The following is a 57671-nucleotide window of genomic DNA, read 5'->3' as shown; positions in this document are numbered from 1 at the left end:
ACGGCTCACCACCTTACATTTATCTATTTCTGATAAAACAGGTGATAGCGCAATTATCGAATATATTGGTGGAAAACAAGTGATTCACCATAGCCGAAGCTATCAAGTCATGACCAATTCACCTACTTTCGACAAACAACTTGCACTTGTTGAATATTGGAAGCAAATTGGCGGAACAATTATGCTTCCCGGTACTAACAGAGCATCTGATCGCTTTGCACGTGCATCATTTTACATTAACGCTATTCCTAAAAATGATAATACAAAACAAGCACAAGCCTCTGTATTTAGTGTGATTCGCAATGCATCTGTTCCCTATGGGCTAAATACTCAAGAAGAACCTAATATCTCTTCGACTCGCTGGCGAACTGTTGCCGACCACAAACAGATGCTCTACTTTTTTGAATCCGCTCTCTCACCAAATGTATTTTGGGTTGACTTGAAAAAGATTAACTTTAAAGATGGTCAAACACGTAGACTTGATTTAGGACCTGATCAAAGCCATATCTATGCAGGTGATGCCACCTCTTCCTTTAAAATTGCAAAACCATTTGTATTTTTAGGTCCAACTACGCGTTAATTTATGTCAAAATTTATTACTCTTAACATAAATAATATTAAACATACGATCTTGGAATTTATATGATGAAAAAATCTCTACTCTTATTGGGTTCATGTCTACTTACTGCGGCTTGTAGCACCACACAGGTTAGTACACCAGCTCCTAAAGAGGTAAAAACAGCTGGTCAACTAAACTGCTCACCAACTGAACTATGCCCAAGCTTATTGGTTAAATGGAATGAAAATCAAAAAAATCAGCTTCGAGTAGATGTTCATTTAAGTAGTAGTTATAACTTTTATGATATTAACGCTTTGACTTTTGATATTGATGGCAAACGATTCAATTACGAACCAGCTCAAGCCACTGAAAAGACAAATGTGAGCCGATTAGTACCTAAACATTCAACCACTTACTTTGTTATTCCAAGTCAATTCTTGCAAGAATTTAAAAATGCTCAAAATGTGAATGTTTTAATCAAAACAGATAAAGGAACAATCGAGCGCAATATGTATAGTCCACAAAAGCAGTCTTCGGTTTATAAAAACTTTATGCAGCTTTATCAAAATTCAAAATAAACTACAAAGATTAAATAATGCATCTATCTAGAATTTTGGATAGATGCATGACTTTTCTAATAATAAAAATGTTTTGGCTTTGCATGTAAAAATGCCGGAATCAAACCCGTTAAAGCCGCACGTATATCTGCACGTTCATTAATTAATTGATGAGAGCCTTCTTCAAGCATTAACAACGTCTGGAGTCTAAATTTACGACGAATAAATTCAATGTTGTAACGCCAATCAACCGTCTGATCGAGAGCACCTTGTGCAAGCCAGACTGGGATACGGCAAGCAGGTCGCTCTTCCATTTCCTGCATCCATTTTGACATTGCCAAAATCCAGTCCATGCCCATCATTCGGGGTTGCAAAGGATCCTTTAAACGAATAAAACGCAAAAATTCGGGATTATGATTATTACGTCTAAAATGCCTTGGTACCTGACGCTTAATACGGCGAATAATGCCTAATCCAACGGGGTTATGCCACCATGCGGTTTTTGCGGGGCGAATTAGCGGAGAAAGTAAAAGTACTCGATCTACAATCGGATCTTGGCGTTTTTCAGCATATTCTAATAAGTGATGCATCCAAATTGCTCCACCCGTACTTTGACCAATACCGACCCATGGTTTAGGTAACTGATCTGCATGTTTCACATATTGATAAACAGCCATCAAAACTTGCTGGTAATGATCAAAGTTTTTAATGCTGGCTGGTGAACCATCACTTAATCCATGCCCCGGCAAATCATAAGTAATAATACTAAAGCCCTGCTCAAGAATTTCACGAATAATTGGCTGGTAAATACCGCTATGCTCAAGATAGCCATGTAATAAGCAAACAGTACCTTGTATTTTTTCTACTTTGGGTTTGAAAACTTGCACATGCAAACGGAATAAAGGCATTTGGACATAGCCTTGCCAATGGTCACATTCAAGTAAATGTAAACCATACAATTTGCGATAGGCCAGCAAATCACGAGAAGGTTCTTCTAATGTGTTTAAATTAAGTGGACTCAAAACTTGCGGCGTAAGATCACGGTTAGGAACCGGTAAATCTAATTGTTTTAATACGGCAGGATTGAGAAATGGAATATCTGACATTAAGGAACCTCTCGACAATCACTTGAGCCAAACAACATGTCACGAATTGTCGCAAGTAATTCATAATTTGCACGGCGGCTATGATCGTAATTTTGCACACTTGGTTGCCAACGTGTCAGTGGAGTTGGCATTGGAGCTACAACAGGAATAGTTTCTATACCATTTAAAGCAAACAGTCGGCGTGTACGTGGCATATGGTATTCATCTGTAACCAACATGACTGTTGGTGCCCCGCCTTTTTTCTGAAGCAATAAAGAGCTAAAACGGGTATTTTCACATGTATTCATACTCCGCTTTTCTAATAGCTTTGCATCAACACCGCGCTCTTTTAACCAAGCTTGCATATAAGGTGCTTCTACACCGCTAAGTACAATAGGCAGATGATTTTGTTTTTCAACTTCTAAAGTTTTTTCTAATCGCAAACGCGTATAGCCATTAACAACAATATCCTTACCATTTTTATCTAAGGTTAATCCGCCCCCCAATACAACAATTGCATAAGGTTCTGATAACTTTTTAGGTTGTACTGGTAATGGATTTTTACGCACATACTCGACTTTTTGTTCAGGTTCACTGACAGCTTTTTGATGCTCTGGCACCACAGGTTTTCTTGCTAAAAACTCTGTATATTGCTCAGTAAGCGCTTTATTTTCAGAACTATTAATAAAGAGTGCTTCGTCAACAGGACTACTCGCCTCATCTGCGGCGTCAATTTCTGAGTTTTTAGCGACTAAAGGAACCGTTACAGATGCTGCTTGTTCTTCTGAATCCTGTTCCTTTTCTTCCAAAAGAATAATTTGCTGCAAGGCTTTATAATTCTCTTGAATATAGGTCAGATCAGATGTTCTTTTTTCACGTAACGCTTGCTCTGTCAGTTTTAAATAGGCCTGACGAGCGATCCATAAATTTGAACCCGGCTCTAAATTATCATGCTCACTTAATGCAGCCTGTCTTTGGCTCTCAGCAGCGACTTGATTAACATCAACAGGTACAAAATAGTTAAGCCCAGCTACAATAAGTTTTGAATAAAATGGCGAATATAAAAAAACCACGAAACAGCCTAATAGTACAAATAGCACGGTGACTACTTGTACTAAACGTACCATTAAGTGTACTTTTGGCATAAAACTATTCCGTATGATTTTCAATTAAACCTAAACTGTTATAAAGCACAGGTTCTGGTTCTAACATAATATGGAAAAGCTGATCAACATCATGTTGTACAGCCTGATAAGTTTTCCTTACATCAGCAAGAGATGCATTGGCATAATTCACCAGAACTAATGCCTGTTTATGGAACATCCCTACCATATCGAGTTGCTTCCCTTTCCAACCCGCCTGATCAATCAACCATCCTGCTGCAATTTTAACGTTTCCATTAGCTTGAGGATAATGTGGAATTGTTGAGAATTGTGTGACTAAGCGTTCAAACTCTTGAGGTTTAACAATCGGATTTTTAAAGAAACTCCCGACATTAGGATACTCTTTTGGATCAGGAAGTTTACTTTGACGAATATGGATGACCTGATTTTGTAAATTTTCGGCAGTCTGATTGTCTCCAACTGCTTGTTTCAAGTCGCCGTAGTTAAGTTTCAAATGCGGCTGTTTAAGCAATTTAAAAGTGACATGCGTGATAATGTAACGGTTTGGATCATCTTTAAAAATACTATGGCGGTAGGCGAAATTGCAGTCGGCCGCTAAAATTGTCTGAGTTTGCTTCAATTTACGGTCATACACTTGTACTGACTCAATAAACTCACCTACCTCTACCCCATACGCACCAATGTTTTGTACGGGTGAAGCACCGACTAAGCCCGGAATAAGGGCTAAATTTTGCAAACCAAACCAGTTCTGTTCAGTGCTGTATAAAACAAAATCATGCCAGACTTGGCCTGCGCCTACTTTAACCCGCACAAAATCATCATCGTTTGATAAAACTTCAATTCCCTGAATATCAAGATGAATCACTAAAGCATTGATCTGCTGCGGCAATAACATATTACTACCGCCCGATAATACAAGTACATTTAACTGATGCTGCTCAGCAAACTCTAAAGCTGATTCAATATCTTGAATACTGCCAACTTTAGTATAGTGAGAAACAGTTGCATCTAAACTTAGAGTATTGAATGGCTTAAGCTGTACTTGATTCTGAATTTGCATTGTGTTGAAAAACCTATTCTTAAACATTCAATTGTTTTTTTAAAATATTAACCCATGCCAAACTACTGGACTCACATTGATTGAGTACACGTTCAAAACCATCAGCACCGCCATAATAAGGATCAGGCAACGCTTGTTGTGGGTATTCAGGATCATGCTCACTCATTAAAGCTACTTTTGCACGAATTTGATGTGCGCCAAATTGGGAAACGGCTCTTTGCAACACGTCATGAATATCTTCAAAATTTTGATGATCCATTGCCAAAATCAAATCAAACTCTAAAAAGTCTTGAGTTGAAAGTTGTCTTGCACGTAAAGATGATAAGTCATAGCCCCTTTTCTTGGCATGCAACTGACTACGCTGATCAGGCGATTTATTGGGATGATAATTACTCGTTCCAGCTGAATCGACAACCACATTGAGTTGATGCGCGTCACAATAATGTCTGAAAACCACCTCAGCCGTGGGAGAACGGCAAATATTTCCTAAACAGACACATAACACCTTATATTGTGTTTCCATTAGAAATTACTTCCAAACATTTGAATTACATAAAAATAAACGGGATCATGCACAATCTTAACAGACTATAAGTTTATAAGAACCAAATTGACCAGCGTGACTTGTTGCATTTTGTCAAAACTCACTTGGGTTGAAAAGGAAAATAATGTTTATCAATAGATTAAAAGTTGATAAATCAGACGATAAATTAGCTAATCTTGTATTTTTGTAGTAATTAAATAAAAATAAAGCCCTAATTTATAGGGCATTACAAACATCACTTTGATGCAGTGATTAATTCAATCATTTCCTTTGTTGGTCTTAAGCTGCCTAACTGCCAATGTTCAGGAGGATGCTCATCAATTCTTATCCAGACATGTTCTCGAAAAGCAGGATTTCCCTTTCCTTCTATTTCTACAAATAAGTCCGTTATTCGCTTGAAAAGCTCAGCCTTACTATCTTTATCTAGTAAACCTTCTATAGTTTGTATATTTATAAATGGCATAATGCTACCTGAATCAAAGCTAGGTCTAAATTATAGACTCATACTAATTGGAGCTTCCACTGATGTCAAATCAAATTATTCCAGATCATAAATTTCCAGTAGATGTATGTGGGATCTTCAAAATTACAGAAATATTAAATGACAGATGGACGATTCTATTGTTAAGAGAAGCCTTCTATGGGGTAACAAAATTTAATGATTTTTTAGGAAATACAGGCATATCAAAGCAAATTTTATCTAATCGTCTAAAGCATCTCATCCAATTAGAAATATTTGAACTGTCAATTTATAAAGAAGTTGGTGAGCGAGAACGTAAAGAATACTTACTTACTAAAAAAGGCAAAAGTCTAAATATTGTCTTACTCGCCCTGCTTGAATCTGGCGGTAATTTTATTGAAGCTGGTAAAGATGTGGTGAAAGTTTTTAATAAGAGTACTGATGATGAACTTAAATTAAAACTTGTTGATTCTTCTAATCAAGTTATAGATTTTAAGAATTTAGAACTTAAGCTCATTCATTGCAAAAAATAAATTTTTATAACTTAGCTACACAGATCATAAATTCCTCAGCATGCTTTTATAGATAAATAAAAAAAGCCTACTCTTTCAAGTAGGCTTTCCCCTTATGACTTTTGCGCTGATCATTAAGGTTTATTGTTGTTTAAAGCAACGGAAGGATCTTACAGAAATACTTAAGAATAAAAAAGCCCTTCCAATAACAGTATTTAACAAAGCTTCCTGTACCGCGCCCTTCTAAGGCTACACAGCCTCTCCAAAACAAGCACTTGGCTTTACTGTTTTGTTTCTAAATTAAAACTCATCTATAAACTCTTCTGTAGTTATTACCTTAGCAAAAGCATTGTTAAAAATTTGGTTGTGGTGATCAATTATACGCTGAGCACTTAAATGCATAGAATCAAATGTAGTATGTGCATCTGAGATTAAAGTTACTTTATATCCCACTTCTGAAGCGGCTCTAATAGTAGAGTCAATACAATATTCAGTTTTCATGCCAGTAACTATGATTTGATCAACATCAAGTTTTTCTAACCAATCTTTTAGAACAGTACCCTTGAAACTACTAGGGTATATTTTCTCAATGACAGTATCTATATCTGGATTAAAAGATAATTCTGCTATCAATTGCGTATTAGCACCGTCTGGATCTAATGGAGTACCCTTTGCTCCAACGTGACGGATAAAAATAACTGGTCTCTTATTTAAGCGCTGATACTCAATAAGCTCACGAATATTTGAAAGTACACTTTGATGGTTATACGGCTTTAGCTCTCCTTTGAATAGGCCATTTTGCATATCAATAACGAGTAAAGCTGATTTTGATTGTTGACTTTTATCCATAATCTTTCTCTGTAAAAAACCAATAATGTGCAGAGAAAAATAAACCCAGCCATTATTGGCTGGGTTTGGTTATCTTATTAAGTCGCTCTAATAAAAAATCACACGCAGCCTTTTCTGTAGGTCGTGGTGGTTGTATTGATTTTCTTTAGTAAACAGTTCATGAATTAAACTTGCTCATCATTAAAGCGCAAATAAACATACCATAGTTTTTTCTCAAAAAACAAAGCTTATTTACTTAACTGAATGTAAGTACTCATAAGCTCCTTTTTCGTTACTCTCAAGTTTAATGACTGCATCCGTTTCATCATTTAGTGTCAGATTAAATACTTTTTCACCATCATATGAAATTTGGTGGCCCATACGAAACTCTGAATCAAGTGACTCAAGAATAATAAAATTTCCTTCGTTGTTCGAAGCGATATAGTAAGTGTTGTTCCGATGAACATATCTAATTGTATACATCACTATTTAAATTCCACCTAAAAATTATGTTTTTTCTTAATAATAAAAAGATCTTTGTTCCCTTCCCAATCAGAAAAGATCCTACCGAAAACTAAACCCTCCCTTATTAATTATTAACCCTGAGCATTTAGTATTTTTTCACCCTATACTATTAAATTGATATTACAGAAATACTTAATAATAAAAAACCCCGCCATTAGTCGATAGTTAGCGGGGTCTTTTGCGATTTAATTTTACTTTGATAGACTCATCTATCAGAGATATTTACCTCATTTCTGCAATAGAAAAATCATTTATTTTTAAAAAGCTTATCTGTCATAGTTCTATCAATTTTACTGCGATGCCCATTCTCAAAGTATCGATCGACATGGCATAGTTTTGTTTTAGTATCACAGAACACACCGTTTGAGAGCGTAAACGCTGAAGTATCAAAATCACCTTGAGAGAAGGCTTTATTCGCTTTATAAGTGCCTAAATATTTAGCTGTAAGCTTTTTAGAAACACCTTTTTTGTCAGCACAAATATATTTGTCACAAATTACACCTTTTGTAGGCGAATATACACTAGAGCTGGTTTTCGCGATTACTGCCGAGCTAAGCATCAAACACGTACATCCCATAATACTAAGAAAAGTTTTAGAAATTTTCACTTTTTAGAACCGATAAAATTATAAATTGTTAAGGTATTATATAAATTAGAAGCTTGCCAGAAAATCTACAGAACCCTATAAATAACAAAAAGCCCACTTTTCGACGAGGGTTTAAATATTTTGGTAATCCTCACTTACATGTCGGACCCAACATTGCAAAAAAGTATTTATCTATGGGTGGCACAAGGCTTAAGAAAAGCATAGTCACTTCAGAACTACTTTATTTTAAAGTTTCTTATGCTAACTTATTCGGAGATAGAATCTTATAGAACCATTCAACAATAATGTTCAAAAATAAGGAAATAATGTATATGAGCCATTTTCAATTTCAAACCGTTCCAAATATCATCTCTGGCTTAGGCTCTATACAAGAATTACAGAATGTTTTGTCGTCAAAAACTTACCGTAAGTTATTGCTAGTCACCGATGCAGGCATGGTTAAAAATCATTTACACCGTCCCATCCTGCAAATTTTAGATAACCTCAACATTGAACATGTCATCTATGCCGATGTACAAGCTGATCCACCTGAACAAGTAGTACTACATGCAGCCAATTACGCTAAACAGCAAAATGTTGATGCCATTATTGGTTTTGGTGGTGGTAGTTCTCTAGATGTTGCAAAAGTTATTGCTTTACTCGCCCACCCTAATCAGACCCAAAGTTTGCAAGAGATGTATGGCGTGAATCAGGTCACTACAGCTCGTCTTCCGCTTATTTTGATTCCTACTACAGCCGGTACAGGTTCAGAAGTAACGCCAATCTCAATTGTGACCACAGGTGAGACGACAAAAATGGGGATTGTCTCTCCAGTACTCTACGCCGACACTGCAATTCTTGATGCTACTTTCACTCAAAATCTTCCAGCACATATTACCGCTGCAACAGGTATTGATGCGATGGTACATGCTATTGAAGCATATACCTCTAAACATAAAAAAAATATTTATACGGATATTTTAGCCAAGCATGCTTTGAAATTGTTAAACCATAACTTACCGAAAGTTCTTAAAGATGGTAATGATTTAGAAGCACGTCAAAACATGCTGTTCGGTTCAATGCTCGCGGGTCAAGCCTTTGCAAACTCGCCCGTTGCTGCGGTACATGCTTTAGCTTATCCACTGGGTGGACATTTTCATTTGTCGCATGGTCATACCAACGCCTTAGTGTTGGTCGAAGTATTAAAGTTTAATGCACAAAATGCAAAAAAATACTATGCAGAACTTATGCAATGGCTTGATCCATATAGTAATGGCAGCACTGATGGCTTGTGTGATCTGTTTATTGACCACATGCAGAACCACTTAGACCGTAGTGGCTTGACTTTAAGACTTAGTGATTTGGGTATTGACGAGTCCAGCTTACCTCGACTTGCTCAAGATGCCATGTTGCAAACCCGTTTACTACAAAATAACCCACGAGACATGACAGAAGCCGCTGCTTTGGCAATTTATCAGGCGATTCATTAATGACTAAACCAGTTTTAAAAACCCGTGATCAATTTAAGTTCTTTTTAGACATTCAAACTCGCTGGGCAGATAACGATATTTATGGTCATGTGAATAATGTGACCTACTATAGCTATTTTGATACAGCAGCCAATGCTTTGCTCATCCAAAAAACAGGTTTTGATATTCATGAAGCAAAAGCAATTGGGTTAGTGGTCGATTCAGCTTGTAGTTTTCTTCAGGAATTGTCATTTCCAGAAATTATTCAAGTAGGTGTTGCGATTGGTAAAATCGGCACGACATCTTTACGCTATGAATTGGCGATCTTTAAACAAGGTCAAGATCAAGCTTCAGCTCAAGGACATTTTGTGCATGTGTTTGTAGATCGTGAAACGCGTAAGACTGTACCCATTTCTGAGTCAGTTCGTGAAGCTTTAAAAACTTATTTATTATAAAAAAATGAGGCAAAAAGAAAATAAGCAGCTCTTTTTGCCTCGTCTTGACTTACATCATTGCAGGATCACTAAAAGAATCTTCACCCGTTTCGACTCGGCCAGCAAAACGTCGGTAATAATATGGATCACTCTGACTGGTGATTTCAAAATCATACCAATGCCCAACATCGGCCAAAGCCCAATGTTGCTTAATAACCTGTCCCGCTTTTACGGTAAGTTGTAAAGGCGCATCTTGTCGATATGCACAAGGTTTTACTGTCAATATTGTATCCTTGGTACCTTCATTCATGAGTTCTACGTATACATCACCATTCGCAATGTCATAGCACACTCGAATTTCAGGTTTAACGCCACTACCAACAATACGTTGAGTATCGCCTTTGAAGTGACGATGGTAACCATTTGGACCAAGTACCCATAGGTCATAACGACCTAAATTATCTTTTAAAGCGTCCCATACATCATCTAGAGTCTTATTCGGCTCGACAATATAACGCTTTGGAATACGGTCTAAATTGAGCTTGTCATAAACATGGAAAACCGCTGCTTGCGTACCCGTATTAGAGAAAATCAATTGCACTTTGCCATCAGTATTACAGCGTGCGCTGGTGTGTAGCTCGTAAGGTAACGCACGTGAAAGACGTATACCACTTTGCTGAATCGGTAACTTTGTATCCGTGGGTACAGGAACAGCAGGCAAAGCTTCTTGATTTTCTCTTAATGCATCTGCCTGCACACGTGTTTGTTTACCATCCAGCTGTGGTAAAGCATCTGCATTTGGTGTTTTAAAGTTAAATGCACTAGTTAAATCGCCACATACTGCGCGGCGGTATGGACTGATATTCGGCTCTTTCACACCGAAACGTTTTTCTAAGAACATGAGCACTGATGTATGGTCAAAAACTTGCGAATTCACCCAGCCACCACGGCTCCATGGGGAAATCACATATAACGGAACACGAGGGCCTGGTCCATAAACTCGTCCATCAGGCGTAGGCTGAGAATGGCTTCCTTCAGGCGCAGCGTGGTCAAAATATTCATCCTGCATATCGGCACTACTTAATGTCGATTTGCCAGCATACTGACCATTTTTAAGTCGAGATGGCGCTGATGGCGATGGCATATGGTCAAAGTAACCATCATTTTCATCAAAGTTAATAAGTAGTGCGGTTTTACTCCAAACCTCTGGTACAGCAGTTAATGCATCAATAATTTCTTGAATAAACCATGCCCCTTGAACTGGGCTTGAAGGGTCTGGATGTTCGCAATAAATCGATGGCGCGTTAATCCAAGAGACTTGAGGTAATTTACCTTCCCGAATGTCGCGTTTAAAAGCGTCAAGATATTCTTCTGGTTTATTGCCCGGTAGCGTATTTGCAATGCCCTTATAAAGTGGATTTTTGGCATTATCTGTTGCAGCATCATAGGCTTTATAAGGTAGTTTTTGACCCGTATCCGCATACGGTTTATTCGGTTCGCCGCCACTTGCAACCGGATAACCAGAAGCAATGTTCGCCTTTCTAAATGAACGAAATGCCCCAAGCATGTTATCGCCCCATTCATCCGGCATATTTTGATAACAAATCCAACTTACCCCTGCTTCTTCTAAGCGTTCGGCATAAGTTTTCCATGTATAACCACGGTCTGCCGTCGCTGGGTTACCATCAATCCAGTCCCACTCATTGTTTACAAATGAACGCTTGGTCGGTGTTGCACCATTTGTACCTGTTAAATGATAAGACCGGTTTGCATCTGTTCCAGTGTGCATAGAGCAATGGTAGGCATCACAAATCGTAAAAGCATTTGCAAGCGCAAACTGATATGGAATTTCTTTTTCTTTAAAATAACCCATGGATATATCAGTTTTATGGGCTGGCCAGTTCGCCATGCGCCCATTGTCCCAAGCCAGCTGACTGTCGTTCCAAGTATGGGGCGTACCATCTGCACGCTGTGCATTATTGGCTGTACCATCTAAGTGAAAAGGCGTTAAAACTTGCCCATTACTTCTAAGCTGCTCCCAAACACGGCGGCCACTTGGCAAAGGAATCGTAAAACGATCGGCAAACCCTCGGACGCCTTTTAATGTTCCGAAGTAATGGTCAAAAGATCGGTTTTCCTGCATTAAAATAATAACGTGTTCGACATCCTGAATGGTGCCAGTTTTATTGTTTGCAGGAATTGCTAAAGCTTTTTGAATACTAGATGGGAAAGTTGCCAATGCCGCAGCACCAAAACCCATATTTAAAGAGTAATTTAAAAATTTACGACGTGTAATCATGATCAGGTTCTTTTTATTATTTAAGTTTATGGAGCACAGCGCATTACAGGCTTTTTACCTGTATCTGGTGTATTTGAATTATCATTTGCCGAGTCGTTACAACCACTCAGCAGAATCGCGCCGATTAATAAAAAATATGAATATTTAAAACTATTTATTCCAGTGCATTGCCTTTTCATGACGATATATAGTCCATTTAAAATCTAAAATGGCTAACATAGAAAAGTACAATGACAGTGACATGACCCAAATATTTCAATCCAGTGAAAAATATGAAAAGTCTATTATTTTCATATTCTGCACCAGATCAAAAATCAGATGAATTTAAGGCTTTAATTGAATATTTTGTAGTTCGCCATCAAAAGTTTCTATGAGACTCTTAATAACTGGCTGTTGCTGTAATAGCTCAGCTGCTCGGTGAAAGGCTTTTTCTTTACGTGCACTTTGAATGGTATAAGGGGTAGATGTATTCAAAGCACCATATTCAACTGTAAATTGAGTATTCGGCCATTGCTCATTTAATGCATCAATAAGGCCTTGTTGTAATTGGGTCAGCATATTTTCATATTCTTGAGGAATATGGAAAATAGTATTGCCGCCAATTTCACCAGTCATCACACCATGTTGAGCAAGTTCTTGAACAGCTGGAGAAAGCTGACTATTTCTAAACCAATATTCCCACTTTTCAAGTGTCCACTCACCTTCCAAAACTTGAGGAGAAAGCTTCAAAATATCTTGAGGCATCAACTGACCGTTATCAGTTGCACTAGGCTCTTTTACAACCGCAACTGTTTCAACAACTTCAGCCTGCACCAATGATTGCTGCTCAATAACAGGTTCAGAAGCAAGATCAGGCGTATCTTGGGCCAGCGAAAATTCAGCGCTAGGCGTTTCAAATAAACCCATAGGTTCAGCAGTGAAAGCTGGTTCAGGTTCAATATTTTTAGTTTGTGTTTCTGCCTGCACTTGTACTAACTTTTGTTCTGGTACAGGAATGAAATCTTCCTCTAGAACACTAACAGTCTCTTGAACAACTGCTGAATCAAGCCCAATCAACTCATGATGATTTGGGTCAAATACCATTAAATCCTGATTAGACTGAGGTTCAGGTTCAGGTTCAGGTTCAGGTTCAGGTTCAGGTTCAGGTTCAGGTTCAGGTTCAGGTTCAGGTTCAGGTTCAACCATAGCGGGCTGCTTAATAACTTCAACAGGTTGAACCGTATTTACTGGAGTAATCTCTTGGACTGTTGGCTGAGCTTGTTGACTCAAACCCACTAGTGCTTGTCCATTTTGTTGAACAGGCTCTGACACCACAATTTCATTTGGTGCTAAAGGACGGAATGCCAACAAGCGTAAAACACACATTTCAAAACCTTGCTCTTGCGTCACGGCAAGTTGCAAGTCTGAACGTCCTTTACATGCGATTTGGTAATAAAGCTGTAAATCTTGAGCAGAAATCAACTTAGACAGTTGCATGATTTTGCGATTGATTTCATCGCTATATTTCAAACTCAAATCAGGTAGATATTGTAAAATTGCCAATTCATGCAATGTCGAAATCAACTGATCAAGCACAAGTGAAACATCTAGCGCTTGATGTCTAAATTGCAATAAAAGCTGACTAACTTTCTCACGTTGATTTTGATGAATCGCCAATATCAAATCATAAATGATCGTACGGTCAATTAGACCAAGCATTTCTTTAACATCTTGATGATGTACAGAACCTTGACCATAAGCAATGGCTTGGTCAGTTAAAGATAATGCATCACGTAATGAACCTTGAGCAGATTCAGCAATTTGCCAAATTGCATCTTGATCAGCAGTAATCTGTTCTTTTTCAAGAATAGCACCAAGGTGCTTGGTAATTTCATCGACGGCCAAAGGTCGTAGAGTAAATTGCAAACAACGTGAAATGACCGTAATCGGTAGCTTTTGTGGGTCAGTCGTAGCAAACAGAAACTTAACGTGTTCTGGTGGTTCTTCTAGTGTTTTTAATAACGCATTAAAAGAATGCGTCGATAACATATGTACTTCGTCAATCAGGTAAACTTTAAAACGACCTTGCGTTGGTGCATAAGGAACGTTGTCTAAAAGTTCACGCGTATCTTCTACTTTTGTTCTTGAAGCAGCATCGATTTCAATTAGGTCAATAAAACGGCCTTCATTTACCGCTTTACACGTTGCACAAACTTCACATGGTGTAGAAGTCACACCCGTTTCGCAGTTCAAACACTTGGCTAAAATACGCGCAATTGTAGTTTTACCTACACCACGCGTTCCTGTAAATAAATAAGCATGGTGAAGACGACCGCGTTCCAATGCACTACTTAATGCACGAGAAACATGGTTTTGCCCCACTAACTCATTGAAATTACGTGGACGGTATTTTCTAGCAAGTACTTGATACATGTATGCTCCTTGTTACAGGCATAAGCATACTTTGTTTTTAAAAGAGTGTGAACGCATAAAGCTCATATCCGTACAGATAAACTGCGAACTGACTTCTTTTCTCTACCAGAACCGTTTATTTGTCTAAGGATGATCATGGTGTAACTCCTGATCAGTAACACCCTCATCCATCCTTTGCACGAGTCCCACACCATCCTTAATTTCAGCCGAATAATTTCCCTTCTCGGTAAAAATTTGCATGATCGTATAGTGGTCTTTTTGACTTTGAGTAATGGTAAAGAAATTTTGATTCGGATCGCCCTGATCAAATTTACCAGTCCACCGAACAATATCTTGGTCAACAGGTTCGATCTCTACAATTTTGCCAGTGCGATTAATGCCATATTCCAACATTTGAAACTTAACAGTGTCACCCACTTTTTTAAGCTCAATCACATTTGGATCATATTTAATGACCATACCTTTTGCATTTTTAATTAGTGGAAAATTAACATTAGAAGGCAGTTGATCCTTTTCTATTTCATTAAAAACAATCTGTTGCTGAGACAATCTTTCTTTTTCGGACGGACTCAAATTCAGTATATTTTGACGAGCCAATTCATTCTGATTATCTGCCAGTTTTTGCCCAGTCCCTTGCCCATTTTCTGAAGACGACGTTAAAGCAGAAGAGCTTTGCTGTGAAAAGGCAAACCAGAGTAAAACTGCTAACGCCACGCAAGCGATAGCAGTTCCTATTAACAATTTATTTTTCTTCATTATTTACAGCTAAAAATAGAGATTAGTTATATAGAGAAATTTTTTGTGCGTTCAGGTTAATGACACTAACCGCATCAATTTTTCCTTCTACACCTAAACGTACACCATATTTAGGGTTATATAGATAGGGACTCGAATAAAAATTAATGTTATTACCACCCATTGCTGTACTTCCTAAAGGATGAGCAAAGCCTGAACCAATATTGGTTGAACCATTATGGTAAAGACCAAGATTATGCCCAACTTCATGACGCATAGCAGCGAAAGAACAACCTGCAATATCATTTGCGCCAATCATGTTATATGCAGAAGCATTAATCCAAGCCCAACCACAACCACCGTCACCAGGTTCATTACCTTGATAATAAACTCCGTCTGCCAATACACGTTTACGCTCATTTTGTACCGTGGTGTCATCTCGTCCAGTCGAGATTGCTTCTTTTAAAGTGGTAGCAGGGATTTTATAAGTTAGATAACCTACATCTCTTAAATAAAAACGTGCATTCGAATTTTCAGCAGTTAAATTCGTTAAATTTACGCCTTCAATCATTCTAAGTTTTGCAGCGCTTTCTCCTAAAATTGAGTTTACCTCCGGGCTAGAAACCAACAACATATCAATTGTATAACTATCTACTGTCCAGCCTTGAGCGGTATAAATAAAACGGCGATTTTCACCATTTTTAATTGCGGTAGACAAGCCATTAGCAGCATTAATATAAGTGTCTGCCGATGCATTTGACACAATAACAACTTTATCCCCGATTTGAGCTTTAACTGGTAGTTGCAAGGTTGGCTGCCAATTTGAGGTAGACAGTTTCACTTTTAAAGTAGGCTGAGTCATATTCGGTAGAGTTGCAGGGATTATTGCCGTTGAATCAATAACCTTTGTAGGTGAAGAGATCAACTGCCAATATCCTTTGTCGCTTACATACATAAACTCATATTGATCGCCTGTTTTAAGCGTTAAAGTCGCTTGGCTATTAATATTAGTATTATTAATTTTTGCAGACCAAGTCGCTGTAGACTTGATAATAATTCTATCCCGATCACTTGCAGTGGTAGGCAAAGTGAAATTGGAAACCCAGTTTCCATCTCCAAATGAAATTTCTGTAAGTGGACTATTAACTGTCGCTAATGACGTTCCAATTTGCTGAACATTTAGCTTTTGAGGCTTTACATATTCAGGAACCCATTTTCCTAAAGCAGAATAATATTTAAACCAATATTCAGAGCCATTTTTTAATGTAAAACTGCTCGGGAATAGTAAATTTGTTTTATCAATGTCCGAACTTGCACTTGCTGTAGAAACAACTTGTACGGTTGTTCCATCACGTACATCACTCGGTAATGCAATGGTTTGTGCCCATTTGTCATTTTGAATAAGTACTTTTTGCATAGATGCAGTTATTAATGGAACAACTTCATAGGTCGCACCATTAGTAGGACTCACTGTCGCTAACTGAGCGATCCATTTATTTTGACTACTATTAAAAATGAATTGGTAAACATCACCACTATTTATCTTTAAAACTTCTAAGGGAATATTGGTATTAGAAGTATCTAAATAACTACTATAGGCAGCACTAGAACGAATTGTAATTTTGTCCAAATTATTAGCGCTTGTGGGTAAAGTAAGGTTTTTGACCCAATTCCCATTTGCTAGATTAAATTCTAAATCTGAATAACCGGATGGAATTGATCCACTATTATTATTCTGATTTGGTGAAAGTACAGTTGCGGCATATACAAGTGAAGACGCAACAATTGCTCCAATAATGAGTGATGTTTTTAATTTAAAATTCACAGCAGCCTCTTTTATTTGTTTTTAGATTTTTCGAATAGCAGGTTAGCAAACCATTTTTACGCAGTCAATTTCACAACAATTAATTTTTCATTAAATTTCAATTACATGACCACTGAATCATTTTGAAATAAAAATATGAACCCTTTTAAAGAATAGTTTATTTATGAGAATTAAATAACCAATTTTTAATATGTAGAAAATATTAAAAAGAAATTTAAGGATAAAAAGAAAGGTAGTCTCTCTTTTTATCCTTTAGTTTTAATTTACTTTCTTTGGAAAGCTCAGCCAGACAAATGCAGTTAAAAGGAAGAAGCAAATAGCTGAGATGGTAAGCACCCAACTATGGGCATAGCTAAAAGCTTGTTGCGCAACTGCAATTAATTGTCCTCCCAAAGGATTTTCAAGATTAGACGCTAATTGCATGGTTTCTCCAATCGAGATACTCGCTTTTTCAATTAAGTCCGTTGGGAGCTGTTCTGGCAAAATAATTGAACGACTATAAAACCAAGATAACATTAACCCAAATATAGCAACGCCCAAACCAGCCCCAAGCTCGTAAGCCATCCCTTCAATGGCACCTGCTGCACTCGCCTTTTGCGGAGGTACAGATGACATAATCGCAGCAGTTGAAGCAAGTAAGGCAATCTCAATGCTAAAGCCTAAAAAGACCATACACGTCCATGCTAAAAAGTGGTCGGTTGAAAAGTTAAGCTGGGCAAGTCCCCATAGACTAAATCCACTTATTAAAATACCAACAGTAGATACAAGTCTAAGTCCCCACTTATTCAAGCAAATTCCAGCTAATGGACCACCTAAACTAATCGCAATCATGAATGGAATAATAAACATGGCTGCCTGTAATGGAGAAAAACCATGTACAAACTGCAACTCTTGAGACAAGAGTAATTCAAAACCAACCAAAGCAATCATGGAAACAACAGCCATGACAATGCTGGTAGAAATCACTGGATGTTTAAACAATTCCAGATCAATCATTGGCGTCGTAGCTCTTTTTTGGCTTCGAATGAAGTGGATTAAAGTACTTATACCAATTACAAACATCACGACTGTAAGTACCGAAAAGCTGTACATAGCCGATTTGATTGAATAGATCAGGCTTAAAATGGCTACAACCAAAATTAAAGCTTGCCCTAAATTAATTGGCTGATCAGTCTTCTCTTGTTGTTTAGGGATAATCATCACAATCATGACCAGAACCACTAAAATAATCGGGATATTGATAAGAAATACAGCACCCCAATGGAAGTGTTCTAGTACAAAACCACCGACTAATGGACCAAAAGCTGCTCCACCACCACCCACTGTAGACCAAAGACCAAGTGCAAAATTTCTCTGCTTTTCTTCGGTAAAAGCATTACGGATGCCGGATAAAGTGGCAGGAATAAGCATAGCTGCCCCTAGCCCTAAGACAGCACGAGAAGCAATTAAGGCATAGGCAGTTGGAGAAAAAGCCGCAGCTAACGAACCCACACCAAAAACTGCAGTTCCAATAAATAATAATTTTTTAAAGCCAATACGATCGCCAAGTGCACCCATCGGCAAAATCAAACCCGCCATAATCAGTGAATAAACATCAATGACCCATAAAAGCTGATTGGCAGTTAAATTCAATGCTGCACTTAAAGATGGTGTTGCAACATGCATCACCGTTGCATCAATCGTAACTGGTAAATATATAAGGACGATAATTGTCAGGATTAACCATTTTTTTTGCATAACGCTCTTCAATATCCAAAACTTGGACATGTGTTCAAATCATGGTTATTATATACACAATTGGACACTTGTCCAACTTTTAGTTTTAATGTAATTTGTGTCGAATTCAGTCAGGTGAAAAAACATGGCCTATCTTAATCGCGATCAACGCAGAGAAATGATTCTGCAAGCTGCCATGCAAGTTGCTTTGGCTGAAGGTTTTACTGCCATGACGGTACGTAGAATCGCAACAGAAGCACAAACCTCTACCGGACAAGTTCACCACCACTTTTCTTCGGCATCTCACTTAAAAGCTGAAGCTTTTTTAAAGCTGATGGAACAGCTCGATGAAATTGAACAAACTCTCCAAACAACCAGCCAATTTCAAAGACTTTTCATCTTATTAGGTGCAGAAAATATCGACAAACTTCAGCCCTACTTACGTTTATGGAATGAAGCTGAACTCTTGATTGAGCAAGATATTGAAATACAAAAGGCTTATAACCTTGCCATGCAAAGTTGGCATGAAACAATTGTGCAAGCGATTGAGTGTGGCCAAAAAGAAGGTGAATTTAAAAACAGATCAAATTCCACAGACATTGCATGGCGACTCATTGCCTTTGTTTGCGGCTTAGAAGGTATTTATAAACTTGGTTTACAAGGTTTAGCTGAGGAAGATTTCAAGCGCCATACCGAAGCGATTATTCGCCTAGAATTATTATAGGTATTGAGCTGGCATTGATTAGAATGCCAGCTTTAAAATACTAAAATTAGAACCAGCCTTTACGGCCTTTTAAAATTTGGTCGGTGCAACGTAAAGCTTCTTGGGTCAGTCCCCACAAACGATAATCACCTGTGATTGAACCAATCTGGAAGTTATGGGTATAAGCAAAGCTGAGGTCACGCTCAGGATCGCACCATGCACCTGAACCATTGTAGCCAATATGCCCAAATCCATTTTTAGCTCGTTTACCCATGGTAATAATACGGTGATAGCCTAAACGCCAATTCATCGGAATTGGCATAACACGATCACGTGCATAACTTTGGATGGTGCTGAGCTCTTTAAATACTTCTGGGCAAATAATTTGATGTCCATCCCATTCACCTTGATTTGCCAGCATCGCATAAATTTTAGCAAGACTATTTGCAGTAAACGTACCGTTTGCCGCTGGAATAACTGCTTGCAATCCCTCGTCACTAAAGAAACTAAGATGTTTCATTCCTTTTGGAATCATGGCATCTTGAAAGTCTTGAGGGTCTTGTCCAGTCCAAGTAATCATTTTTTCAGAGAGTGAGCTCTTGCGCGTCTGCGGCTTTTTAGGTTTTTCAACTTGAGTAGACGCTGGCTTTTCTGGTTTTTGTTGAATAATTAAACGTGCTACACGATCCAACTCATTTGCAGGCGTCCCAAAATAAGCCCCATCTAACTGTAACGGTTCAACAAGATATTTTTGCATGAGCTGATCTAAAGATTGACCAGTTGCTTTTTCAAGTACTCCACCGACAAGCCAGCCAAATGTTAAAGCTTGATACGCATTGCCTTCTCCGGCAAGGAATCTTGGCTTAGTCGCCGCGACCACATCTAACATATGTGACCAGTCGAGCATTTCCCTCGCACTTTCGATAATATTTCGAACATCAAACATACCGCTTTGATGACTTAGCACATGACGTAAAGTCATTTGCTCTTTACCATTTTGAGCAAACTCAGGCCAATAAGTCGCAATCGGTTTGTCGTATTCTAAAAAACCTTCACTTACTAAAATATGCGCTAAAGTTGCAAGTATGCCCTTACCTGTAGAATAACAAACTGCCAATGTGTCAGATTGCCAAGCTTCGGTTTGTGATTTTAGACCCGTGTAGATATCTACAACTTTCTGACCTCTAAAATAAACCGCTAAAGCAGCTCCACCTTGTCCTGTTCTAGCATCTTGAAGACGGCTGAACTGGTGAGCTAAATCAATAAAACGTTCATCTAAAATACCGTGATAGTTATGGGTATCGGCCAGTAAAATTTCTTTAATCACATGAAGTTCCTTGCATTTTTTGTTATTTTGCTCAAAAGCAGCCCAAACCTCTGTTCAGGCTGCTGATATTTTTATAATGCTTTTACTGTTCCTGCAACATGCGGTTTTTGGGATTTCGCATTACGAATTAAGAAATCAGTCTTTTTATCTGTATTGGCAGTTAAAAACTCAACTTTTGACGGTAAGAACATTGGCAGCTTAAACCATACATCTGCTTCATAAGCATTTGGTAATTCAAGGTTTGCTAATGCTTTAGCTTTGCTCCACATACCATGTGCAATGGCTTGCTTAAAGCCAAATGCTTTTGCAGTAATGGCATGAATATGAATTAAGTTAAAATCACCAGACACTTTCGCATAACGGCGACCTGTGTTTTCTAAAATATTCCACTCTGCCTTTGGAACATAAGCTGGTGCTTGTTCTTCTTTGGCTTTCTCACCTACTCTTTTCTCAACTTTTTGGCGAGATAAATAAGTCGTTAAGCCTTCCATCATCACTTCATTGCCAACTTTTGCCGTGGTAATAAAGTCGAACTGAACACCTTTATCATGCGGTTTTAGTTCCCCAAATTTACATGACAAAGTTAATTTTTCAGTCACAGCAATTGGTCTGGTCTGTTTAATCTGGTTACGAATATGGACTAAACCTAAAATTGGAAATGGAAAGGCTTCTGCCGTCATCATGTGCATTTGCAAACTTTGAGAAAGTACAGCCAAATAAATTGCTGGTACAAAGCCATTATTTTGAAAGCCACATACTTCGTTATAAGCTTTGAGGTGGTTCTGATCAATTTCTAAAGTATCTACCACATATTCAACTTGCGGTAATATTTTTGGACCTTTCGGCTTTTTAAAAATTAAACCTTGCACTACTTTTGGATAAGCCAATGCCGCTTTTGGTAGCTGGCTAAAATGACGAGTATTCATACCTAACCTTTTATAATTTATAGATTCTTGAATAAAAAAGGGATGCACAAGCACCCCTATTTAGTTAAAAGTGCTTAAGCGCCCAACAAGCTTTGACCACACACTCGTACAACGTTGCCGTTTACGCCTGTAGAAGCAGTTGATGCAAACCATGCAATCGTTTCTGCTACATCAACAGGTAAACCACCTTGTTGCATTGAGTTCATACGGCGACCAGCTTCACGAATTGCAAATGGAATCGCAGCAGTCATTTGAGTTTCGATAAAGCCAGGCGCTACTGCGTTAATGGTAATACCATTTTTTAAGATAGGCGCAGTAAATTTCACTAGACCAATTACACCTGCTTTAGATGCAGCATAGTTGGTTTGACCAAGGTTACCAGCAATACCGCTAATTGATGATACACAAACAATTCGGCCATTTGCATTTAGACCATCATTTTCTAACAAGTAGTCATTTACACGTTCAGCAGCAGACAAGTTAATGTTAATTACTAAGTCCCAAAGCTCCGGCTTCATGTTTGCCAAAGTTTTGTCACGTGTAATACCTGCGTTATGAACGATAATATCTAAACCGCCTTGTTTTGCCGCAGCAGCTTTAATTTTTTCGCCCGCATCAGCAGCAGTAATGTCAATTGCCAATGTAGAACCGCCAATGTCAGCTGCTACACGGTCAAGGTCAGCTTGTTGTTGTGGTACGTCTAAACAAATAACATGCGCGCCGTCTCGAGCCAATACATGTGCAATTGCCTCACCAATACCACGGCTTGCACCAGTTACTAATGCAGTTTTTCCAGCAAGTGGTTTTGCCCAATCAACATCAACCACATCTGCTTTAGATACACGAATCACTTGACCAGATACATAAGCTGAACGTGGAGAAAGTAAGAAACGTAATGTTGATTCAAGGTTTGCAGCAGCACCTTCATCAACATAGACAACTTGAGCAGTAATACCCTTTTTAAATTCTTTACCTACAGATTTGATAAAGCCTTCAAGTGCACGCTGAGCGATTGCTTGTTTTACAGTTTTTGCAGTTTCAGGAGTTGTACCAATCACAATCACTCGACCAGAAGTCGCAACTTGACGTGCAATCGGGTTAAAGAATTTATAAAGTTCGTTCAACTGTTCTGAGTTTTGGATCCCAGACGCATCAAATACAACTGCTTTGAATTTTGATTCTTTGTCGCCTGCATTGAATGGACGTAAATTTAAACCAACTTTTGCAGCTTCTTGTTGTAAAGCAACGTTATTGCCTACATAGCTATCTGCATGAACATTGCTAAGTACTTGTGCAATTTCACCAGACAAAGCACTTGACGGCGCTGCGCCAACCAATACTGCACCATTCACTACTGGCTGAGCACTTTCAAAACGCTCTAATACAACTGGCGATGGTAAACCCAGATTTTTAACAACGAATTTACCAATAGGAGATTGTGTAAATGCTTGGTATTGATCAGTCATGATTATTATCTCTCAAAGAAATGAATTTTCTACGACAGGCTTCATTATGTTATGAGATGGATAGAAACAATATGAAAGCAGTCGTTCATTAGAGTTACTCCAAATCATACTTGACTTCATCTTTGGATGTCTTGACCTGAATGCTATCTACAATGTCATTCTAGTCAATACAGGTCTATTTGAATTGTGTTAAGGTAGCTTACAAGAATATCGTTATTATGCTTGGAAAAGCCTTATGAGCAAAACAACTCAAGAAAATCCAGCAGTCGAGAATTCTGCTCAGGAAAAAGTGTCAAATACATCAAAGTCGGCTTCTAACACGGCTAAGCGTAACAACACTACTCCTAAAGCAGCAACTAATACATCAAAAACGACACGTACTCGTTCAACGACTGCACCTGCACGTAGCCCTCGCACTAAGAGCACGGCTACAGCAACTACTTCTACATCTTCAAATGTAGCTGCAGCACCAAAAGCAACAAAAACCAAAACTTCTGTTCAACAGGATAAAACCATGAGCCAAAACACTGTTCGCCGCGTTGCAATTATTGGTGGCAACCGTATTCCATTTGCACGTTCAAATACTGCTTATTTCAAAGCGTCTAATTCTGACATGCTGACAGCAGCATTAAACGGTTTGGTTGAGCGCTTTAACTTACAAGGTAAGCGTATTGGTGAAGTCGTTGCTGGTGCTGTTTTAAAACATAGTCGTGACTTTAATATGACTCGTGAAGTTGTATTGAGCACAGATCTTGCTCCTGAAACTCCAGCTTATGACATTCAAATTGCTTGTGGTACAGGTTTACAAGCAGCTTTTGTTGTTGCAAACAAAATTGCACTTGGTCAAATTGACGTAGGTATTGCAGGTGGTGTAGACACCACTTCTGATGCACCAATTGCTGTAGGTGATGGTTTACGTAAAGTTTTACTTGAACTCAATGTAGCTAAAACTGGTAAAGACCGTCTTAAAGCTTTAACAAAAATTGATTTTAAAAAGCTTCTTGATGCACCAAGCAATGGTGAACCACGTACTGGCCTTTCAATGGGTGAGCACCAAGCCATCACTGCTTTAGAATGGGGTATCACTCGCGAAGCACAAGATGAGTTAGCTGCTAGCAGTCATCAAAAACTTGCTGCTGCTTATGAGCGTGGTTTCTTTGACGACTTAATGACTCCATTCTTAGGTCTTAACCGTGACAACAACTTACGCGCAGACAGCACAGTTGAAAAACTTGCTAAATTGAAGCCAGTTTTCGGTAAAGGCGAAACTGCAACAATGACAGCGGGTAACTCAACTCCGTTGACTGATGGTGCTTCTGTGGTATTGCTTGCTTCTGAAGAATGGGCAAAAGAAAATGGGCATGAAGTTTTAGCTTATCTTTCTTTCTCTGAAACAGCAGCTGTTGACTTCATTGGTAAAAACGGCCCTAAAGAAGGTTTGTTAATGGCTCCTGCTTATGCAGTACCTCGTATGCTTAAGCGTGCAAACCTTAAACTTCAAGATTTCGATTTCTACGAAATCCATGAAGCATTTGCATCTCAAGTGTTATCTACATTGAAAGCTTGGGAAGATGAAAAATTCTGTAAAGAACGTCTTGGTTTAGATGCACCTTTGGGTTCAATTGACCGCTCTAAACTAAACGTAAATGGTTCATCTTTAGGTGCAGGCCATCCATTTGCTGCAACTGGTGGTCGTATCTTAGCAACTGCTGCTAAATTGATTAATGAAAAAGGTTCAGGCCGTGCATTAATCTCTATCTGTACAGCAGGTGGTGAAGGTGTGGTTGCGATTGTAGAAAAATAATTTCTATAACGACCTAACAAAATAAGCACCCATGTGGGTGCTTATTTCATTTCAATATATTAGCTTAATGAAGTGATGCAGCTTTGGCATCTGGGAAAAATTTATCTTCAATATGGTCATAGCACCACTGGAAAATAAAGGTATAAACCAAAATACATAAGGTTAAACCAATATCTAAAATAAGTGCATCAATGACACTCATCTGAAGCATATATGCAATCATTGGTACAGTTGCAATCAGCAAACCACCTTCAAAACCAATCGCATGTAAAATCCGCACAGGGATCGTTCTTTCCCAATTATATTTATGCTCTACTTTTTCAAAATAGTGGTTAAAAATCATGTTCCAGAAAACTGAAACCACTGCCATAAACACACCGAGTGTACCGGTTACATCCATTGGCATATCAAAAATAAAACTTAATGCAATCGCAATGATGACCAATAAAATTCCTTCATAACTGATTGCATGAATGAGTCTTCTCTTGGAAATCAACATTTTTAAATACTCAATAATAACTTGGATAATGTGCATTTTATTTTTATAATATTGATTAATCCAATCAGGTTCTTTCAGTTTTTTTGACAGATGAATATTAATCAAGAACAACTACTCATGTTTCAAGCCGTGATTGAGACCGGCTCTTTTTCTGCAGCAGCCCGTAAACTTGGCAAAGTTCCTTCGGCTGTAAGCATGTCTATTGCCAACTTAGAGATTGATCTGGACTTAACTTTATTTGACCGTAAAGGCCGCGAACCTATCCCTACTGATGAAGCACGGGTTTTATATGAAAAGACCTCTCAGCTTTTGATTGAGATGAATCAATGGAAACAGCATGCTCACGCGTTAAGTACAGGTTTGGAAGCTAATTTAACTATTGTGATTGTGTCTGAGCTTTTACACACCAATTGGACCGACTATATTTGTCTTTTAGAGAGTCGTTTCCCTGACCTACAAATCAATATTGTGTCTGCTCCCCAAGAAGATGCTCTGCAAATGTTATTAGATGGCTCTGCTCAACTTGCACTGATGTTTGAACGTGAGCATCTAGATAACAGAGAACAATTCGTAGAGCTAAAACGTGAGGCTCTAATTCCGGTTATTTCAAACAACCATCCTCTAGCAAGCCAAAATCAAGTTTCTTATGAGCAGATTCTTACTACACGACAAATTGTAGTTGCAAGTCGTGATGAGACTTTAAAGCCTGAATTACTTTTTTCAAAACATTATTGGCGCACCGATAACCACCACTCTGCTTGTTTAATGATTTTACGTAATCTAGGTTGGGGCGTTCTTCCTCAAGAAATGTTTAAAGAAAACCCTGAATTAAAAAATAAACTTAAGGTATTGGATTTATTAGATTTCACCCCTCGATTTGAATATTATGTCGACTTGGTTTGGAGCCGGGAAAGTGAACTTGGTGCCGCTGCTAGATATCTCATTGAGTATATCCGTAAGCAACGAATGCAATCGCCGCCTTAAAAATATTTCAAATTTGATGCAGAACCTAAACGTTTTTCTTTGAAATATAACAATTGATATATCGACAGCATGAATAGACTTTGTGCTATAAAGAAAATATAAGATTTATTACCGAAGATGTTGAATATCAATGACTCATACAGCACTTGACCAATTAAAAACATTAACGACCGTTGTTGCCGACAGTAGTGACCTTGATGCAATTCGTAAATTCCGTCCATTAGACGCAACGACTAATCCTTCATTGATTACGGCAGCAGCAGAACAACCAGAAAGCAAAGAGCTCATTGAAGATGCTTATTATCAAGCCAAAGAAGAAGGCTATAGCAACGATGAGTTAATCGAAAGAACCATTGATATTTTAACCGTAAAATTTGGTGTAGAAATTTTAAAACTGATTGAAGGCCGTGTTTCAACGGAAGTTGATGCTGCTCTTTCATATGACACCGAAGCAACCATTAAAAAAGCGCATGAATTATGTGAGCTTTATAAAGGATATGGTATCGATCAGTCACGTATTCTTATTAAAATTGCATCGACTTGGGAAGGTATTCAAGCTGCCAAAGTGCTCGAAACTGAAGGAATTGCTTGTAACCTCACTCTCCTTTTCGGTTTACATCAAGCCCAAGCGTGTGCAGATGCAAAAGTGACTTTAATCTCACCATTTGTAGGTCGTATCTTAGATTGGTACAAAAAAGCTGAAGGTGTAGACGCTTACCCAATCGAAAAAGATCCAGGTGTCGTTTCAGTTAAGAAAATCTATACCTATTACAAACAGCAAAACATTCCAACTCAAGTGATGGGTGCGAGCTTCCGTAGTATTGATCAAGTGCTTGGTCTAGCTGGATGTGATTTACTGACGATCTCGCCAAGCTTACTTACCCAGCTTGAGCAAGATACCCGTACAGTTGATGCGGCACTTGATGCATCTCAAGCAAAACAAGCAGAAGCCATTGTTAGACCAGCTCAAGATGAGCAAAGTTTTAAAGATGAACTTAACCATGACTTAATGGCATTCCAGCTTTTACAAGGTGGTGTCGATGGCTTTATTAAAGCACGTGACCAATTAAGCCTTTTGTTACGTCAGTCTTTTGGAATTGATGCGGAAATAAAATCTTAAAAAACTGCACTTTTCATACAAAATTGCCGATTTTTGTTATCATGACAAAAATCGGTTTTTTTATTGGGTTTCTCGTGTTCGGCATAACAGATTTAACAACATATATTATTGGTACATTCCTAATTGTGTTATTGCCAGGACCCAATTCTCTTTATGTGATGTCAATCGCTTCGCGCTACGGGATTAAAACCGGATATATGGGTGCATTCGGTATTTTCACCGGTGACCTTATTTTAATGCTATGTACAGTACTCGGAGCTGCTTCTCTACTTAAGGCATTCCCATGGGTATTTGTCATTCTTAAATTAACAGGTGCACTTTATTTATCTTATTTAGGCTTTAAACTGTTACAAGGCAGTATTCAACGCTGGAAACAACGCAATCAAACTCAACCAGAAATGGCTGATTTACCTGCTTTAGATAAAGTTCATCCTTATAAAACAGCACTCAGTATTAGTTTACTCAATCCTAAAGCGATTTTATTTTTCCTCTCTTTCTTTGTTCAATTTGTTGAGCCAGATTATGCTTATCCTGCTCTGAGCTTTTTAATTTTAGCGATTATTTTACAGATCATTAGCTTTAGTTATTTAACTGCATTAATCTTCTCTGGAATTAAACTCTCGGCATTTTTTAAAGAGAACCATAAAATTGCAGCAAGCGGAATCTTTTTAGTAGGAATTCTATTTTTTGGATTTGGTTTAAAACTAGCAACCTCTACAATTTAATTATTTTAATCTAATAACTTTTGCATTAGAAAGTTAAAACATCATGAACTGCTAAAAGTCCAGCATGCCATCTGTTTTAACTTCATTAAGTACAAAAAAAGTTCTGACTTGTCTTACTCCGGGTAAGGCAATAATCTTTTCACTATGAAATCGGTTAAACGCTGCTAAATCTTTAACACGAATTTTTAGAAAATAATCGACTTCTCCTGCCACCAGATAACACTCTAAAACATTTTCCAAATCACCCGACGCTTGTTCAAATGCTTGAAAGCTATCAGGAGTTGAACGGTCCAAAACTACACCAACTAACACCACAGTACCACGTTGAACGGTATTGGGATTGATCCGAGCACGGACATCTAAGATTGCTCCAATCTTAAAAAGACGCTGAGTATGATTCCAACAAGATGATGTACTAATACCTACAAGTTTAGCCAATTCAGCATTACTTAAACGCCCATTTTCCTGTAAGGCACGCATAATTTTCAGTTCTAGTGGAGTTAAATTTTCGGCTTTCTCATCCATAAAATAATATTCTTGATTCATTGTTATTTATGAAACAAATAATAGCATTATTTAATAATTTAAAAAGATTATTTATTTTTTAATCTGAAAATAGAAAGCACCTTCTTAAAAAAAATTGTTAAATTCACCCCAACTGGAAGCAATGGCAGAAGCCTATTAATTTTTCTTGGATTTAGAATACGTATCATGCAAAAAATTCTTCAAGATTTTTCAATTCCAGCAGTATTTGCTGGTTTTATTACCTTTCTCATTGGTATTAGTGTTTCGGCTGTTTTAGTGATTCAGGCGGCTCAAGCTTTAGGTGCTTCACCTGAACAAATCACTTCATGGTTTTGGGCTTTGGGTTTGGGTATTGGCTTATCAGGACTCATTCTTTCTTGGAAATTTAAATATCCTGTAGCGACGGCATGGTCAACCGCAGGTCTTGCTTTAATTATGGCAACAGGTAGTGGGTATAGTTTAAATGAAGCGATTGGTGCTTTTTTAGTTGGTGGTTTACTCACTGCGATTTTAGGCTTTTCAGGTATTTTTCAAAAAGCGCTGTCATACATTCCTCAAAGTTTAACAAGTGCCATGCTGGCAGGCGTCCTACTCAAATTTGGTATTTCACTTTTCGCAAGTTTACAAAATGATTGGGCATTTGTTTTGTCCTTACTTAGCATTTATGTCATTACAAAAAGATTATGGCCGCGTTATAGCATTGTATTTACCGTAATTGCAGGTATTGCCCTGTGCCCTGTCTTTTTAGAATTTCATATGCCTACAATTCAGTGGTCTTTAGCAAAACCTGTTTGGATTAGACCTGACTTTAGCTGGTCAGCACTTTTGGGCTTAGCACTGCCACTGTTTGTGATTAGTATGGCTTCTCAATATTTACCGGGTATTGCCATGATCAAAAGTTATGGCTACAAACCACACGTGAATCAACTCATTGGCTGGACAGGTTTAACCCAAGTTGTGCTTGCACCGTTTGGCTGTTATAGCGTCAATATTGCTGCGATTAGTGCTGCCGTAAGCTTAGACGACCAAGTTCATCCTGACCCAAGCAAACGCTATATTGCAGGTATAAGCTGTGGTTTTTTCTACATCTTAATGGGTTTGTTTGCCGCAACACTTACAAGTTTATTAATGTCTTTCCCTCATATTTTTATTGTCGCTTTGGCTGGTATTGCATTACTTGGTACGATCAGCCACAACATTGCGATTGCTTTTGCTCAAATTGAAGAACGTGAAGCTGCATTATTTACCTTTTTATGTAGCGCTTCGGGTATTCAATTCTTCGGGATCGGCTCAGCATTTTGGGGATTGGTGGTCGGAATTATTGTATTTGTTGTGCTCAAATTTAAAGCCCAAAAAAGCTAATAAAAAAAACGTTCATAGCTCTCTATTTTCAATGCTATGAACGCTTTTTAGTATGTTTTCTTATAACTCTCTTACTACGACTGATTTTGCCATTTTGTCGTGCCAGCCTTGTTTTTTAGCGTCAAATGCCACCCAAAAAAGACCAATACCAAATACTAAAATTGATGGAATATAGCCAATATATCGAATAATACTTTGCATGACTGTGAGCTTATTACCTGTTTTTTCATCTAAAACTTTTAAGCGCATCAAACGTTTGCCGGGCGTACCTGCAAAATACAACCAACATAAAACTGAATATAAAAAAGGAAATGCGTAGTTCACAATCAGGTCAAACCAATAGTTTTGTGGCTGACTACTTAAGCCTGTAGCAAATACTAAGTCGTAATCTCCCCGATAAAAAATCCATGCGGCTGGAATAATTGCCAAACAAAGAATAAGACTATCAATAATCATTGCGCCAAATCTTAACCAGAACCCTGCATACTCATACTTATAAGTCATGCTCACCTCACTTTGTTATTGTTTAATAGCTAAAATGGTCTTACTACTTTACTTTTATCCTAAATGAAACCTTTTTATTTTTAAATACTTAAATAAATTTTAAATTTCTTACTTTTATATTTTATTGTAATTATTTTGATCAAAAATATCATTAACCACATATCTATACAAAAACTTAATTTAATCTTTTAAAAACTGACATTTTTTTATGTCAGTTGTATCGAAATATGTTTATAAATAAATTAAATTACAAATAAATATTATATTTATTGCCAAAATAAAATATCTATTTTAAATTCTTTTTTTAATAAAAGTGCTGCAAATAATAGAGCCAATCCGATTGTAATTAAAAAAACACTTAAACTGATTAATCCATAAACAATTGTTATACCGCCTAATATAGCTAAAATATAAAAAATAATTACACTGATTGTTGGCATTTCAATTTATTCCACTACTTAAAATAAAAGCAATTTATTCTATCGAGTTTATAAACGATTGCTGTTTTCAAATGTTGATTACACTATTATTTTGTATCATCATACATTAATAATGTTATTAAACTTATTTAATGTTAATTTAGTTTAATAGAAAGTGATGAAGTTCACATAAGTTTTATTTAATTTCAAAATAATGTTTTTCAGTCACAAGTTTAATTTTTAAGTTTTTATATAAGCGTTCTTTTGAGTCTTCTAGTGAAGGAACAACTTTTTCTGCAAATTTATCTTCAGTCATCAGTCTTGCATAAGTTTTGTAGCCAATGATTAACTTTTGAGGTTCTTTACCTGTTTGACTAAACTCTTCAATGAGTTTATTGACTTTCTTTGCTGTTAAATCTGCCATCTTTCTTAGCCCCCCTTTAATTTACTATTTTGTTATACGGCTTCTTTGTGACAGAAATATGAACCGTAATTTTTTGTAATTTTCATGTAAATATTAACAATTATTGGTCTACAGCATACTTATCAGTTCAAAACCAGCAAAGCAATCAATTCAATTATTTGATTTATATATAATTTATTTAATTTCAATTACTTTTAATTGAATAGATGTCTCCATAGAATGAAATATGTTAATCTTTAATTAATAAAAGCTTCATACATATAACAACTGTAAATAAGAGGAATAACATCATGAATTACCAACATATTATTGTACCAGTAGATGGTTCTGAGATTTCTTTAGCAGCAGCTCGACAAGCAGCTCACATTGCAAAAGCATTTGGTAGTAAATTGACCGCCATTAGTTTGGTTGCGGTAGATCCTTTTAGTGGCGTAGATTTTTATTACATCTCACCTGTTGTAAAAGATTATTTTGTTGAAGCACGCGCCAACGCAGAAAAAACTCTCGCAAAAGTTAAAGCTTTATGTGCTGAAGAAGGCATTGATGCAGAGACTCAAATCATCCAAGGTGAAATTTCTTCAGATGGTATTTTGAAAGCCGTAGAAGACTTAGGTTCTGATTTAATTGTGATTGGTTCGCACGGTCGTAAAGGTTTCCAAAAACTAATTTTGGGTAGCTTTGCTCAAGATGTTTTAAATAGCACCAAGATTCAAGTTTTAGTTGTAAAAGAGTAAAATTCTTTAAAGATAAAAGCCCAATCCTATGATTGGGTTTTTTAATAAAATAACTTATAGAAATTTTACACCCACTAAAAAACCCTATAGAATAGTTCACTATTCCATCAATTTCGTGAGTCACGCCAATGAAGTAAGTCTTTTTTCTCATCAATTTTTTCTTTTTTTGATGTGCAAAATAGACTATTTTTTGTGATTTACTGTCTCTATTAAAAATTATCATTCTCCTATTTTGTACATCCTGTATTTATGAGGTTTTTTATGACTCAGCAGGCATGTGTAATATCGCAACTTACCTTAGAGTTCCCTTCAAAGGTAATGTTTAAGCATCTAAATTTTAGTCTTGAATCGAATCAGGTCTCTGCCCTAATTGGTCGTAATGGCCAAGGCAAATCTTTGCTTATGCAAATATTAAATGAGACATTTGCATTAGATTCAGTTGTTACATCAGGGCAAATATCTTGGCATGTAAAACATGCGTATTTACCACAATTGCATCGTTTGACGGCACTGACGATTGCTGAAGCCTTAGATATCTTAGATATTTACGACGCTTTTAAAAGAGTTGAACAAGGTAATGCCGACTTCGATGACTATGATTTATTGGAAGGTAAATGGGACCTGCCCACTTTATGGAACAACCTCTTAGAATCTGCTGGTCTACCAACAGATTTAGATTTCCCAGTTAAAAATTTAAGTGAAGGTCAAAAAACTAAATTGGCTCTAAGCTGTTTATTTTTAAAATCAGACCACTATCTATTACTTGATGAGCCTAGTAATCATCTAGATCAGGAATCTAGACAATGGTTAATCGATCATTTAAAAAAACACCCGGCAGGTAGTCTTATCATTAGCCATGATCGGACTTTATTAAATGAAGTCGACCATATTTATCATTTAAATGAACATGGTCTACATCACACCACCGGAAATTATGAAAAATTTTATGGGCAGTATCAAACCAATATTGCAGCTCTAGAGCAATCTATTCAACAGAGCCAACGTGAAGTTAAGCACATGAAGCAAAAGCAACATGATGTATTAATGAAAGCTCAAAAACGTGAGCGTGCTGGCAATAAATTAAGAGAATCAAATTCTCAAGCCAAGATTTTGCTCGACTTTAAAAAGGAACAAGCAGGCCAAAGCATTGCTGTTATACAGTCTCAACACCAACGTCAGATTTCGAACAGTCAAAATGATTTAAAAGATAAGAAATTGTTTCTCGAAATGGTTAAACCTCAACAGTTTTTCTTCCCGTCTTTTCATAAGAAATCTGGTGAAATTCTGCGGATTAAAAAATTGAAACTGAAACATGGTACTCAAAAACCCATCGATCTAGCTGTACAAGCAGCTCAAAAAATTCACATAGCAGGAGAAAATGGTATTGGAAAATCAACTTTACTTAAGGCAATTCATGCAGAGAACAATCAACCCTGTGACAGCATTCACTTATCTGTAGAGTGTTTCTATCTCGACCAGAACTTTAGCTTTTTCTGTGATGAAATGACTGTTATTGAAAATTTATCTCACATGAATAATGAACTTTCAGAACTCGAATGGAGAAATTTGCTAGGTCAACTTCGAATTCGTGGAGATAAAGGTATCCAACTATTGTCTCAGTTAAGTGGTGGTGAAAAATTAAAAGTAGCTTTATTGGCCCTTAGCCAGATAAAACCTGCACCTGAACTTCTGTTATTAGATGAACCAGAAAATCATTTGGATATTGAATCTAGAGAGCTACTTGCTAATGCTATTCAGAGTTATGAAGGTGCGGTATTGCTCGTTTCACATGATCAACTGTTTGTTGAAAGCTCGGGCATTCATGAGTCATTTTCTTTAATGTGATCGTTAGTAATATACCAATTTTCAAATTTACTAGTTCTCATTTGAGAGCTAGTAAATTTCATCAGTTATTATTTTTTCACCTTGTTTAATAATTCGAGATCTAAATTATATTTCACAGTTTTATTTTTACGAGCACTATTACGCATTTGATAAACTTGAATAATATAATCGCCGTCAACTGGTAAAGTAAGCTCTCCTTTAAAACCTATGGTTGAGCCAATCAACAATGCATTATCTTTACCTGGTTTTTTACCAGGTGCAAAAATATTAATGTAGGCTAAATTCCCCAGACTATTGATATCGAATTTTAATATTTGGCCTTTTTTTCCATAAATTCTATACCTTACATCATCATAGCCCTGAAATTTTCCATTTAAAGTGGTATGTGGTGAACTTTGTAAAAAATTAACTTTTTGCTCAGCATTTTTGGCATAGATAGTGAACGAAGTAGCTGAAATAAGCGTAGATAGTAATAATATTTTAATGATTTTTCTCAACTTATTGACCCTCAAAATTATTTTTAAAGTGATTATATTAAAAATGATTTTTATAAAATTTTACTTTATGTATGAGTTTGATGAGTAGTAGTTGCTTTTTATAACCAGTAACAAATAAAGTATTTTAGAAATCTAAATTATCTTTCTTTTCAATAATTATTTAAAAGTTAAAGTATATGGATAATCTATAAGTCTGGAAGAATTTTTAATGAATATTATTATTCGTGATGAGCAAGCCGAAGATATTGAAGCCATTGAAAAATTGACAAAAGCAGCTTTTCAAAATGCTGAGCACACAAGTCATACCGAGCATTTTATTGTTAATAGTCTCAGAGCTCACGGACAACTTACTATTTCTCTCGTTACAATTGAAGATGAGTCTATTATTGGACATATTGCTATTTCTCCGGTTGAGATTAGCTCAGGCGAAATAGGTTGGTATGGTTTAGGTCCTATCTCAGTTCATCCAAATAAACAAGGATGCGGTGTTGGCTCTCTTCTCATCAATAAATCACTAGAAAAATTAAAACAACTTGGCGCTCAAGGATGTGTTTTATTAGGTGATCCAAATTATTACAGCCGATTTGGTTTTAAAAATTATCCTGAGCTAATTTTGCCTGATGTACCAAGTGAATATTTTCAGGCTCTAACTTTCTCGGGCAATATTCCAAAAGCTAATGTCAAATACCATGAGGCTTTTAATGCAACGCAATAATAAAAACTTACTATCTTCAAAAGAAAACTCCTAAAAACAGGAGTTTTCTTTTTCATTGTTTTTGAACAATATTTACTTAAAACATTAGCTTTTATTTAACACGTTCAATTTGGAAAACTTCAATATCGGTAGGCTTAACTCTATGCTTATCTATCTCACCAACGACACGTACTTTATCCCCTGCTTTTAGCTCAAGAGGTTTCCATAAGTCATCATCGATATCAATTATGATTGAACCCGTAGCATCTTTTAACTCAAAATGATCCCCAGCAATATGCTTTACGATCGTACCAGTTAAAGTTACTCCAGATTCATCAGCCAAAGTTTTTACTTTGGACACTGTGACTACATTTTTTGTTGCTTCGTTTAATAAAGCAGCATCTGGTTTAGCTATCACAGCACTACTTCCTAATAAAGCAAATCCAGCCAATGCTGTTAAAAGTATTTTTTTCATGACGATTACCTACTTTTTAATATTCTTAGTTATATAAACAAATTCTTTTAAAGTTATAGATTTAGCTTTTGTGGCTTTTTGTATCTTATTAAGTTCTTTGTTTAATGAGAATAAATAGTAACATTAAAAAATTTCTTTAAGTTCTCTTTTCCAACAACTATTTTATGGCCTTTATTTTTTCGTGAATTTACTTAAGAAAGCTTTTTCTTAAGTAAATTAAACTCAGCATTAAAATATCACTTCATTGTTAAGCAACAAGTTGTCCTAAATTCAATAAAATATTTATGGCTTCTGTCTCGTCCTCAGTTTGCATAACAATCATTCTGTCATAAGAAATTCCACCAACCTCAATATAAATTTTTGGATGTGGAAGCTGAGGAATATAGACTTTTAGTGGTTGATAAAGAGCAAGAAGATAACCAAATGAATCATAAGGATAATGATCATCTTTTAATGTCTTCTTTATAACAACATAGTTGTTCAATATATTTAAAATAAAACCATATTCATTTTCAGAATGAAATTTAGCGTCCATACCTACCTCCTTGATTAGTTAATATTTTTATAATCAAACTTAAAGGTTAAATTTCTGATCTGAGGATATTTGAACCAATTTACTTTAAATATAGAGTTCTATTTAAAATAATTAGTGTCGAATTTAAATATATTTAAAACCTAGTGTATTAGTCAACATATTTTGAATGGCGCCATTAAAAATAAATATTTTGAGTTACAAATCACACTTTAAGACAAAAATAAAAAGATATAAAAAAACCCATCTTACGATGGGCTTTGAGCATTCATTTAGATTATGAATCTTTATCCATTGAATGAGGAGTTGTGGTTTTATCTTGCTGTTTTGTGTCGTTTTCACCTTGGCAAGCACTCACACTCAAAGAGATAAAGGCGGCTAAACCCAAGGTCGCTATAATTTTTGTCATGTTTCACCTCATGAATTGTTTAGATTGATGAGTTAATAAATACTTTTTATTAGTTTTACGATCAGCATAGGTTTCTAGGCTTTTTTGTAGATTTAGCGCAAAAATGTAAAGCTATTTAGTTTTGACTTTAAGTGCTCATTTAAATTTAACTCAACAATTTCAAAGCCGAGCACCTAAAATAAACTTAAATTAAATATTAACTGAATGCCTGAGCGTTTTGAGGAGTAAGTCATATAAGTGATCCACAGCTTTAGACTCCAAAGATGCCCTGCTTCGGTAAACAGCGACCTCCATAGGTTCTAAAGGTCCTAGGCCATGATCAGCACTTAAAATAGTTAAATGCTCGGGTGCACTACACTGGGTGAACACGGCAATTGCTAAACCACTTTCCACTGCTGCAATTTGACCAGCTAAACTTGAACTGTTGTATACTACCCGATAACGGCGTCCCTGTAAGGCCAAAGAATTAATAGCACTCTTTTTGGCTTGACTAGTACTTTCATAAACTGCAATTGGGAGTGGATCTTCTCGCCAGAGTTCAAACTGTGGAGAGCCTACCCACACCATTGGTTCATGAAATAAAAGTGTTCCTTGACGAGCGTTATCTCTCGAAATTAATGCCAAGTCTATATCCCCAGTTTCTACCCGTGGTATTAACGAAGTAGACTGCTCACAAATTAATTCAATTTCAACACCTCCATAACGTGGAGCAAAACGCTTAAGTACAGGCGTTAAATATTTTGCAGCATAATCATCGGGCACCCCAAGGCGTATACGCCCCTTCAGCTCATCTCCGTGAAAAGCCATTTGGGCTTCTGCATGTAAGTCAAGAATACGGCGCGCATAACCTAAAAGTAGCTGTCCTTGAGACGTTAATTCAATTTGTCGGTGCGTTCGTATTAAAAGTTGGCAATGTAGGGCTTCTTCAAGTTTTTTTAGTTGCATGCTAACAGCTGACTGTGACCGATATAACTCAGGTGCTGCGTTTGATAAAGAGCCTGTATCTACTACGGTGACAAAACACTTTAGCCAATCAATCTGTAAATTTTTTAAAGTCATTAGAATTTATCTATTCGATTTTCAAATAGTATATAAAAGAATTATGCGCTTTTCTTTATTTATTGTCTCTTTCATACTGAGCTTATAAGAAGTTAAAACAATTTATTTTTAACGTCGCTATCGGTGAATTGATTAACAACTGAATAACTCGTTAATCATTGTCCTTACTAACAATTTTATCACTTCGTATTTCTTAGGTATTACGCACTAGGAGGAGGTTTTATGCGCCTAAATAAACAGATGCTTGCATCACAAAGTGCGACATCCACTTTCGTTTTACTTTGGGGAAGCGCTGCGATTTTTACTCGATGGGGACTCGACAGTGCCTCACCTATAGCATTATTAATTCTGCGCTTTGCCACAGCTTTGTTTGTTTTATTGTTAATTGCTATTTTTACAAAAAGACTTTTACCTAAACATGGAACTCGAAAGCAAGTTTTATTAACTGGACTCCTCATTATTGCAGGTTATTCAATTTGTTATTTTAAAGCCATGGCTCACGGAGTCACCCCTGGTTTAATGGCCACAATCATGGGAATACAGCCAATCTTGACGCTTTGTCTTTTAGAAAAGAATTTACAAAAAGAGAGATTATTAGGTCTATTGATTGCTTTAGCCGGACTCATACTTTTAGTGTGGAAAAGCTTAACTATGTCTTTTATCGCTCCAATCGGAATATTCTTTGCCTTAGCAGCACTGATCTGTATCACTTTTGGTGCCATCATGCAAAAAAACATTCAACAAGCCCCAACAGATGTCTTACCGCTCCAATATATAGTTAGCCTTCTAGTTTGTTTATTTATAGTTCCATTTGAACATTTTGAAATAACGTGGAATTCACAACTCATTATTTCGGCCTTATTCCTTGGAATTTTAATTTCTGTAGTTGCTCAACTTTTACTTTACCGTCTTCTAAATCAGGGCAATCTTGTAAATGTAACAAGCCTATTTTATTTAGTGCCTGTCGTTACTGCACTTTTAGATTTTTTAATTTTAAAAAATAAGTTGCCGCTTGCGGGCTTAATAGGAATGATTGCAATTTTAATAGGCTTAACGCTTGTATTTAAAAAGAAATAACTCATTTAAGGTACATTATAAAACCCTCGAATGAGGGCTTTATGCTGAGTTAAAGACTAGTCTAAACTTTTCCAATCTTTACCAATTTGAGCTAATGCTGGCAGTTCATCGCTATTAAAAACATTAGAATTACGATCAATAGCAAATCGATAGATGGGCACAGAATCAGCTTGAGTTTTTTTATAGAAGCTGAAATTTTCAGTAATATGGTAATTGCCGGCTTCTGTAGATTTTACAGCTGTTCCTGATGGAATATGAATATAACTTTCACATTCCACTTCAATATTATTTCCAGCAAGATCTTGGTAGGAAAATTTCATGTTTTGATCCTTTCTAAATTTTTATGATTGAGAAAAACTTAACATGCTATCTGGCTAGATTATTGAAACTTTTTTCAACTAATTGTTTAGGTTTGTGTATTTAGTTAAAACTAAAAAAGTTGTTCAAGATAAAAATCCTATTTCTAATACTTCTACTCTCTCTCACAATCCCAATACTTTAAAAGCTCGCTCATCAAGTTCTTTAAGCTCCTCAAGTGTATATAACCGTCCTTCTGGGTCAAAAAACTTATCAAAGTCAAATTCTCCTTCTTTATATAGTTGATATCTTTTAGGCCCTAACCACTCTTTTTGAAAAAAATCATCTGTTAGTTTAAAAAACTCTTTAAATGACATATTTGCATCTAATTGGCCAATTAAATGTTCACGTTCATTTTTAGGAATATCCCTAAATTTTCTCTCATCCATAATGAAGGCTCGGTTGCCAACTAGCTGACCATTTTCATGAGTTGGAACTAGAATACTACGGCAATGAGGATGCAAAGGCGGAACTTTTTTTGTAGGATCATTGATATTCCACACACTACTATCAAGGGCTGCACATACTTTTGAGGTTCTGCCATCAAGAACACTTACAAATCTGACATATTCAAACTTTAACTGTTTATAGCTGTTTAAATAGGCCTGATTGGATATATGACTTCGAATCGTACGCACAGTTCGTTCAATATCAATCTTAGAGCTATTTAGTAGTCCATCTTCATATTTAAGGCGTTTAGTCCCAAGAATCCTTTGAATAATTTGTTGATTCGTCGCTCCAGTATTGAGGCCATCCCGAATTGCATACTCCACTCTTTGACGGGCGACCTCGGCAATTGTAGAAAATAACTCATCCACCAATGCTCCACCCGCTAAAGGAACACGTTTAGCAGCTTTATAGAGCTGTTCACCTTTTAACTCTTTATGTTTGCCACCAAAAACTTTTGACATATATTTGGCTTCATAGACAGCCAATGCCACAGCAGAGATGGTAAAAGTTTCAATAAGCACATCGTTAGTGGTATTAAACCACTGAGAAATCAGTGCACGTATCTCTTTTAATGGGGCTGTTGAGTAAAGCCCCCCCGCCAATGCAGTTTTTTCCTTTTCATTTAGCTCATCTAACAGCTTACTTAGTTTGGTAAGCATGTTAACTGTTTCGGAATTAAATAAATTAAGAAGTTCATTAACTGATCTTGAAGATGCTCGATATAGATAAGCTTGATGTTGAGTCAGAACATCAAAAAGTGATTTCTGATGAAGATTAACCATAAAAATTACCTCTACAGAATTGCCTTTTTTGTTATTTTCTATTTTCTGCCTTACCTTATGTAATTTGCTTATTATTAATATCTCTAGAATAAGTTATGACTAACAAGTGTACCTACGTAAAGTTATTTAGCTAATAGCTTATCCTTGTAATTTATATCTTTATAAACTTGTCTCGTGTCTAACTACACCATCTCTTTAATGCTGAGTAAAACAGCATTACTCGGAATATTTTTAAGTATTTTCTTTTGTTGTTTTCGCCATTCTTTATGAAATTTTTTATCAGATTTTTCGGAAAAACTATCTCTATGCTTCTGACAATCAGTATCTTCTAAATTTGCTGATTGTATACATGGCCAATTGTTTAATTGAGGTGTTAAAACCGCATTACTCATCAATGAAAGTTCTTCTAATCTAATCAAATTCATATTTACTTCCTTGGTTACATCTAGCTCCTGATGTCTTCAATATGTTCAAAACTTCATATTGCACCGTTAAAAGATAGCTATTGTTTTATTTCCTAATCCAATCAGAGCCTACACAAATACCACATCCATAAAAATGCAAAGTGCAAGTTTTGTGTATTGATTTACCAATGATGTAACTTGCTATACGCCCAAATAAATTAAGTTTAAATAGAATGAAAAAGGTATTTATAAGGTTTTCTTCTCAGTTGCTCCAATTTCAGATATACTGAACTTAGTATGAGATGAGCCTTATATAGTTCATTGGTAGATCAATGAATGACTAAGCCCTTCGCTTTCGAGCAAGGGCTTTTTTAATATGTGTAATTTGGAAAAATTACTTTGATCTGACTCAGCAATTCAAGCCTCGGTTTGCCTTTACCGAACAGGTCTGTTAGATTGGTCATGTTCATCAACTCCTATTGTCGATGAATACTGAAGCCTGATTCGTAGCATCAGGCTTTTTTTATGCCTAGATTTTATTAAAGATCGGAACGGCTTTTCTGATAAAAGCCTATAAAAATTAAAAAGACTATGATCCTAAAAATAATTTCTTTTCAATAGCACGGCGTCTAACCAATCCAGCCAAACGCTTACCGCCTGCGTTTACCCATACATCAAATTGGTTTGCGGCCCCTTTGTAATCACCTGAATTTAATTTTTTTAATAAGGTCGATTTTTTAAAGGCTCCTGCCCCGATGTTATAACTTAGTGAGACTAATGCGTCGAATTGATTTTGCTTTAAAGGAACTTTTACAGCGCCATTGACTGCACGCTCAAATATTTTCAAATCATGCTGCATATATGCTTTGGCCTGCTCAAGAGTACATGTGTCACCTTTTTGAACGCTCAAACCGTTTGGGTATCTGGTTGTGCCATAACCAATGCTCCAGACACCTACGCCATCATCATAAGCACTGAGCCTTAATCCTTCAAAATTACAAATATTGTTTACCCCTTCCTGACTCAGAGACATCTCATCTACCGCAAAACCAATTTCCTCATCGCCATTGTCTGTTGCGGTAGCAATCGGACTATTTGTAGCGGCACGTGACCGAGACTTGGTAGTAAAAAGCTTGCAAAGATAATCCAATATTTTTTGCATCTAATCCTCTGTCATCTTACTTTTTCTCTGTAACCCAAAGGGTAATATACCCTTGAACTACAGGCTGTCCATCTGCTCTATAGGCATTTACTTTTATTTGCATATCGCCAACTTTCCATTCTTCATCAATTGTTGCGACGACTCTAATATCAGAATCGGCTTTGGCGACATAATTTACGTTCATGCCTTTAGGTAGCCATCTTAAATGTTGAGGAATAGATGCTTCTGTTAGTACACCCATAACAAATTCTAATCCATTACATATGGCAATAACGTGAACTGTTCCTATGTGATTTTCGACTGATTTATTCTTTTTGATGAAAGCTTCACACACGTCAGCATCTAGTTTTTGAATAATTGGATTTACTGTTTGAAAATATGGAGCAACACGGCTAACAACTTTTGACAACAACGTTAATCCACCTGGTATTGCTTTCAATGTTCTAAAAGCGAGCAAAACGTCATTAATTGGTGGTACAGCGTTATATTTGATTTGGTTGGCAAATTTATAAATATAATTACTCATAGTTTTACTTCTGGCTGAGAATAAGAATTTAATAAATATATAGCCTCATATCTCTAGACTCATTGCTTAACTTTCATGTTTTTTAAGTCATTAATGATAATTTTTGAATAACATCTAGGGTTTGTTGTTGTTCAACCAAATACGCTAGAAATTAAAATGCCCAATATAAAATTGGGCTATAGATTATTCTTCGACTTCTATAGGATCGCCATCCTCAGGTCGAATATGTCGCTCACCATCATCTGCCGGATCGACACTAGAGCCATCTTTGGTAATACTGTTATACAACTCATCCTCTTTTTTATCATCGATAAATTCTTCATCTGCAAAATCAAGAGGCTCTTCATCATCATCAAAATTTAAGGGTTTTTCTTCATCTATCATGAGATTTATCCTTTACTTCACTTGTCTCATACCATGCTCAAATAATTAACAGATACATTCAACATGAAACAATCATCATTTATGTAACAGACACTTTAAGATACATATAACAAAGAAAACCGCCCTCGAAGGCGGTTACTAAGCTCTAAATTGATAGAGATAATTGGCTTATAACTTTTATATATTTTAAGAAGGTAGTTTATTATTTTTAATATAATCATCTGATTTAAAATAATTAACAATCATTTCTGCATTTTCTTCTTTTACAGGTAAAGTAGTTACTGGAATATTTTCATTTCCCATACTAAAGCCTTGAGGGACCAATTGAGAAATAGGAGGAAATTTGGCTTTACCTCCCTCAGTTATTCTTTCAATAAATCCTGCAAGCCATAAAATAAACTCACCTTCATTATCAAACTTAGGCATAAGACTAAAATCAATTTTTACCGAGCATTGCTCGATGGGCTTAGTTAAGCAGTCTTCAAAATTAATAAAATTATACTTTAATTTGAATTCAGTACCTTTTATCGCATTACGAATAAGCCCAACCAAACAATTTAAATTTTCTATTACATCATCAGAAAACAAGTTGTCATTTTTAATTTTTTTATAAACCTTATCTGCTATAGCTAGATATTTTGGCATCGTAACCTCCTATCTTCTCATGCGTATATTTATATACTTCTTTAAACTATTATTTTTTTATGTAAGATAGGGTAAAACTCATCAACTAAATGTAAGAAATACAAGGTTTTTGAAAGTTAATAGTAATGCATTTATCAAAAGCATTGAAAAATGTGAAACATGCAACATAAGACACCAAAATAAAAGAAGATTTTGAAAAATTTTCTTTCAATTTATTTTTATACATGAGCAATACTTCCAATACTAACTTACCATCCATTTAATATGAAATATGCTTATATAAGATATTAATTTACTAAGATATTTTTTAATTTTTATTGTTTTCAAGGTGATTCAAAATACTACTAATTTTTAAAAACAAATAACCGAAAAGTAGTCCATTAAATATAATAAAAAGACCAACAGTGACCATTTCTTTAGACCATACTTGAATAATGTCTAAATTCTCATTTCGAGTTTCAACTTGCCCATATGACAAAATAAAAGCTAAGCCTAAGACAATTCCAAACAAAATCACAACCCATGCTACAACTGATGTTGTCTTACTTTCTTTAAGAGATTTTTTCACTTCACTCATAATTTTTCTTGATAAACTTATAGATTTACATATTCTTTTATATTAATTCGCTATGTACTTAAAGTTTTATTTCTTTAACTTTTTGATAAAAATGTTATTAATTTTTATATTTTGTTTATCAAAAAATATTAATTAGTATATTTAATATTTCTGTAACATCAAAATTTTAAAGTAAATAGTATTAAAGATATTTATAACAAAGGGGCGAATTTAATATAAATAAACGAAAATCCTTTAAATCCGCTCCTTATGTTTAGTAAGATCTTCTTTTATTTTACCTGAAATTTAATATTGAATTTTCTTGCTTGTTTTCTTACTTCCGGATTAGATGGTAAAACAAATGGACTTGAACGCCAAATAGCTTTTTCAATACTTGTTTTAAATTTTTGCTCTTCTTTATCTAAAAAGATAATTTGCTCAATTTCGCCAGTATCCGTTAAAAAGACTTTAACGCTTGCACTCATACCTGTAGAAGACTTGGGAATATCCCATGTTTTATAAATTTTCTTTTGATATTGTTTTTTATATTTTTCAGCCTCTGAAATAATTTTATTATCAGCCACTGGCGCAGGAGTGACTTGTTTGTGACCTGTGGCACACCCAACTAACAAAAATAAAGAAGCAACAATAGCGAAGTTTTTCATTTAAAATACCTTATTTTCAATAACTAAAATTTAACAGTTTAGAATTTAAAAAACCACCCAAAAGGTTGTATTAATCATTAATTATTATGAGTTAGCAAAGGTGTGAGGCCACCTTTGCTCTTCCCTTTTTTTAGTTAATATTTTATTTTCATTAAAAAGGAACTTCATAACGAAAATTTAGATTTGAATTTTCTGATATATTTATATTATAGACATCTCGATCAGTAAAAATCCCGTGTTCAGGTGTTTTAAAACTACTAAAAGCTTTATTCTCTGGAACTATTGGAGGTTTATTCAAATAATTTTCTTGAGAATTATATGGAGATGAAGCACAACCAATCAGCCCAAAACCCAATAAAGATATAACTAAAAATGTCTTCATAAATTTTGTCCACTTTGATAAAAGCTACACAATTTAACAAATTGAACTGCTATTGTCACACCAGAATAATTTAGTTTAACTTAACAATAAATATATCGAATGTATTTTAAAAAGAAATAACTAATTTCAACTTCTATAAAAACAAATAAAGCTGGCCCATATAGGTTTTCAAAACTGGATGTATTAAAGACTCTATTCTAATTTTAAGATTTCCTTGATTTTTAACCAATGATCTATTTATTAACGTTTAGATTTTAAGGATTATTATGCGGCTACATTTTATTGTTCATGAAGATTTTGAAGTGCCTGGGGCATATGAAATTTGGGGCAAAATGAATAACTTCAAAATTACCTATTCAAGAGTGTATTTAAATGAAGTTTTGCCAACTTCTGTTGAAGATATCGACTTTTTTATTGTAATGGGTGGCCCACAAAGTCCCGATACTACATTAGATATGTGCCCTCACTTTAATTCATTAGCCGAACAAGTAATCATTAAAAAAGCAATTGAAGCAAATAAAGTGGTTATTGGGGTATGCCTAGGATCTCAATTGATCGGTGAAGCTTTGGGCGCCAAATTTGAACATAGCCCTGAGCGAGAAATTGGTAAGTTTCCAATTATGCTTACAGAATATGGAATAACACATTCTAAGTTTTCTCACTTAGGAAAAATGACCGAAGTTGGCCATTGGCATAACGACATGCCAGGCTTAACTCCCAACGCAAAAATTATTGCTTTTAGCGCAGGGTGTCCAAGACAGATTATTGAATATTCCAAATTAGTTTATGGCCTACAATGTCATATGGAATTAACTTCAGAAGTAGTTGAATTGCTGATTCAACATTCAGAAGTCGAGTTAAATGATGCTCACAATTATAAATTTGTGAATACTCGTGAAGAATTACGGGCGCATGACTATCAAGAAATGAATCAAAACCTCTTTATTTTTCTGGATAAATTGAAAGAAGAATATTCAAAACGATCTTAAAAAAAAATGAGTGTAAAAAGCCTTTTTAAATTGGCTTTTACGCTCCGCTACAGATCTTATTATTTACCAGTTGATCAAGCATACTTGAAGTCAAACCTTCAAAAATCAAATTTTAATGTTACAATACAGTGATTTACTCAATTTCAATTGGACTCCCAAAGAAATGAATAGATTTTTATTAACTTTTTTATCTTTAAATATTGGGCTTTTTTCTTCTTCCACTTTTGCTGAAACAAACACATTTCAAACGAAACAAGAATATAACCGCCCTAGATTTAATCAGCATAAAAGTATGCTTGAAATAAATGCTAACACTCAGAACCATCAGCTGACTGAACAACAAAATTCATTTGACTCTCCTCATTCCCAAAACGTAGATTTTTTTGAAATTGCAAAACAATATCAAGAAAATGAATCAAAGCCTTCTTCATTTACTGATGAAACAGTGAATATGAGCGATCATGAGCGTAGTCTTTACTACATGAGACATCATGATAATGTGGGGATTCAAAGAGAAATTCGTGGCCAACAGTTTAAATCGCTAAAACAACAGCGAGATAAAGGTGTTATTTCTAATGATGTATATAAAGAAAAGGTCTACAAAATCTTAAATCAACCTAACTTTAAATAAATTTGAAGCCCTCTTGGGAGGGCTGTTCTGTGAAAATGATTAGTGAAAAGCTATGTTTAGTTTTTCTAAAAAAATTAACTTACATTTATAAAATTTTGTTACTTTTTCGCTATAATGATTATAATTATCGTTTAGGATTTCGATACATAAACATGGACCGCTCAACCCCTCTTTCACTACCAAATTTTAAGTTCAAAGTTTCTAAGCTTAGCTATGCAATCGGAATTGCTTGTACTTATCTGGCACTTCCTGCACATGCTGAAGATACAACGACTAGTGCATTACCGACTATTACCATTAAGGCACAAGGTAACTGGTTAGAAGAAGCAAATGCAGAAACTATTCACAAACATGCTGGCGCTCGAACTATTATTGACCGTAAGCGTTTAGATGAAACGGCGGCAACTTCACTGCGCGAAGCTCTAAAGCAAGTTCCTGGAGTTCAAGCTCAAGACAGTAGTGGAACAGGCGGTAGTGATATTTCACTCAATATTGGGGTTCGTGGTTTAGCATCCCGCCTATCACCTCGCTCAACAGTTCTAGTAGACGGCGTTCCACTTTCATTTGCACCTTATGGTCAGCCACAGTTATCTTTAGCTCCTGTTTCGATTGGTAATATTGAGTCAGTTGACGTTGTGCGCGGTGCAGGTTCGGTACGTTTTGGACCTCAAAACGTAGGCGGAATTATTAACTTTGCGACTCGCTCAATTCCTCAAGATTTTAGCGGAACTGTTAGCCTAACTTCAGAATATGCTTCTGGTACTGACCAAGTAAAACTGAGCCCTAATCTATTTGTGGGTGGAACTTTAGATAATGGTTTAGGCCTTGCCCTTTTATATTCAGGGACCAAAGGAAACGGTTATCGAGAAGCTAACAATAAAATTGATATCGATGACGTAATGCTAAAGTCTGCTTATCAATTTAATGATAAAGACTCGGTTGCTTTAAATTTGCATCATTATGAAGGTCGAGGCGAAATGCCAGAGGGTTTAACTCAAGCGCAATATGCTGAAAACCCTTATCAGTCTTCTGGTGAAAAAAACTATTTTGCAGGTCGACGCACAGATGTCTCTTTACGTTATAACCATAAAGATGAAAAAAATAACTTCGAAGTTTTGAGTTACTACATCGACTCTTTCCGTACTAGTAATCTTGAGACTACACTAGCGAATGGGCAAAAACGTCTCGATTCTGCTCCACGTGATTATAAAGTCTATGCAATTGAACCGCGTTACTCACGTATTTATGAATTTGGTAATACTCAAAATGAAGTAACGGTTGGCTATCGCTATTTAAAAGAAGAAAGTTCTGAATTTGCAGGACGTACTGCATCTTATGCGGCAGGTTCATCAGTGCCAGATTTTGCTCCGCGTAGTAGCAGCGAAGGCGGTACTAAAGCACATGCTGTATATATCGACAACCGTATGGAACTCGGCCGTTGGACGATTACACCAGGTGTTCGTTTCGAATCAATTGAAACCCATAATAACTTCACAGGTTATAGCAAAGGACAACCTAATACTGTTTATCCAAAAATTGATTCAGACGAATTTTTACCAAGTTTATCCGTGATGTACTCAGCAAATGAAAACTGGAATATATTTGCAAACGCAGGCGTATCGTTCGGTCCACAGCAATACAGTCAATTAGCTCGTCTTGAAGGAACAACCGCAACGGCTACAACCGAAGGCTTACATCCTGAAAAGTCGAACAACTATGAAATTGGCACCAAATATTTGGGCAATGGTTTAAATGCCGAATTTACCGTGTTCTATTTAGACTTTGATAAAGAGCTTTCATTGGTTCGTGATGCTGCTAATAACGGAATCTGGACAGATTTAGGGGCAACCAGCCATAAAGGTGTCGAAACAGGTATTAGCTATGATTTCGGACAATTGTCTGATGCACTGGAAGGCTTAAAAGTATATGGAAACTATACTTTCACCAAAGCAGTGGCTGAAGCTGGTCAATTTAAAGATAAAGACCTACCGTTTTACTCGCGTCATGTCGGTAATGTTGGGTTAGGTTACACAGTAGATAAATGGTCTTTAAATGCGGATATGTTTGCTCAATCTAAGCAGCATTCACCAGATCTTCCAGATAGTAATGTCTATCAAACAGAAGAAACTGCTGATGGTAAATATGGAGATATTCCGGGTTACACCACTTTTGCGCTACGTACCTCTTATGACTTAAGTTCACAAGTTAAAGGTTTAAAAATCGCTGGTGGAATCAAAAATGTCTTTGATAAGCAATATTTTACTCGCTCAACAGACTCTACTGGCGGTAAGTATGTAGGACTGCCACGTACGTTCTATCTACAAACATCTTTTGATTTTTAAAGCTAAACCAAATTGAATAAAAAGCCCTCTTCGGAGGGCTTTTTCATAAGTTAAACACTAGAATATGGATCAATTTAAGCGAGCGTTGACATAAAATATTCTAATAATTTATCCCTTTCATCAGTACTATTCGCACTTAAAAGCTGGGCCATTGCCCCATCAATCACAAATAAAAACATGTAGGCATCTTCAACTGTAGCGTTAACTTTTACAGTTAAAAGGAATTTATGAATTTCTTTAATGAACCAGTTCCGGTAGTCAATCACGATTTTATAGGCCGCAGGATAAAGCTTTTCAATTTCAAAAATGGCTTTAAATGGTAAACGATAAAAGCCTTCTAAGTTTGCATGTAAAAAGTAAACTTTCTTAAGTTTATCGAATGCCATGAGTTCACGGTACGAATGAATAATTGAAAACACCTCATGTTTTAATGCATCTGTTTGAAAAGTTAAGCTCATCTGAATGAGCCTTTCTTTGGAGTGAAAGTAGTTATAAAAAGTGGCTTTGGGAATTTTGGCTTCTTCAATAATTCGGTCAATCCCAATATAAAACCCATATTGTTTAAACAAATCTCTTGCCGCGTGTAACACGCGAAGTGCTCTAAATGATGCTTCTAAATTTGGCATTTTTATACCGTTTAAAATAATTTTTTGTTGTAAGTAAATGAGATAGAAATGCTGTCACTCTTAAATTGAGCGTTAAAAACAAGCATGCAAAAACGGCACAAAAAAGGTGTGCTCGCCTATCTCAGGTTTATTGTTGCTATGATTTTTTAGTCGTAACGATTCTTAAGGTGCAAAAAACCTAGAGTCGATTAAACCATTTGAAAGACTGTTTAAATGGAATGTATAGAGAGATTTTGGCAAAGACCAATAAAGAAGAAATAGTACGCATGAGCGAACTCCTTTGGCTATAAAGAAATTTCACCGCATTACTGTCAAATAATGGTGGTGAAACGAGAGAAGGTTGACAGACTGATAGCCAAAAGATCAGCACACCCGAAGGTGTCCCCCTCCCGTTCCACCGCAGAGGGGGCACGCAGGGATGCCCACAAAAAAGAGAGACTTTTTCGTGTGCGTTGGCTATCCGACCTGTCAAAGTCGGCTGGCAATGTGGCCAGCAGGCAAAGGATAATCGGAGAGATTTTAGGTGTCAATGTTCAAAATTGAAGAAGTGATAGTATTGAATATAAAAAGATCTTTAAATAACAAATACTTTTTAGTATTTCACCTTAATTATGGATATCTTTTATTACCACCTAATATAATACAATAAGTCCCTTTACGATATCTGATCCAATTATTTGATCCACTACACAGGCACTCAGAGGAACTATTACTAGAACCAATATAACTACTTCGTCTATTTAATGATTTAGAATAGCAACTATGGCTATTGAATGATTTCCCCCTCCCCATTCTACCCCTAGGTCAATTTGAGTTAAAAATATTATCTGCAATAAGATTCAAAATATACAAAACAATTCTCATTTACACCTGAAATAATAAACTTGGTAATTTATGTTTTAAATTCAGACTAAATTTTAATAATTCAACTGTATTAGAGAAAAATAATACATTTTGATGAATATAATTTAATCTATCAAATAGATAATAACTCTATAAGGTTATTAATTACACACAAAAAAAATGTAATAAAATGCTAATATCAATTTATTAAAAAAATGTAAGTTTTTAAAAAAAATATATATTTTATTTTACTCGTAAAGAAATATTAAAAAAATTGATATATTTTGCCACATACAGACCTGTCTATATACACGTATAATTTTTATATAAAAATACAACTTTAGTCTGATGTATTTTTACAAGAGAATAAAAATAATATGGCGGCGGGGGAAATAGTGAATAAATAATTATACTCCAAATATCTTCAATAAATCAGGAACATAAAAATGAATTCGCCTTTAATAAAGAATTATCTTAACTTTGCTTCTGGAATCGCACATCAGCAGTATTTGCCAGCCGAAGAAGGGATTGTTAAGGCATTTAATGATGGTTGTACTCACTGGTATGTAGATGGAAGTCTACATGGAGAAATGGTTCCAGATTGGTCTTCTGAACGAATTGAAAATCTAAATAACTTAATAAAAAAATATAATGTTCAACCTATTTTCCACGGTAATTTTAAAGCCCCATTAGGTAGCGATGTAGATTATTTACGTGAAGCTGCTGTGGCATATGTTAAACAAGAGATTGATATTGCCGCAAAGATTGGTGCACCTTTAGTGATTCATGGTGGTGGTATTGTTGAACCTAAAAAAATTGTCCTCGCTAAACAAAAAGCTCTAGACAACTATATTTTGTCTATTAAAGAACTCGCTGAATATGCGGCTGAAAAATCAGTTGATATTTATTTAGAGAATTTATCAAACTATAAACACTATCGTCCGTTCCATTATGTCTTTACCCATATGGAAGAGTACGATTATGTTTTCAACAAAATTGATCATAAAAATGTGTATTTCTTTTTAGATGCAGGCCATGCAAATGTGGGTGAAGGTGACCCTATTGCCGTTGTAGAAAAATACCATCAAAAAATTAAGGGTATTTCTTTTAGCAACAACAATGGCGAGCAAGATCAACACTTTAGTATTGGCCGTGGTACTGTAAATTATTCTGATTTTATCGAGACTATTAATCGAAATAATTGGAAAGGTCTTGTTGCTTTTGAGGTGAGAGACAAAAGTACTTTAGATTCAGTTAAAGAATTGGCAAGCGCATAAAATTAAAAGCCTTCTGAGAAACATCAGAAGGCTTTTTAAATATAAATAATTCATTTTTAGAAGGATATATTAAGTGAGTGGTTTACTAGTTTTCATAACAATTGCCTTTCTTACATTATCAAGCCCAGGGCCTGGTGTCTTATTTACAGTGACAAATTCAATAAATTACGGTGTTCGTACTGCATTATTTGGCATTATTGGCTTAATTATTGGTATGTTTGTCATTGCAGTCATTTCGGCTAGTGGCGTTGGTTTAATTATTACTAGTAATCCCACTATTTTTATTGTTTTAAAATTTATAGGTGCATTCTATTTAATGTATCTAGGCTATAAGAACTTTGTGAAAACTTCCCCTTCTCAAGACTTATTAGATACCGAAACAAGTGAAAAAACTGTTAGAAAGTCCAAATTATTTTATCAAGGTTTGTTCGCTTCTCTTCTAAACCCTAAAACTATTGTTTTCTTTATTGCTCTTTTTCCACAATTTATTGATATAAAAGAAAAAATAATAAATCAATTTTTAGTGTTATCTTTAACCTTTTGCCTTATCGGATTCTTAATTCATCTGGTCTATGCTAATTTTTCTTCAATCTTTAAAGAAAAAATGCTATCTGGAAATAACTTTGCCAGGTTAAATAAAATTAGTGGCTGTATATTTTTCATTCTCGCTGTTTTATTAATTGTTCAATAAATTAAAAAATACTGTAAACGCTTTTTAGGGAAAAAGCGTTTCCCTCTAAAGTATTTCACTACTCATCCAAGTATTTTTCTACAAATTTAGGCTTAAAGATATTGCTGATTTAATATGGATTTAATCAGCAATTTATACTCCGATTTAAGAAATTCAGTCTTTTAACTTAATTTTGTTTAATGCCACACATAAAGCTTTTTTGTCGGCTTCTTTAAGTTGAGGATGCTGAACAGGCCACATATAGCTACAGCCATGAGGCGCTTTATTGTTATTTTTCTTAAGTTCATCGGCGATACTTTTTAGAAGCTCAGTGTTTAAAGAACTAATTTTTAAACGTACTTCTGCTAAATCTTGTGGCTTCCAATTGCTTTCAGGGCTCGACAACCAATCAGCCCGATAGCGATATTGAATGGCCTTGGCAACATTCATTTGACTCACAATAAATGGCTTTACTGTTTCGCTATTTAAGCCAAAAGATTCGGCTTCAGAAAGTGATTGATCCAGAACTTTCTTTTCTTGAGTTAAATCTTCAATAGGTAAATGCTGCTCTGCTTTATAACCTGCTACATCTTTCATATAAGCTAAACGCTCGTTAACTAAACGAGCAGTTTGATCATATTGATATGCTTGGGCGAGTGAAGAAATACACATAAAAGCTGCCAAGGTCGACACGATCTGAACAGTTCGCTGAAAACTCGTTATATTCACCATTTAAAACCTACCAAAATTATTGTTCTATGATCATTTCAGCTCAGTACTGTATTTCAAGAACATGCGAAAGTAAAATTTTAAGATAGGCTGAGTTCTTGGCTCCATGCAGAATCAGGTTGTTGATAGATGTGTTGGCATACTTGTTTAAGAGATGAGGTAAAGTGCTTGTCTTGCCCTTCCCATTTTTCAACCATGCAATAAGCAACATGAATACCTTTAGGCTGAAACTCTCTTGCCAATGACTGCGATAAAGCTCGAATGCTAGCAAACATGCTTTGGCTTAACACATCGTAATGGGTCGAGTGATTAGAGGGTGCGCCAAGAAAAATAACTGTGCCTCGCTGTTGTTTAAGCATAGGCTTAATCACAGTTTGAGCGACACTTACTGCACTTAAACCTGTGGTCTGCCAACTGTGTTCAATCTCTTCTAAAGATAAAGCTTCGATATTGGGCGAAGATGAAAAACTCGGCTGAAATACACAGAGTTCAATGGTATGCCCGTGTTTTGAAATATAACGCAATAAGCATTTTAAGTGATCTGCATTCACTAAGTTTAATTGAACTGCTGTCACCCCATCATTTACAGAATGGACCTGCATATTTTGCGCGGTTGAATCATGCACAACTTGATAAAGATGTAATGGAAAATGTCCATTTTTATCTAAAATTACAAAATCACGCTCAATCAGTTGAAGGTCATGACCAGCCACTACAACACAGCCCTGCTTTTTTTGAAATCTTTGGAATATTTTTTTTAACATTTTAGTCTCTCAAAATTTTTCTTGATAAGGGCGTAAATCCAACTCATGTGTCCAGAGCTGAGGTGTTTGTTGGTAAAGCATCCAATAATTTTCTGCAATTGCATCAATATTGAGTCCGCCAGTGCCACGCGTAAGACGAGCTAACCGCCCCAGACCAAATAATGCTTTATTCACTCTATCGCCATCGACCATGCCATCAATAATCACATGAGCAATATGTATGCTTTGTGACTTATAGATTTGGGCTAGATTTAAGGCATAAGCTCGCAAGGCAGATTTCCCCATTGTAAAAGCTGCGAAAAAAGGTTTGCCGCGTAGAGATGCACTCGCTCCAGTAAAAATAAGCGTACCGTGATTTTGATCTTTAAAGATTTTTAGACAACTTTGAGAAACCAAATAGGCCGATAAAAAAGTGGATTGCCACATTTGAGTAAAAAACGACAATGGACTGCGTAAAAAGATAGAAGGAATATTCCCTCCCACATTATGAATTACAGCAGTAATGCGCTCATTTTGACTTATAATGGTGTCAAATAGGGCTTGTACTTGGTGTATATCTTCTGCATCTAAACGAAACGCTACAGCTTCCCCTGCATTTGCATGAATTTGGGCAGCCACTGCTTCAATTTTCTGGAAAGTACGTCCAGCAACATAGACTTTTAAGCCTTCTTTGGCGAAAAGACGACACACCGCTGCACCAATACCTTGTGATGCCCCGACGCCAATAACAACCGCACAATCTTGTTTTTTATCTAGTGTTGCTGATGTCATAGACATTTCACCCTGTTTGTTTTTTATACCATAATGCAATAAACGGACGATTCAAAATTTCTTTACTAAATTTTTTACTGGTACGAATCACTTCACCGAGTTGAGCAACCACCGCAATATCTGCAATGGTTTGGCTGTTTCCAACTAACCATTCACTTTGTGATAAAACCTGCTCAATACGGTCGAGGTGTCGTATAAATTCTTCTTCAACATTTTCAGCTTTCATACGTCCTAAGCCTTGAAAGAATAGCTGCGTTTTCAACTCGGCTAAAATAAAACCTTTTACCATGGGCTTTTCATAGGCCGGACGACCAATGCTACTAATGCGAATCGCTTCTTCTAAAGCTTCTGAGTCATTTACGCGTAAATAGACTTCATAAAAATAAAGAGATTCATCTGCCCAATCTTCCCAAAGTTCAGCAAGCGCTTTTTGCTTTGGATCTTCAGGGTAAAGCCGAGGTGTGTCTGGAAAGGCTTCATCTAGATAGCGCGCGATTCGAGTGCTGTCTTGAATCCGTTGCCCGTTATGGTCAATTATCGGTACTTTACCCACTTTACTGAGCAAAGGAACTTTAGCCCCCAAAATGCCATTATAGTTAACTGTGTCAAATGAGATTCCTTTAAATCTCAAAGCTCTTGAAATTTTTTGACAAAATGGAGAAATTTCCCATTGATGCAAAATAATATTCGACATTTATTCACCTTTATTTTTAATTGCCTTTATCTAGTTCTTTTTTAGAACTAATCAATAAATATACAGAATGCTTTTTTAAGTCAAACTGTTTTTGATGACGAACAAGTTCCAAAAGCTAAGAATTATTTGATTTTTATTATTTATATCTTAATAATTTTTAAGCAATATACTTTGAACTATAGGGAGCTCTGCTATAAAAAGAGCTCCACATATAAGTTTGAAAGCTTAATAAGTCACCGTAACGACAACACTATCAGAATAGACGCCAGGTCTACTTGCGATGGCAGTACCTTGCGGAATCTTTCCATACACAGTAGTCGTTTGAGCGCTTCCTGTACCTGTTTTTGAGACCCCTCCTGTTCCCCCAACATTGGTTACGCCTCCCGTGGCATCCCATACCGTACTATAGTTAGAATCTTTATATAGCTGATAGGGAATAAATTCATTATTACTATTAGTCATACGCCTAAAACCCCCAGCTATACGGTTATTGCCGTCCCCTAAATAAATACTGTATGGCGTTCCAAAGTTACAGGTCGTATTCACGGCCCCTTGCGCTGTGTAATCACGCATAGTCGTACCAATGTCATTAATATCGCCGAAATCTACAGTTGCGGTTGAGTTTAATTGACACAGACTTGGTACTACAAAGTTCGCAGTTAAAGTTACACTTCCAGAGTCCCAGCTGAGTAGATCACCTAAACATAACACCGCTAGAAGATCCATATCCCAAAATAGTTGAACCGTAGCTGTATAGGTCCCTTGAGGATAGGCAATGAGCGATCCTGTACGTGCGGGTACTTTTACATTTACCGAGTAATTAAGAATATTATTTGAAGCAAGTGTTACCACTGGACCATACCAAACATTGGAGGTTTGGTTGGTGGTAGAGGAACCTGCCCCACCTACAGTTGCAGTGACCGTATACGGTAATGAAACACTATTATTCGCAGTGGTTGCTCCTGTAAATACTGTCTTCATACACATAAATGGAGATATCTGAGGTATTATTCCTCCATTCGTGCAAGTAATTGTTCCTGAAAGGTTTACAATTGCATCACTATTAATATTTGCTGCTGTATAGATAAAAGTGTTATTTGTGGTCCCACTTACCGTACAAGCTGCATGTGCCGGACTAAAAAATGCATAAACGAGATAAAATAAGCAAATACCTATAAAGTATTTTAAAAACAATTGAAAAAACTTATAGCTCTCTATTTGAGCCTTATTCATAATATTTAATGACATACATAAGGTCCCAATTTTTTAGTTGAGTACTGATTACTGTTATAAGTGAAGTCAACTTGGCAGGAGCCATGATCTAGAAGATCGACTTCAAGTTTGTTTTGTTTTAACAGGTTTGGAATAAATACTTCACCGTCATACCCAACCATCCCATCTTGCTGACCATTAATTCGAACGGCATAACCCGGCATTAACGGTGAATTGCTTTGATCAACAAGTTTCACTAATCCAGAAATGACCTGATGAGCACCGAAGTCAACCAAAGTTCCTTGACGGTAACCCACCACTGTTTTTTGATCTGTAGATTTAACATTCCAATTCAGAGGGAGATACGATGGATCTAAATAAATATGGTTCACTTGATATGGCATGAGACTAGGAATCAGAAATCTTCCAGACTTGTCAGTTTCTCCCAAATTGACCCCGCCATTTATAATTTGGCTTTGTGGCCCAGCATTGGTTACGACCGCATAGCCGTCTCCAATTTCATTGGCCGCAAAGATGCGTCCCGCCGCAGCAACCAATGAACCTGTTGCTGAAAGTGCAACCTGATCGTTGTCGCCAAATCGGTTATAGCGTCCCGTCAGGTAAGCTGCTCGGGCACGGTAAGAGGCATAAATCGATGCATTGTTTTCTTTTGCATCCTGATCTCGCTCAACATAGCCACCCCAGCCAAATGAACCAATTTGTGGTTCTGACAAACCGAATATTTCTTGGCGATACCGTAGGTTACCGCTGTCACTAGATACACTCGTGATCGCATTCACTTTACTGGACGGGGTATATCTCAGCGCAAAGTAAACTCCATAGTCCTTATGGTTTTCATAATCTTTATAAGCAGATGCATAAAAACCCCAGTTCTTGTCCAGACTTCCACTTAAATTGGTAGACAGTAACTTGTAAGAGTTGTCACTATATTTAATCTGGTTATAGCCCA

Annotated in this window: 64 protein-coding genes and 1 pseudogene (1 of these 65 running past the window's edge); 20 read left to right on the top strand and 45 right to left on the bottom strand. The window is 36.2% G+C overall.

What is annotated here, in order from left to right; translation table 11 throughout:
• Both J580_RS22085 and J580_RS22080 read left to right on the top strand, forming a co-directional pair.
• Window positions 1-580, top strand: the 3' portion of a protein-coding gene (locus J580_RS22085) for a linear amide C-N hydrolase (RefSeq protein ID WP_014207030.1). 476 nt of this gene lie to the left of the window's left edge; the window shows 580 of its 1056 coding nt (coding positions 477-1056); the start codon falls outside the window, past its left edge; it ends in the stop codon at window positions 578-580.
• 62 nt (window positions 581-642) lie between these two features.
• Window positions 643-1137 carry a hypothetical protein gene (locus J580_RS22080; RefSeq protein ID WP_002115218.1) on the top strand — a complete coding sequence of 165 codons (495 nt, stop codon included), beginning with the start codon at window positions 643-645 and terminating at the stop codon, window positions 1135-1137.
• Between the two features lie 56 nt (window positions 1138-1193).
• On the opposite strand, the gene J580_RS22075 is transcribed toward J580_RS22080, so the two are convergent.
• From J580_RS22075 to J580_RS22055, 5 genes are all read right to left on the bottom strand, one after another.
• Window positions 1194-2222, bottom strand: a complete 1029-nt coding sequence (locus J580_RS22075) for an alpha/beta hydrolase (protein ID WP_002115207.1) — start codon at window positions 2220-2222, stop codon at window positions 1194-1196.
• A complete protein-coding gene (locus J580_RS22070; protein ID WP_002115205.1) occupies window positions 2222-3346 on the bottom strand; it encodes a YdcF family protein in 1125 nt (374 codons plus the stop codon). The genes J580_RS22075 and J580_RS22070 overlap by 1 nt, the downstream gene beginning before the upstream one ends.
• Before the next feature lie 4 nt (window positions 3347-3350).
• Window positions 3351-4385: a UDP-N-acetylmuramate dehydrogenase gene (murB, locus tag J580_RS22065; RefSeq protein ID WP_032005954.1), complete on the bottom strand. Its 1035-nt coding sequence runs from the start codon at window positions 4383-4385 to the stop codon at window positions 3351-3353.
• A 19-nt stretch (window positions 4386-4404) separates the two neighbouring features.
• A complete protein-coding gene (locus J580_RS22060; RefSeq protein ID WP_032005952.1) occupies window positions 4405-4908 on the bottom strand; it encodes a low molecular weight protein-tyrosine-phosphatase in 504 nt (167 codons plus the stop codon).
• Window positions 4909-5164: 256 nt separating this feature from the next.
• Window positions 5165-5392, bottom strand: coding sequence for a tautomerase family protein (locus tag J580_RS22055; RefSeq protein ID WP_002115197.1), 228 nt, complete (start codon window positions 5390-5392; stop codon window positions 5165-5167).
• Between the two features lie 62 nt (window positions 5393-5454).
• Here J580_RS22055 and J580_RS22050 point away from each other — a divergent pair, with 62 nt between their 5' ends.
• Window positions 5455-5922 carry a winged helix-turn-helix transcriptional regulator gene (locus J580_RS22050; protein ID WP_032005950.1) on the top strand — a complete coding sequence of 156 codons (468 nt, stop codon included), beginning with the start codon at window positions 5455-5457 and terminating at the stop codon, window positions 5920-5922.
• A gap of 279 nt (window positions 5923-6201) precedes the next feature.
• On the opposite strand, the gene J580_RS22045 is transcribed toward J580_RS22050, so the two are convergent.
• The 3 genes from J580_RS22045 to J580_RS22040 form a co-directional block, all read right to left on the bottom strand.
• A complete protein-coding gene (locus J580_RS22045; RefSeq protein ID WP_032005948.1) occupies window positions 6202-6750 on the bottom strand; it encodes a cysteine hydrolase family protein in 549 nt (182 codons plus the stop codon).
• A gap of 231 nt (window positions 6751-6981) precedes the next feature.
• Complete coding sequence (locus tag J580_RS23715; protein WP_005068773.1) at window positions 6982-7212, bottom strand: hypothetical protein; 231 nt, start codon at window positions 7210-7212, stop codon at window positions 6982-6984.
• Window positions 7213-7501: 289 nt separating this feature from the next.
• Entirely contained in the window at window positions 7502-7831 is a 330-nt protein-coding gene (locus J580_RS22040; RefSeq protein WP_199985366.1) for a YcgJ family protein, read from the bottom strand.
• Between the two features lie 341 nt (window positions 7832-8172).
• Between J580_RS22040 and J580_RS22035 the strand changes: the two genes are divergently transcribed.
• Window positions 8173-9330, top strand: a complete 1158-nt coding sequence (locus J580_RS22035) for an iron-containing alcohol dehydrogenase (RefSeq protein WP_032005945.1) — start codon at window positions 8173-8175, stop codon at window positions 9328-9330.
• Window positions 9330-9764, top strand: a complete 435-nt coding sequence (locus tag J580_RS22030; protein WP_032005943.1) for an acyl-CoA thioesterase — start codon at window positions 9330-9332, stop codon at window positions 9762-9764. Before J580_RS22035 ends, J580_RS22030 begins: the two co-directional genes overlap by 1 nt.
• 49 nt (window positions 9765-9813) lie before the next feature.
• On the opposite strand, the gene J580_RS22025 is transcribed toward J580_RS22030, so the two are convergent.
• The 6 genes from J580_RS22025 to amvA all read right to left on the bottom strand — a co-directional run bounded on the left by J580_RS22025 (window position 9814) and on the right by amvA (window position 18751).
• On the bottom strand, window positions 9814-12042 hold the full coding sequence (locus tag J580_RS22025; RefSeq protein ID WP_032005941.1) for a phosphocholine-specific phospholipase C: 2229 nt from the start codon (window positions 12040-12042) through the stop codon (window positions 9814-9816).
• Window positions 12043-12068: 26 nt separating this feature from the next.
• Window positions 12069-12221, bottom strand: coding sequence for a hypothetical protein (locus J580_RS23590; protein ID WP_153301268.1), 153 nt, complete (start codon window positions 12219-12221; stop codon window positions 12069-12071).
• Window positions 12222-12366: 145 nt separating this feature from the next.
• Complete coding sequence (locus J580_RS22020; protein ID WP_032005939.1) at window positions 12367-14454, bottom strand: DNA polymerase III subunit gamma/tau; 2088 nt, start codon at window positions 14452-14454, stop codon at window positions 12367-12369.
• Between the two features lie 123 nt (window positions 14455-14577).
• Window positions 14578-15210 (bottom strand): metalloprotease secretion chaperone CpaB, encoded by a 633-nt coding sequence (gene cpaB / locus J580_RS22015; RefSeq protein ID WP_032005937.1) that lies wholly within the window; start codon window positions 15208-15210, stop codon window positions 14578-14580.
• Window positions 15211-15232: 22 nt separating this feature from the next.
• Entirely contained in the window at window positions 15233-17014 is a 1782-nt protein-coding gene (gene cpaA / locus J580_RS22010) for a metalloendopeptidase CpaA (RefSeq protein WP_032005935.1), read from the bottom strand.
• A 258-nt stretch (window positions 17015-17272) separates the two neighbouring features.
• Window positions 17273-18751, bottom strand: coding sequence for a multidrug efflux MFS transporter AmvA (amvA, locus tag J580_RS22005; protein WP_032005933.1), 1479 nt, complete (start codon window positions 18749-18751; stop codon window positions 17273-17275).
• 124 nt (window positions 18752-18875) lie between these two features.
• On the opposite strand from amvA, the gene J580_RS22000 reads away from it, so the two are divergent.
• Window positions 18876-19454 (top strand): TetR family transcriptional regulator, encoded by a 579-nt coding sequence (locus tag J580_RS22000; protein WP_032005931.1) that lies wholly within the window; start codon window positions 18876-18878, stop codon window positions 19452-19454.
• Window positions 19455-19500: 46 nt separating this feature from the next.
• Here J580_RS22000 and J580_RS21995 read toward each other — a convergent pair whose 3' ends face one another.
• The 3 genes from J580_RS21995 to J580_RS21985 all read right to left on the bottom strand — a co-directional run bounded on the left by J580_RS21995 (window position 19501) and on the right by J580_RS21985 (window position 23152).
• On the bottom strand, window positions 19501-20760 hold the full coding sequence (locus J580_RS21995; protein WP_032005929.1) for a serine hydrolase domain-containing protein: 1260 nt from the start codon (window positions 20758-20760) through the stop codon (window positions 19501-19503).
• Window positions 20761-20831: 71 nt separating this feature from the next.
• Complete coding sequence (locus J580_RS21990) at window positions 20832-21686, bottom strand: MaoC family dehydratase (protein WP_032005927.1); 855 nt, start codon at window positions 21684-21686, stop codon at window positions 20832-20834.
• Window positions 21687-21760: 74 nt separating this feature from the next.
• Window positions 21761-23152, bottom strand: coding sequence for a 3-oxoacyl-ACP reductase (locus tag J580_RS21985; RefSeq protein WP_032005925.1), 1392 nt, complete (start codon window positions 23150-23152; stop codon window positions 21761-21763).
• Between the two features lie 235 nt (window positions 23153-23387).
• Here J580_RS21985 and J580_RS21980 point away from each other — a divergent pair, with 235 nt between their 5' ends.
• The gene (locus J580_RS21980; protein WP_032005923.1) at window positions 23388-24956 is read left to right on the top strand and encodes an acetyl-CoA C-acetyltransferase; all 1569 of its coding nucleotides are present in this window, start codon (window positions 23388-23390) and stop codon (window positions 24954-24956) included.
• A 64-nt stretch (window positions 24957-25020) separates the two neighbouring features.
• Here J580_RS21980 and aceI read toward each other — a convergent pair whose 3' ends face one another.
• On the bottom strand, window positions 25021-25455 hold the full coding sequence (gene aceI, locus J580_RS21975) for a chlorhexidine efflux PACE transporter AceI (RefSeq protein WP_005073799.1): 435 nt from the start codon (window positions 25453-25455) through the stop codon (window positions 25021-25023).
• A 90-nt stretch (window positions 25456-25545) separates the two neighbouring features.
• Between aceI and J580_RS21970 the strand changes: the two genes are divergently transcribed.
• From J580_RS21970 to leuE, 3 genes are all read left to right on the top strand, one after another.
• Window positions 25546-26439, top strand: a complete 894-nt coding sequence (locus J580_RS21970) for a LysR family transcriptional regulator (protein WP_032005920.1) — start codon at window positions 25546-25548, stop codon at window positions 26437-26439.
• Window positions 26440-26569: 130 nt separating this feature from the next.
• Entirely contained in the window at window positions 26570-27559 is a 990-nt protein-coding gene (gene tal, locus J580_RS21965; protein WP_032005918.1) for a transaldolase, read from the top strand.
• A 74-nt stretch (window positions 27560-27633) separates the two neighbouring features.
• Window positions 27634-28284 (top strand): leucine efflux protein LeuE, encoded by a 651-nt coding sequence (gene leuE, locus J580_RS21960; RefSeq protein ID WP_016803130.1) that lies wholly within the window; start codon window positions 27634-27636, stop codon window positions 28282-28284.
• Window positions 28285-28335: 51 nt separating this feature from the next.
• Here leuE and J580_RS21955 read toward each other — a convergent pair whose 3' ends face one another.
• Complete coding sequence (locus tag J580_RS21955; RefSeq protein ID WP_002115169.1) at window positions 28336-28809, bottom strand: Lrp/AsnC family transcriptional regulator; 474 nt, start codon at window positions 28807-28809, stop codon at window positions 28336-28338.
• Between the two features lie 186 nt (window positions 28810-28995).
• Between J580_RS21955 and J580_RS21950 the strand changes: the two genes are divergently transcribed.
• Complete coding sequence (locus tag J580_RS21950) at window positions 28996-30171, top strand: benzoate/H(+) symporter BenE family transporter (RefSeq protein WP_032005916.1); 1176 nt, start codon at window positions 28996-28998, stop codon at window positions 30169-30171.
• 60 nt (window positions 30172-30231) lie between these two features.
• Here the strand turns inward: J580_RS21950 and J580_RS21945 are convergent, their stop codons facing one another.
• The 3 genes from J580_RS21945 to J580_RS21935 form a co-directional block, all read right to left on the bottom strand.
• On the bottom strand, window positions 30232-30675 hold the full coding sequence (locus tag J580_RS21945; protein WP_005068725.1) for an RDD family protein: 444 nt from the start codon (window positions 30673-30675) through the stop codon (window positions 30232-30234).
• 266 nt (window positions 30676-30941) lie between these two features.
• Window positions 30942-31115, bottom strand: a complete 174-nt coding sequence (locus tag J580_RS23455; RefSeq protein WP_005068723.1) for a hypothetical protein — start codon at window positions 31113-31115, stop codon at window positions 30942-30944.
• A 175-nt stretch (window positions 31116-31290) separates the two neighbouring features.
• Window positions 31291-31518, bottom strand: coding sequence for a hypothetical protein (locus tag J580_RS21935; RefSeq protein WP_002115208.1), 228 nt, complete (start codon window positions 31516-31518; stop codon window positions 31291-31293).
• A gap of 290 nt (window positions 31519-31808) precedes the next feature.
• Between J580_RS21935 and J580_RS21930 the strand changes: the two genes are divergently transcribed.
• Window positions 31809-32252: a universal stress protein gene (locus J580_RS21930; RefSeq protein WP_002115225.1), complete on the top strand. Its 444-nt coding sequence runs from the start codon at window positions 31809-31811 to the stop codon at window positions 32250-32252.
• A 261-nt stretch (window positions 32253-32513) separates the two neighbouring features.
• Window positions 32514-34097, top strand: a complete 1584-nt coding sequence (locus J580_RS21925; protein ID WP_032005914.1) for an ATP-binding cassette domain-containing protein — start codon at window positions 32514-32516, stop codon at window positions 34095-34097.
• A gap of 68 nt (window positions 34098-34165) precedes the next feature.
• Here the strand turns inward: J580_RS21925 and J580_RS21920 are convergent, their stop codons facing one another.
• The gene (locus J580_RS21920; protein ID WP_032005913.1) at window positions 34166-34594 is read right to left on the bottom strand and encodes a hypothetical protein; all 429 of its coding nucleotides are present in this window, start codon (window positions 34592-34594) and stop codon (window positions 34166-34168) included.
• A gap of 37 nt (window positions 34595-34631) precedes the next feature.
• Window positions 34632-34748 (bottom strand): annotated as a pseudogene (locus tag J580_RS23585) (hypothetical protein).
• A 54-nt stretch (window positions 34749-34802) separates the two neighbouring features.
• Between J580_RS23585 and J580_RS21915 the strand changes: the two are divergent.
• A complete protein-coding gene (locus J580_RS21915) occupies window positions 34803-35309 on the top strand; it encodes a GNAT family N-acetyltransferase (protein ID WP_032005912.1) in 507 nt (168 codons plus the stop codon).
• Between the two features lie 91 nt (window positions 35310-35400).
• Here the strand turns inward: J580_RS21915 and J580_RS21910 are convergent, their stop codons facing one another.
• The 4 genes from J580_RS21910 to J580_RS21895 all read right to left on the bottom strand — a co-directional run bounded on the left by J580_RS21910 (window position 35401) and on the right by J580_RS21895 (window position 37763).
• The gene (locus J580_RS21910) at window positions 35401-35763 is read right to left on the bottom strand and encodes a NirD/YgiW/YdeI family stress tolerance protein (RefSeq protein WP_032005910.1); all 363 of its coding nucleotides are present in this window, start codon (window positions 35761-35763) and stop codon (window positions 35401-35403) included.
• Between the two features lie 247 nt (window positions 35764-36010).
• On the bottom strand, window positions 36011-36298 hold the full coding sequence (locus tag J580_RS21905; protein WP_017398397.1) for a hypothetical protein: 288 nt from the start codon (window positions 36296-36298) through the stop codon (window positions 36011-36013).
• Between the two features lie 274 nt (window positions 36299-36572).
• Window positions 36573-36704 (bottom strand): hypothetical protein, encoded by a 132-nt coding sequence (locus J580_RS23450; protein ID WP_002114618.1) that lies wholly within the window; start codon window positions 36702-36704, stop codon window positions 36573-36575.
• Window positions 36705-36893: 189 nt separating this feature from the next.
• Complete coding sequence (locus J580_RS21895) at window positions 36894-37763, bottom strand: LysR family transcriptional regulator (protein ID WP_005073761.1); 870 nt, start codon at window positions 37761-37763, stop codon at window positions 36894-36896.
• A 222-nt stretch (window positions 37764-37985) separates the two neighbouring features.
• Between J580_RS21895 and J580_RS21890 the strand changes: the two genes are divergently transcribed.
• Window positions 37986-38840, top strand: a complete 855-nt coding sequence (locus tag J580_RS21890) for a DMT family transporter (RefSeq protein ID WP_032005907.1) — start codon at window positions 37986-37988, stop codon at window positions 38838-38840.
• Window positions 38841-38896: 56 nt separating this feature from the next.
• Here the strand turns inward: J580_RS21890 and J580_RS21885 are convergent, their stop codons facing one another.
• The 10 genes from J580_RS21885 to J580_RS21840 form a co-directional block, all read right to left on the bottom strand.
• A complete protein-coding gene (locus J580_RS21885; protein WP_032005906.1) occupies window positions 38897-39160 on the bottom strand; it encodes a hypothetical protein in 264 nt (87 codons plus the stop codon).
• A 162-nt stretch (window positions 39161-39322) separates the two neighbouring features.
• On the bottom strand, window positions 39323-40429 hold the full coding sequence (locus J580_RS21880; protein WP_032005904.1) for a minor capsid protein: 1107 nt from the start codon (window positions 40427-40429) through the stop codon (window positions 39323-39325).
• Between the two features lie 182 nt (window positions 40430-40611).
• The gene (locus tag J580_RS21875; RefSeq protein ID WP_032005902.1) at window positions 40612-40854 is read right to left on the bottom strand and encodes a hypothetical protein; all 243 of its coding nucleotides are present in this window, start codon (window positions 40852-40854) and stop codon (window positions 40612-40614) included.
• 568 nt (window positions 40855-41422) lie between these two features.
• Complete coding sequence (locus J580_RS21870; protein WP_032005900.1) at window positions 41423-41995, bottom strand: lysozyme; 573 nt, start codon at window positions 41993-41995, stop codon at window positions 41423-41425.
• A 16-nt stretch (window positions 41996-42011) separates the two neighbouring features.
• The gene (locus J580_RS21865) at window positions 42012-42521 is read right to left on the bottom strand and encodes a hotdog fold domain-containing protein (RefSeq protein ID WP_017386732.1); all 510 of its coding nucleotides are present in this window, start codon (window positions 42519-42521) and stop codon (window positions 42012-42014) included.
• Window positions 42522-42704: 183 nt separating this feature from the next.
• Window positions 42705-42905 carry a hypothetical protein gene (locus tag J580_RS21860; RefSeq protein ID WP_002114613.1) on the bottom strand — a complete coding sequence of 67 codons (201 nt, stop codon included), beginning with the start codon at window positions 42903-42905 and terminating at the stop codon, window positions 42705-42707.
• Between the two features lie 186 nt (window positions 42906-43091).
• Window positions 43092-43550, bottom strand: coding sequence for a hypothetical protein (locus J580_RS21855; protein ID WP_005803530.1), 459 nt, complete (start codon window positions 43548-43550; stop codon window positions 43092-43094).
• A 307-nt stretch (window positions 43551-43857) separates the two neighbouring features.
• A complete protein-coding gene (locus tag J580_RS21850; protein ID WP_032005898.1) occupies window positions 43858-44127 on the bottom strand; it encodes a hypothetical protein in 270 nt (89 codons plus the stop codon).
• Between the two features lie 269 nt (window positions 44128-44396).
• A complete protein-coding gene (locus J580_RS21845; RefSeq protein WP_032005897.1) occupies window positions 44397-44771 on the bottom strand; it encodes a TonB C-terminal domain-containing protein in 375 nt (124 codons plus the stop codon).
• 151 nt (window positions 44772-44922) lie between these two features.
• A complete protein-coding gene (locus tag J580_RS21840; protein WP_032005895.1) occupies window positions 44923-45153 on the bottom strand; it encodes a hypothetical protein in 231 nt (76 codons plus the stop codon).
• Window positions 45154-45419: 266 nt separating this feature from the next.
• On the opposite strand from J580_RS21840, the gene J580_RS21835 reads away from it, so the two are divergent.
• The 3 genes from J580_RS21835 to J580_RS21825 all read left to right on the top strand — a co-directional run bounded on the left by J580_RS21835 (window position 45420) and on the right by J580_RS21825 (window position 49115).
• Window positions 45420-46142, top strand: a complete 723-nt coding sequence (locus J580_RS21835; protein ID WP_032005894.1) for a type 1 glutamine amidotransferase — start codon at window positions 45420-45422, stop codon at window positions 46140-46142.
• Window positions 46143-46257: 115 nt separating this feature from the next.
• Window positions 46258-46773 (top strand): hypothetical protein, encoded by a 516-nt coding sequence (locus tag J580_RS21830; protein WP_032005892.1) that lies wholly within the window; start codon window positions 46258-46260, stop codon window positions 46771-46773.
• 152 nt (window positions 46774-46925) lie between these two features.
• Window positions 46926-49115: a TonB-dependent receptor family protein gene (locus J580_RS21825; RefSeq protein WP_032005891.1), complete on the top strand. Its 2190-nt coding sequence runs from the start codon at window positions 46926-46928 to the stop codon at window positions 49113-49115.
• 74 nt (window positions 49116-49189) lie between these two features.
• Here J580_RS21825 and J580_RS21820 read toward each other — a convergent pair whose 3' ends face one another.
• Entirely contained in the window at window positions 49190-49741 is a 552-nt protein-coding gene (locus tag J580_RS21820; RefSeq protein WP_032005889.1) for a TetR/AcrR family transcriptional regulator, read from the bottom strand.
• A gap of 1289 nt (window positions 49742-51030) precedes the next feature.
• On the opposite strand from J580_RS21820, the gene J580_RS21815 reads away from it, so the two are divergent.
• Window positions 51031-51861, top strand: a complete 831-nt coding sequence (locus tag J580_RS21815; RefSeq protein ID WP_032005887.1) for a sugar phosphate isomerase/epimerase family protein — start codon at window positions 51031-51033, stop codon at window positions 51859-51861.
• Between the two features lie 73 nt (window positions 51862-51934).
• The gene (locus J580_RS21810; RefSeq protein WP_032005885.1) at window positions 51935-52552 is read left to right on the top strand and encodes a LysE family translocator; all 618 of its coding nucleotides are present in this window, start codon (window positions 51935-51937) and stop codon (window positions 52550-52552) included.
• Between the two features lie 153 nt (window positions 52553-52705).
• On the opposite strand, the gene J580_RS21805 is transcribed toward J580_RS21810, so the two are convergent.
• The 6 genes from J580_RS21805 to J580_RS21780 form a co-directional block, all read right to left on the bottom strand.
• Window positions 52706-53263: a chorismate mutase gene (locus J580_RS21805; RefSeq protein WP_032005884.1), complete on the bottom strand. Its 558-nt coding sequence runs from the start codon at window positions 53261-53263 to the stop codon at window positions 52706-52708.
• Between the two features lie 77 nt (window positions 53264-53340).
• On the bottom strand, window positions 53341-54024 hold the full coding sequence (locus J580_RS21800; protein ID WP_032005882.1) for an SDR family NAD(P)-dependent oxidoreductase: 684 nt from the start codon (window positions 54022-54024) through the stop codon (window positions 53341-53343).
• Between the two features lie 9 nt (window positions 54025-54033).
• Window positions 54034-54795, bottom strand: a complete 762-nt coding sequence (locus J580_RS21795; RefSeq protein ID WP_032005881.1) for an SDR family NAD(P)-dependent oxidoreductase — start codon at window positions 54793-54795, stop codon at window positions 54034-54036.
• A gap of 7 nt (window positions 54796-54802) precedes the next feature.
• Window positions 54803-55489, bottom strand: a complete 687-nt coding sequence (locus J580_RS21790; RefSeq protein ID WP_032005879.1) for a glutathione S-transferase family protein — start codon at window positions 55487-55489, stop codon at window positions 54803-54805.
• Between the two features lie 225 nt (window positions 55490-55714).
• Window positions 55715-56737 (bottom strand): spore coat U domain-containing protein, encoded by a 1023-nt coding sequence (locus tag J580_RS21785; protein WP_032005878.1) that lies wholly within the window; start codon window positions 56735-56737, stop codon window positions 55715-55717.
• The coding region (locus J580_RS21780) for a fimbria/pilus outer membrane usher protein (RefSeq protein ID WP_032005876.1) at window positions 56728-57671 on the bottom strand (944 nt) is incomplete at its 5' end. The genes J580_RS21785 and J580_RS21780, both read right to left, overlap by 10 nt.

This window comes from Acinetobacter sp. 1542444, assembly GCF_000581835.1.
GTDB lineage: Bacteria > Pseudomonadota > Gammaproteobacteria > Pseudomonadales > Moraxellaceae > Acinetobacter > Acinetobacter pittii.
This window is presented reverse-complemented; position numbering and strand designations above follow the sequence as displayed.

What these genes read in the sequence shown, in the direction of transcription:
- J580_RS22080 (WP_002115218.1), top strand. Translation starts at nt 643, where the DNA reads ATGATGAAAAAATCTCTACTCTTATTGGGTTCATGTCTACTTACTGCG.
- J580_RS22075 (WP_002115207.1), bottom strand. Translation starts at nt 2,222, where the DNA reads ATGTCAGATATTCCATTTCTCAATCCTGCCGTATTAAAACAATTAGAT.
- J580_RS22070 (WP_002115205.1), bottom strand. Translation starts at nt 3,346, where the DNA reads ATGCCAAAAGTACACTTAATGGTACGTTTAGTACAAGTAGTCACCGTG.
- murB (WP_032005954.1), bottom strand. Translation starts at nt 4,385, where the DNA reads ATGCAAATTCAGAATCAAGTACAGCTTAAGCCATTCAATACTCTAAGT.
- J580_RS22060 (WP_032005952.1), bottom strand. Translation starts at nt 4,908, where the DNA reads ATGGAAACACAATATAAGGTGTTATGTGTCTGTTTAGGAAATATTTGC.
- J580_RS22055 (WP_002115197.1), bottom strand. Translation starts at nt 5,392, where the DNA reads ATGCCATTTATAAATATACAAACTATAGAAGGTTTACTAGATAAAGAT.
- J580_RS22050 (WP_032005950.1), top strand. Translation starts at nt 5,455, where the DNA reads ATGTCAAATCAAATTATTCCAGATCATAAATTTCCAGTAGATGTATGT.
- J580_RS22045 (WP_032005948.1), bottom strand. Translation starts at nt 6,750, where the DNA reads ATGGATAAAAGTCAACAATCAAAATCAGCTTTACTCGTTATTGATATG.
- J580_RS23715 (WP_005068773.1), bottom strand. Translation starts at nt 7,212, where the DNA reads ATGTATACAATTAGATATGTTCATCGGAACAACACTTACTATATCGCT.
- J580_RS22040 (WP_199985366.1), bottom strand. Translation starts at nt 7,831, where the DNA reads ATGGGATGTACGTGTTTGATGCTTAGCTCGGCAGTAATCGCGAAAACC.
- J580_RS22035 (WP_032005945.1), top strand. Translation starts at nt 8,173, where the DNA reads ATGAGCCATTTTCAATTTCAAACCGTTCCAAATATCATCTCTGGCTTA.
- J580_RS22030 (WP_032005943.1), top strand. Translation starts at nt 9,330, where the DNA reads ATGACTAAACCAGTTTTAAAAACCCGTGATCAATTTAAGTTCTTTTTA.
- J580_RS22025 (WP_032005941.1), bottom strand. Translation starts at nt 12,042, where the DNA reads ATGATTACACGTCGTAAATTTTTAAATTACTCTTTAAATATGGGTTTT.
- J580_RS23590 (WP_153301268.1), bottom strand. Translation starts at nt 12,221, where the DNA reads ATGAAAAGGCAATGCACTGGAATAAATAGTTTTAAATATTCATATTTT.
- J580_RS22020 (WP_032005939.1), bottom strand. Translation starts at nt 14,454, where the DNA reads ATGTATCAAGTACTTGCTAGAAAATACCGTCCACGTAATTTCAATGAG.
- cpaB (WP_032005937.1), bottom strand. Translation starts at nt 15,210, where the DNA reads ATGAAGAAAAATAAATTGTTAATAGGAACTGCTATCGCTTGCGTGGCG.
- amvA (WP_032005933.1), bottom strand. Translation starts at nt 18,751, where the DNA reads ATGCAAAAAAAATGGTTAATCCTGACAATTATCGTCCTTATATATTTA.
- J580_RS22000 (WP_032005931.1), top strand. Translation starts at nt 18,876, where the DNA reads ATGGCCTATCTTAATCGCGATCAACGCAGAGAAATGATTCTGCAAGCT.
- J580_RS21990 (WP_032005927.1), bottom strand. Translation starts at nt 21,686, where the DNA reads ATGAATACTCGTCATTTTAGCCAGCTACCAAAAGCGGCATTGGCTTAT.
- J580_RS21985 (WP_032005925.1), bottom strand. Translation starts at nt 23,152, where the DNA reads ATGACTGATCAATACCAAGCATTTACACAATCTCCTATTGGTAAATTC.
- J580_RS21980 (WP_032005923.1), top strand. Translation starts at nt 23,388, where the DNA reads ATGAGCAAAACAACTCAAGAAAATCCAGCAGTCGAGAATTCTGCTCAG.
- aceI (WP_005073799.1), bottom strand. Translation starts at nt 25,455, where the DNA reads ATGTTGATTTCCAAGAGAAGACTCATTCATGCAATCAGTTATGAAGGA.
- J580_RS21970 (WP_032005920.1), top strand. Translation starts at nt 25,546, where the DNA reads ATGAATATTAATCAAGAACAACTACTCATGTTTCAAGCCGTGATTGAG.
- tal (WP_032005918.1), top strand. Translation starts at nt 26,570, where the DNA reads ATGACTCATACAGCACTTGACCAATTAAAAACATTAACGACCGTTGTT.
- J580_RS21955 (WP_002115169.1), bottom strand. Translation starts at nt 28,809, where the DNA reads ATGGATGAGAAAGCCGAAAATTTAACTCCACTAGAACTGAAAATTATG.
- J580_RS21950 (WP_032005916.1), top strand. Translation starts at nt 28,996, where the DNA reads ATGCAAAAAATTCTTCAAGATTTTTCAATTCCAGCAGTATTTGCTGGT.
- J580_RS21945 (WP_005068725.1), bottom strand. Translation starts at nt 30,675, where the DNA reads ATGACTTATAAGTATGAGTATGCAGGGTTCTGGTTAAGATTTGGCGCA.
- J580_RS23455 (WP_005068723.1), bottom strand. Translation starts at nt 31,115, where the DNA reads ATGCCAACAATCAGTGTAATTATTTTTTATATTTTAGCTATATTAGGC.
- J580_RS21935 (WP_002115208.1), bottom strand. Translation starts at nt 31,518, where the DNA reads ATGGCAGATTTAACAGCAAAGAAAGTCAATAAACTCATTGAAGAGTTT.
- J580_RS21930 (WP_002115225.1), top strand. Translation starts at nt 31,809, where the DNA reads ATGAATTACCAACATATTATTGTACCAGTAGATGGTTCTGAGATTTCT.
- J580_RS21925 (WP_032005914.1), top strand. Translation starts at nt 32,514, where the DNA reads ATGACTCAGCAGGCATGTGTAATATCGCAACTTACCTTAGAGTTCCCT.
- J580_RS21915 (WP_032005912.1), top strand. Translation starts at nt 34,803, where the DNA reads ATGAATATTATTATTCGTGATGAGCAAGCCGAAGATATTGAAGCCATT.
- J580_RS21910 (WP_032005910.1), bottom strand. Translation starts at nt 35,763, where the DNA reads ATGAAAAAAATACTTTTAACAGCATTGGCTGGATTTGCTTTATTAGGA.
- J580_RS21905 (WP_017398397.1), bottom strand. Translation starts at nt 36,298, where the DNA reads ATGGACGCTAAATTTCATTCTGAAAATGAATATGGTTTTATTTTAAAT.
- J580_RS23450 (WP_002114618.1), bottom strand. Translation starts at nt 36,704, where the DNA reads ATGACAAAAATTATAGCGACCTTGGGTTTAGCCGCCTTTATCTCTTTG.
- J580_RS21895 (WP_005073761.1), bottom strand. Translation starts at nt 37,763, where the DNA reads ATGACTTTAAAAAATTTACAGATTGATTGGCTAAAGTGTTTTGTCACC.
- J580_RS21890 (WP_032005907.1), top strand. Translation starts at nt 37,986, where the DNA reads ATGCGCCTAAATAAACAGATGCTTGCATCACAAAGTGCGACATCCACT.
- J580_RS21885 (WP_032005906.1), bottom strand. Translation starts at nt 39,160, where the DNA reads ATGAAATTTTCCTACCAAGATCTTGCTGGAAATAATATTGAAGTGGAA.
- J580_RS21880 (WP_032005904.1), bottom strand. Translation starts at nt 40,429, where the DNA reads ATGGTTAATCTTCATCAGAAATCACTTTTTGATGTTCTGACTCAACAT.
- J580_RS21875 (WP_032005902.1), bottom strand. Translation starts at nt 40,854, where the DNA reads ATGAATTTGATTAGATTAGAAGAACTTTCATTGATGAGTAATGCGGTT.
- J580_RS21870 (WP_032005900.1), bottom strand. Translation starts at nt 41,995, where the DNA reads ATGCAAAAAATATTGGATTATCTTTGCAAGCTTTTTACTACCAAGTCT.
- J580_RS21865 (WP_017386732.1), bottom strand. Translation starts at nt 42,521, where the DNA reads ATGAGTAATTATATTTATAAATTTGCCAACCAAATCAAATATAACGCT.
- J580_RS21860 (WP_002114613.1), bottom strand. Translation starts at nt 42,905, where the DNA reads ATGATAGATGAAGAAAAACCCTTAAATTTTGATGATGATGAAGAGCCT.
- J580_RS21855 (WP_005803530.1), bottom strand. Translation starts at nt 43,550, where the DNA reads ATGCCAAAATATCTAGCTATAGCAGATAAGGTTTATAAAAAAATTAAA.
- J580_RS21850 (WP_032005898.1), bottom strand. Translation starts at nt 44,127, where the DNA reads ATGAGTGAAGTGAAAAAATCTCTTAAAGAAAGTAAGACAACATCAGTT.
- J580_RS21845 (WP_032005897.1), bottom strand. Translation starts at nt 44,771, where the DNA reads ATGAAAAACTTCGCTATTGTTGCTTCTTTATTTTTGTTAGTTGGGTGT.
- J580_RS21840 (WP_032005895.1), bottom strand. Translation starts at nt 45,153, where the DNA reads ATGAAGACATTTTTAGTTATATCTTTATTGGGTTTTGGGCTGATTGGT.
- J580_RS21835 (WP_032005894.1), top strand. Translation starts at nt 45,420, where the DNA reads ATGCGGCTACATTTTATTGTTCATGAAGATTTTGAAGTGCCTGGGGCA.
- J580_RS21830 (WP_032005892.1), top strand. Translation starts at nt 46,258, where the DNA reads ATGTTACAATACAGTGATTTACTCAATTTCAATTGGACTCCCAAAGAA.
- J580_RS21825 (WP_032005891.1), top strand. Translation starts at nt 46,926, where the DNA reads ATGGACCGCTCAACCCCTCTTTCACTACCAAATTTTAAGTTCAAAGTT.
- J580_RS21820 (WP_032005889.1), bottom strand. Translation starts at nt 49,741, where the DNA reads ATGCCAAATTTAGAAGCATCATTTAGAGCACTTCGCGTGTTACACGCG.
- J580_RS21815 (WP_032005887.1), top strand. Translation starts at nt 51,031, where the DNA reads ATGAATTCGCCTTTAATAAAGAATTATCTTAACTTTGCTTCTGGAATC.
- J580_RS21805 (WP_032005884.1), bottom strand. Translation starts at nt 53,263, where the DNA reads ATGGTGAATATAACGAGTTTTCAGCGAACTGTTCAGATCGTGTCGACC.
- J580_RS21800 (WP_032005882.1), bottom strand. Translation starts at nt 54,024, where the DNA reads ATGTTAAAAAAAATATTCCAAAGATTTCAAAAAAAGCAGGGCTGTGTT.
- J580_RS21795 (WP_032005881.1), bottom strand. Translation starts at nt 54,795, where the DNA reads ATGACATCAGCAACACTAGATAAAAAACAAGATTGTGCGGTTGTTATT.
- J580_RS21790 (WP_032005879.1), bottom strand. Translation starts at nt 55,489, where the DNA reads ATGTCGAATATTATTTTGCATCAATGGGAAATTTCTCCATTTTGTCAA.
- J580_RS21785 (WP_032005878.1), bottom strand. Translation starts at nt 56,737, where the DNA reads ATGTCATTAAATATTATGAATAAGGCTCAAATAGAGAGCTATAAGTTT.